At 69.2% G+C, this 57671-nt stretch carries 45 protein-coding genes, 7 tRNA genes and 1 pseudogene (2 of these 53 running past the window's edge); 28 read left to right on the top strand and 25 right to left on the bottom strand.

Annotated features, from left to right (window positions below):
* Together glpK (AB0J95_RS43440) and AB0J95_RS43435 are read right to left on the bottom strand one after the other, a co-directional pair.
* On the bottom strand, window positions 1–789 hold the 5' portion of the coding sequence (gene glpK / locus AB0J95_RS43440) for a glycerol kinase GlpK (protein WP_364771416.1). The gene continues 714 nt to the left of window position 1, outside the view; 789 of the gene's 1503 nt are visible here — the first part of the coding sequence; the start codon lies at window positions 787–789; its stop codon lies beyond the left edge, outside the window.
* 17 nt (window positions 790–806) lie between these two features.
* Complete coding sequence (locus AB0J95_RS43435; protein ID WP_364771414.1) at window positions 807–1631, bottom strand: MIP/aquaporin family protein; 825 nt, start codon at window positions 1629–1631, stop codon at window positions 807–809.
* Window positions 1632–1785: 154 nt separating this feature from the next.
* On the opposite strand from AB0J95_RS43435, the gene AB0J95_RS43430 reads away from it, so the two are divergent.
* The 4 genes from AB0J95_RS43430 (at window position 1786) to AB0J95_RS43415 (ending at window position 7888) form a co-directional block, all read left to right on the top strand.
* A complete protein-coding gene (locus tag AB0J95_RS43430) occupies window positions 1786–2553 on the top strand; it encodes an IclR family transcriptional regulator (RefSeq protein ID WP_364771412.1) in 768 nt (255 codons plus the stop codon).
* A gap of 2 nt (window positions 2554–2555) precedes the next feature.
* On the top strand, window positions 2556–4475 hold the full coding sequence (glpK, locus tag AB0J95_RS43425) for a glycerol kinase GlpK (RefSeq protein WP_364771411.1): 1920 nt from the start codon (window positions 2556–2558) through the stop codon (window positions 4473–4475).
* Window positions 4476–4679: 204 nt separating this feature from the next.
* Complete coding sequence (locus AB0J95_RS43420; protein WP_364771409.1) at window positions 4680–6317, top strand: GMC family oxidoreductase N-terminal domain-containing protein; 1638 nt, start codon at window positions 4680–4682, stop codon at window positions 6315–6317.
* Window positions 6314–7888: a succinic semialdehyde dehydrogenase gene (locus tag AB0J95_RS43415; protein WP_364771407.1), complete on the top strand. Its 1575-nt coding sequence runs from the start codon at window positions 6314–6316 to the stop codon at window positions 7886–7888. The genes AB0J95_RS43420 and AB0J95_RS43415 overlap by 4 nt, the downstream gene beginning before the upstream one ends.
* On the opposite strand, the gene AB0J95_RS43410 is transcribed toward AB0J95_RS43415, so the two are convergent.
* A complete protein-coding gene (locus tag AB0J95_RS43410) occupies window positions 7874–9439 on the bottom strand; it encodes a hypothetical protein (protein WP_364771405.1) in 1566 nt (521 codons plus the stop codon). The two genes, AB0J95_RS43415 and AB0J95_RS43410, sit on opposite strands and share 15 nt — an antisense overlap.
* 204 nt (window positions 9440–9643) lie before the next feature.
* Here AB0J95_RS43410 and AB0J95_RS43405 point away from each other — a divergent pair, with 204 nt between their 5' ends.
* From AB0J95_RS43405 to AB0J95_RS43395, 3 genes are read left to right on the top strand one after another with little or no spacing between them, the layout of a single operon-like run.
* Window positions 9644–10051 (top strand): hypothetical protein, encoded by a 408-nt coding sequence (locus AB0J95_RS43405; RefSeq protein ID WP_364771403.1) that lies wholly within the window; start codon window positions 9644–9646, stop codon window positions 10049–10051.
* Complete coding sequence (locus tag AB0J95_RS43400) at window positions 10051–10899, top strand: heavy metal-binding domain-containing protein (RefSeq protein ID WP_364771401.1); 849 nt, start codon at window positions 10051–10053, stop codon at window positions 10897–10899. The genes AB0J95_RS43405 and AB0J95_RS43400 overlap by 1 nt, the downstream gene beginning before the upstream one ends.
* A gap of 45 nt (window positions 10900–10944) precedes the next feature.
* Window positions 10945–11754 (top strand): heavy metal-binding domain-containing protein, encoded by an 810-nt coding sequence (locus tag AB0J95_RS43395; protein WP_364771399.1) that lies wholly within the window; start codon window positions 10945–10947, stop codon window positions 11752–11754.
* Window positions 11755–11762: 8 nt separating this feature from the next.
* On the opposite strand, the gene AB0J95_RS43390 is transcribed toward AB0J95_RS43395, so the two are convergent.
* The 4 genes from AB0J95_RS43390 to AB0J95_RS43375 form a co-directional block, all read right to left on the bottom strand.
* Window positions 11763–12197 (bottom strand): hypothetical protein, encoded by a 435-nt coding sequence (locus AB0J95_RS43390; RefSeq protein WP_364771397.1) that lies wholly within the window; start codon window positions 12195–12197, stop codon window positions 11763–11765.
* Window positions 12198–12403: 206 nt separating this feature from the next.
* Window positions 12404–12481: transfer RNA gene (locus AB0J95_RS43385), tRNA-His, on the bottom strand.
* A 2-nt stretch (window positions 12482–12483) separates the two neighbouring features.
* Window positions 12484–12552 (bottom strand) — tRNA-Val (locus AB0J95_RS43380).
* Between the two features lie 22 nt (window positions 12553–12574).
* A tRNA-Arg gene (locus AB0J95_RS43375) sits at window positions 12575–12646 on the bottom strand.
* Between the two features lie 47 nt (window positions 12647–12693).
* Here AB0J95_RS43375 and AB0J95_RS43370 point away from each other — a divergent pair.
* Both AB0J95_RS43370 and AB0J95_RS43365 read left to right on the top strand, forming a co-directional pair.
* A complete protein-coding gene (locus AB0J95_RS43370; RefSeq protein ID WP_364771395.1) occupies window positions 12694–13131 on the top strand; it encodes a hypothetical protein in 438 nt (145 codons plus the stop codon).
* Entirely contained in the window at window positions 13128–13454 is a 327-nt protein-coding gene (locus AB0J95_RS43365) for a transcriptional regulator (RefSeq protein WP_364771393.1), read from the top strand. Before AB0J95_RS43370 ends, AB0J95_RS43365 begins: the two co-directional genes overlap by 4 nt.
* A 25-nt stretch (window positions 13455–13479) precedes the next feature.
* Here AB0J95_RS43365 and AB0J95_RS43360 read toward each other — a convergent pair whose 3' ends face one another.
* The 6 genes from AB0J95_RS43360 to AB0J95_RS43335 all read right to left on the bottom strand — a co-directional run bounded on the left by AB0J95_RS43360 (window position 13480) and on the right by AB0J95_RS43335 (window position 15632).
* Window positions 13480–13815: a hypothetical protein gene (locus AB0J95_RS43360; protein ID WP_364771391.1), complete on the bottom strand. Its 336-nt coding sequence runs from the start codon at window positions 13813–13815 to the stop codon at window positions 13480–13482.
* Window positions 13816–13878: 63 nt separating this feature from the next.
* Window positions 13879–13952, bottom strand: a tRNA-Lys gene (locus AB0J95_RS43355).
* A gap of 12 nt (window positions 13953–13964) precedes the next feature.
* A tRNA-Lys gene (locus AB0J95_RS43350) sits at window positions 13965–14038 on the bottom strand.
* Window positions 14039–14148: 110 nt separating this feature from the next.
* A tRNA-Asp gene (locus AB0J95_RS43345) sits at window positions 14149–14221 on the bottom strand.
* A 3-nt stretch (window positions 14222–14224) separates the two neighbouring features.
* Window positions 14225–14298 (bottom strand) — tRNA-Arg (locus AB0J95_RS43340).
* Between the two features lie 767 nt (window positions 14299–15065).
* A complete protein-coding gene (locus AB0J95_RS43335; protein WP_364771389.1) occupies window positions 15066–15632 on the bottom strand; it encodes a dihydrofolate reductase family protein in 567 nt (188 codons plus the stop codon).
* A gap of 124 nt (window positions 15633–15756) precedes the next feature.
* Between AB0J95_RS43335 and AB0J95_RS43330 the strand changes: the two genes are divergently transcribed.
* Both AB0J95_RS43330 and AB0J95_RS43325 read left to right on the top strand, forming a co-directional pair.
* Complete coding sequence (locus tag AB0J95_RS43330; RefSeq protein WP_364771387.1) at window positions 15757–16728, top strand: sigma-70 family RNA polymerase sigma factor; 972 nt, start codon at window positions 15757–15759, stop codon at window positions 16726–16728.
* Window positions 16729–16782: 54 nt separating this feature from the next.
* Window positions 16783–17955 (top strand): helix-turn-helix domain-containing protein, encoded by a 1173-nt coding sequence (locus AB0J95_RS43325; RefSeq protein ID WP_364771385.1) that lies wholly within the window; start codon window positions 16783–16785, stop codon window positions 17953–17955.
* Here AB0J95_RS43325 and AB0J95_RS43320 read toward each other — a convergent pair.
* A complete protein-coding gene (locus AB0J95_RS43320; RefSeq protein ID WP_364771383.1) occupies window positions 17916–18287 on the bottom strand; it encodes a hypothetical protein in 372 nt (123 codons plus the stop codon). The two genes, AB0J95_RS43325 and AB0J95_RS43320, sit on opposite strands and share 40 nt — an antisense overlap.
* Window positions 18288–18498: 211 nt before the next feature.
* On the opposite strand from AB0J95_RS43320, the gene AB0J95_RS43315 reads away from it, so the two are divergent.
* A complete protein-coding gene (locus AB0J95_RS43315; RefSeq protein WP_364771381.1) occupies window positions 18499–19569 on the top strand; it encodes a DUF3068 domain-containing protein in 1071 nt (356 codons plus the stop codon).
* Here the strand turns inward: AB0J95_RS43315 and AB0J95_RS43310 are convergent, their stop codons facing one another.
* Window positions 19570–20316 (bottom strand): class I SAM-dependent methyltransferase, encoded by a 747-nt coding sequence (locus AB0J95_RS43310; protein WP_364771379.1) that lies wholly within the window; start codon window positions 20314–20316, stop codon window positions 19570–19572. It abuts the gene before it with no gap.
* An 85-nt stretch (window positions 20317–20401) separates the two neighbouring features.
* On the opposite strand from AB0J95_RS43310, the gene AB0J95_RS43305 reads away from it, so the two are divergent.
* Window positions 20402–21553: a glycosyltransferase family 4 protein gene (locus tag AB0J95_RS43305; RefSeq protein ID WP_364771377.1), complete on the top strand. Its 1152-nt coding sequence runs from the start codon at window positions 20402–20404 to the stop codon at window positions 21551–21553.
* Here AB0J95_RS43305 and AB0J95_RS43300 read toward each other — a convergent pair.
* From AB0J95_RS43300 to AB0J95_RS43290, 3 genes are read right to left on the bottom strand one after another with little or no spacing between them, the layout of a single operon-like run.
* Window positions 21494–22564, bottom strand: a complete 1071-nt coding sequence (locus tag AB0J95_RS43300) for a hypothetical protein (protein ID WP_364771375.1) — start codon at window positions 22562–22564, stop codon at window positions 21494–21496. The genes AB0J95_RS43305 and AB0J95_RS43300 overlap by 60 nt on opposite strands.
* 9 nt (window positions 22565–22573) lie before the next feature.
* Window positions 22574–22750 carry a hypothetical protein gene (locus tag AB0J95_RS43295; protein ID WP_364771373.1) on the bottom strand — a complete coding sequence of 59 codons (177 nt, stop codon included), beginning with the start codon at window positions 22748–22750 and terminating at the stop codon, window positions 22574–22576.
* A 5-nt stretch (window positions 22751–22755) separates the two neighbouring features.
* Entirely contained in the window at window positions 22756–24402 is a 1647-nt protein-coding gene (locus tag AB0J95_RS43290; RefSeq protein WP_364771371.1) for a hypothetical protein, read from the bottom strand.
* Between the two features lie 70 nt (window positions 24403–24472).
* On the opposite strand from AB0J95_RS43290, the gene AB0J95_RS43285 reads away from it, so the two are divergent.
* Window positions 24473–25651, top strand: coding sequence for a polysaccharide biosynthesis protein (locus tag AB0J95_RS43285; RefSeq protein WP_364771369.1), 1179 nt, complete (start codon window positions 24473–24475; stop codon window positions 25649–25651).
* A gap of 1683 nt (window positions 25652–27334) precedes the next feature.
* Here the strand turns inward: AB0J95_RS43285 and AB0J95_RS43280 are convergent.
* Window positions 27335–29620, bottom strand: a pseudogene (locus AB0J95_RS43280) (alpha-(1->3)-arabinofuranosyltransferase); the annotation flags it as partial.
* 138 nt (window positions 29621–29758) lie between these two features.
* Here AB0J95_RS43280 and AB0J95_RS43275 point away from each other — a divergent pair.
* A complete protein-coding gene (locus AB0J95_RS43275; RefSeq protein WP_364771367.1) occupies window positions 29759–30409 on the top strand; it encodes a class I SAM-dependent methyltransferase in 651 nt (216 codons plus the stop codon).
* On the opposite strand, the gene AB0J95_RS43270 is transcribed toward AB0J95_RS43275, so the two are convergent.
* A complete protein-coding gene (locus AB0J95_RS43270; protein WP_364771365.1) occupies window positions 30403–32127 on the bottom strand; it encodes a hypothetical protein in 1725 nt (574 codons plus the stop codon). The genes AB0J95_RS43275 and AB0J95_RS43270 overlap by 7 nt on opposite strands.
* A 10-nt stretch (window positions 32128–32137) precedes the next feature.
* Window positions 32138–33661 carry a substrate-binding domain-containing protein gene (locus tag AB0J95_RS43265; RefSeq protein WP_364771363.1) on the bottom strand — a complete coding sequence of 508 codons (1524 nt, stop codon included), beginning with the start codon at window positions 33659–33661 and terminating at the stop codon, window positions 32138–32140.
* Window positions 33662–33793: 132 nt separating this feature from the next.
* Between AB0J95_RS43265 and AB0J95_RS43260 the strand changes: the two genes are divergently transcribed.
* The gene (locus AB0J95_RS43260; protein WP_364771361.1) at window positions 33794–34312 is read left to right on the top strand and encodes a DUF6630 family protein; all 519 of its coding nucleotides are present in this window, start codon (window positions 33794–33796) and stop codon (window positions 34310–34312) included.
* Window positions 34254–35114 (top strand): DUF222 domain-containing protein, encoded by an 861-nt coding sequence (locus AB0J95_RS43255; RefSeq protein ID WP_364771359.1) that lies wholly within the window; start codon window positions 34254–34256, stop codon window positions 35112–35114. The genes AB0J95_RS43260 and AB0J95_RS43255 overlap by 59 nt, the downstream gene beginning before the upstream one ends.
* Here the strand turns inward: AB0J95_RS43255 and AB0J95_RS43250 are convergent.
* On the bottom strand, window positions 35044–37266 hold the full coding sequence (locus tag AB0J95_RS43250) for a DUF6351 family protein (RefSeq protein WP_364771357.1): 2223 nt from the start codon (window positions 37264–37266) through the stop codon (window positions 35044–35046). The two genes, AB0J95_RS43255 and AB0J95_RS43250, sit on opposite strands and share 71 nt — an antisense overlap.
* A gap of 202 nt (window positions 37267–37468) precedes the next feature.
* Between AB0J95_RS43250 and AB0J95_RS43245 the strand changes: the two genes are divergently transcribed.
* On the top strand, window positions 37469–38314 hold the full coding sequence (locus AB0J95_RS43245) for an alpha/beta hydrolase (protein ID WP_364771355.1): 846 nt from the start codon (window positions 37469–37471) through the stop codon (window positions 38312–38314).
* Window positions 38315–38366: 52 nt separating this feature from the next.
* On the opposite strand, the gene AB0J95_RS43240 is transcribed toward AB0J95_RS43245, so the two are convergent.
* Window positions 38367–40910, bottom strand: coding sequence for a LuxR C-terminal-related transcriptional regulator (locus tag AB0J95_RS43240; RefSeq protein ID WP_364771353.1), 2544 nt, complete (start codon window positions 40908–40910; stop codon window positions 38367–38369).
* Window positions 40911–41071: 161 nt separating this feature from the next.
* On the opposite strand from AB0J95_RS43240, the gene AB0J95_RS43235 reads away from it, so the two are divergent.
* From AB0J95_RS43235 to AB0J95_RS43195, 9 genes are read left to right on the top strand one after another with little or no spacing between them, the layout of a single operon-like run.
* Entirely contained in the window at window positions 41072–41257 is a 186-nt protein-coding gene (locus tag AB0J95_RS43235; protein WP_364771352.1) for a hypothetical protein, read from the top strand.
* Between the two features lie 2 nt (window positions 41258–41259).
* Complete coding sequence (locus AB0J95_RS43230; RefSeq protein WP_364771350.1) at window positions 41260–41754, top strand: hypothetical protein; 495 nt, start codon at window positions 41260–41262, stop codon at window positions 41752–41754.
* Window positions 41745–42404, top strand: coding sequence for a hypothetical protein (locus AB0J95_RS43225; RefSeq protein WP_364771348.1), 660 nt, complete (start codon window positions 41745–41747; stop codon window positions 42402–42404). The genes AB0J95_RS43230 and AB0J95_RS43225 overlap by 10 nt, the downstream gene beginning before the upstream one ends.
* A complete protein-coding gene (locus tag AB0J95_RS43220) occupies window positions 42404–42937 on the top strand; it encodes a hypothetical protein (protein WP_364771346.1) in 534 nt (177 codons plus the stop codon). The genes AB0J95_RS43225 and AB0J95_RS43220 overlap by 1 nt, the downstream gene beginning before the upstream one ends.
* A gap of 18 nt (window positions 42938–42955) precedes the next feature.
* Complete coding sequence (locus AB0J95_RS43215; protein WP_364771344.1) at window positions 42956–43810, top strand: hypothetical protein; 855 nt, start codon at window positions 42956–42958, stop codon at window positions 43808–43810.
* A complete protein-coding gene (locus AB0J95_RS43210; RefSeq protein ID WP_364771342.1) occupies window positions 43810–44574 on the top strand; it encodes a hypothetical protein in 765 nt (254 codons plus the stop codon). Before AB0J95_RS43215 ends, AB0J95_RS43210 begins: the two co-directional genes overlap by 1 nt.
* Complete coding sequence (locus AB0J95_RS43205) at window positions 44574–45794, top strand: hypothetical protein (RefSeq protein ID WP_364771340.1); 1221 nt, start codon at window positions 44574–44576, stop codon at window positions 45792–45794. Before AB0J95_RS43210 ends, AB0J95_RS43205 begins: the two co-directional genes overlap by 1 nt.
* Window positions 45791–49108, top strand: a complete 3318-nt coding sequence (locus AB0J95_RS43200; protein ID WP_364771338.1) for an ATP-binding cassette domain-containing protein — start codon at window positions 45791–45793, stop codon at window positions 49106–49108. Before AB0J95_RS43205 ends, AB0J95_RS43200 begins: the two co-directional genes overlap by 4 nt.
* Window positions 49109–49116: 8 nt before the next feature.
* The gene (locus AB0J95_RS43195; protein ID WP_364771336.1) at window positions 49117–52071 is read left to right on the top strand and encodes a hypothetical protein; all 2955 of its coding nucleotides are present in this window, start codon (window positions 49117–49119) and stop codon (window positions 52069–52071) included.
* A gap of 80 nt (window positions 52072–52151) precedes the next feature.
* Here the strand turns inward: AB0J95_RS43195 and AB0J95_RS43190 are convergent, their stop codons facing one another.
* Both AB0J95_RS43190 and AB0J95_RS43185 read right to left on the bottom strand, forming a co-directional pair.
* The gene (locus AB0J95_RS43190) at window positions 52152–52508 is read right to left on the bottom strand and encodes a hypothetical protein (protein WP_364771334.1); all 357 of its coding nucleotides are present in this window, start codon (window positions 52506–52508) and stop codon (window positions 52152–52154) included.
* A gap of 587 nt (window positions 52509–53095) precedes the next feature.
* Window positions 53096–55867, bottom strand: coding sequence for an AAA family ATPase (locus AB0J95_RS43185; RefSeq protein WP_364771332.1), 2772 nt, complete (start codon window positions 55865–55867; stop codon window positions 53096–53098).
* 118 nt (window positions 55868–55985) lie between these two features.
* Here AB0J95_RS43185 and fxsT point away from each other — a divergent pair, with 118 nt between their 5' ends.
* On the top strand, window positions 55986–57671 hold the 5' portion of the coding sequence (gene fxsT, locus AB0J95_RS43180) for an FxSxx-COOH system tetratricopeptide repeat protein (protein ID WP_364771330.1). 1260 nt of this gene lie beyond the right edge of the window; only the first 1686 of its 2946 coding nucleotides appear in the window; it begins with the start codon at window positions 55986–55988; its stop codon lies off the right edge, out of view.

Below are 57671 nucleotides of genomic sequence, written 5' to 3'. Positions count from 1 at the left end.
GGTGTTCTTGGCCTCGCCGGGCCGGAAGCAGACCTGGCCGACCGTGGCCGCCTGCTGGTCGCCGAGGTCACCGGTGACCGCGACCTCGCCACCGAGTTCCGTTGTGGTACCGAAGAACCCGGACGACGGCCTGATCCGCGGCAGCATGCTCACCGGAACGTCGAAGAAGGACAGCAGCTCCTCGTCCCACTTCAGCGTTTCCAGGTCCATCAGCATGGTCCGGCTGGCGTTGGTCGGGTCGGTGACGTGCAGGCCGCCGTCCACCCCGCCGGTCAGGTTCCACAGCAGCCAGGTGTCCGTGGTGCCGAACAGGGCGTCGCCCTTCTCGGCGTCCGCGCGCACACCCTCGACGTTCTCCAGGATCCACTGCAGCTTCCCGCCGGAGAAGTACGTCGCCGGGGGCAGGCCGGCCTTGCGGCGGATCACGTCGCCCTTGCCCTCGCGTTCCAGCGCGGCGGCGATCCGGTCGGTCCGCGTGTCCTGCCAGACGATCGCATTGCAGTACGGACGGCCGGTCTTTCGGTTCCACACGACCGTGGTCTCGCGCTGGTTGGTGATGCCCAGGGCGGCGATATCGCTCGCGGTCAGGCTGGTCTTGTCCAAAGTGGAGCCGATGACCGCGCGGGTGCGTTCCCAGATCTCGGTCGGGTTGTGCTCGACCCAGCCCGGCTTGGGCAGGATCTGCTCGTGCTCGAGCTGGTGGCGGGCGATCTCGTTGCCGCCATGGTCGAAGATCATGAAGCGGGTGCTGGTGGTGCCCTGGTCGACGGCTGCGACGAAGTCAGGCATGGATGGCTCCTTGGGGCTCAGGCGGCGGGCTGGAGGTCCTGCTGGGCGGCGGGCGCGGGCTCGGGGGCGTCCTCGGGCAGGAACCGCTCGATGAACACCTTGTAGATCCCGGCCCCGATCAGGCCGCCGACCACCGGAGCCACGATCGGGATCCACCAGTACGGGAAGCCGTACTGGTCGGTGAACGCCGTGTCGTACCCGGTCAGCCAGGACGCCAGCCGCGGGCCGAAGTCACGGGCCGGGTTGATCGCGTAGCCGGCGTCGGTACCCCAGGACATCCCGATCGCGACCACGGCGAGCCCGACCACGAGCGGGGCCATGTTGGCCAGCGGCGCGGTGTTGCGCAGGTCGGTGATGGCCAGCACGACCAGCACCAGGATCGCGGTGCCGATGATCTGGTCGCGGAAGGCGCCCCAGTCACTCACCGGAAGCGTTCCGTTACCCGGAAGGGTGGAGAACACCCCCTGGGTCTTGATCGTCAACCCCGGGTCCTTGGCGTTGAGGACCTCGGTGTAGTTCCACCGGACCAGCAGCGCGGCGAGGAACGCGCCGGCCGTCTGGGCCAGGGCGTACGGCGCCACCTTGCGCCACGAGAAGCCCTTGAACACCGCCAGCGCGATGGTCACCGCGGGGTTGAGGTGGGCGCCGCTGACCCGGGAGGCGACATAGATACCCAGCGTGACGCCGAGACCCCACGCCCAGGCGATGCTGTCGTGGTCACCGATCCCGGCGGCGACCACCTGCGCCACCACACCACAGCCGAACAAGATCAGGATCAGCGTCCCCACGAACTCGGCGGCCATCTCGCCGCCGAGCCCGTGGGCCTTGAGGTTTCGCACCATTGCATTCCTCCACAAAGGACACCCGGCTCCCCTGGCCCGCTGACGTTAAAATCGCCCTGGTGCTCGGTCAACGTGGTGCGGTCGGCATTGTCGAACGGTCCCGGAAGGGTGTTCGACATTGTCGAATCGGGGCCGGTCGGGTTACCGTCCGGCCGTGCCAGGTCCCATTCAGTCCATCGAGCGCGCGGCCGCGATCCTGCGTCTGCTGGCCCGCGGCTCCGGCCGCCTCGGGGTCGGCGAGATCGCCGACGCGCTGGAGCTCGCCAAGGGCACAGCGCACGGAATCCTGCGGACGCTGCAGGGCGTCGGGTTCGTCGAACAGGACCGCGACACCGGCAAGTACCAGCTCGGCGCCGCCCTGCTGCACCTGGGCACGAGCTACCTCGACGTGAACGAGCTGCGGTCGCGGGCGATCAACTGGGCGGACGCGCTGGCCGCGCGCAGCGGTGAGGCGGTGCGGATCGGCGCCCCGCTGGAGGGCCGGGTGCTGGTCGTGCACCACGTGTTCCGGCCCGACGACTCGCTGCAGACCCTCGACGTCGGCACGTTGCTGCCGTTGCACGCGACCGCGCTGGGAAAAGTCCTGCTGGCCTACGACACCGGACTCGTGGCATCGTTACGCGACGGTGAGCTGGAGGCCTACACCCGGCGGACCCTCGTCTCACCGACGGCCGTCAAACGCACCCTGGCGAAGGTGCGTGAAGCGGGCTTCGCGAGCGAACGCGGCGAGATGATCACCGGCGAGGCCGGGATCGCCGTGCCGATCCGGGGGCAGGGCGGCATCGTCGTGGGCGCGATGGGGATTTCCGGTGCGGTGGAACGCGTCTGCGACCCAGACGGCGCTCCCAGCGCGAAACTCGTCGGCTACGTGCGGGATGCCGCGCGGGCCGTGTCCCGTGACCTCGGCGCTTCCCGGTGGTGATGATGGTTCAGCGTTACGTCATGTCGATCGACCAGGGCACCACCTCCACCCGGTGCATCCTGTTCGACGCGCGCGGGCGGCTGGTGTCGGTGGTGCAGCGCGAACACCAGCAGCACTTCCCGCGGCCGGGCTGGGTCGAGCACGACGCGATGGAGATCTGGCGCAACCTGGCCAAGATCGTGCCGCAGGCGCTCGCACAGGCAGGTGCGACGCCAGACCAGATCGTGGGACTGGGCATCGCGAACCAGCGTGAGACGACTGTGGTGTGGGACAAACACACCGGCGTCCCGGTCGGCCGCGCGATCGTCTGGCAGGACACCAGGACCGACCGGATGGTGGAACAGCTCGAACGCGAACCCGGGGCCGCGCGCGTCCGGGAGCTGTGCGGGTTGCCGATGGCCACGTACTTCTCGGCGCCGCGGATCCGTTGGCTGTTCGACAACACTCCCGGCCTGCGGGAGCGCGCGGAGCGTGGTGATGTCCTTTTCGGAACGATCGAGAGCTGGCTGATCTGGAACCTCACCGGCGGCCTGCACGTGACGGACGTGACCAACGCCAGCCGGACCATGCTGATGAACCTGCGGACCCTGTCCTGGGATCCAGAGCTGCTCGAGTTCTTCGACGTGCCAAGGGCGATGCTGCCGGAGATCCGTTCGTCCACAGAGGTCTACGGCACGACAACCCAAGTGGTGCCGGGGATCCGGATCGCGGCCGCGCTCGGCGACCAGCAGGCGGCCTTGTTCGGGCAGACCTGTTTCGCGCCCGGTGAGGCCAAGTGCACTTACGGGACCGGCAGTTTCCTGTTGCTCAACACCGGGGATACGCCGGTTCTCTCCAAGCACGGGATGTTGACGACGGTCGGGTTCAAGATCGGCGACGAGCCCGCTGTGTACGCTTTGGAGGGTTCGATCGCCGTCACCGGGTCGCTGGTGCAGTGGTTCCGGGACGGCTTGGAGTTGATCAGCAGCGCGCCGGAGATCGAGACGCTGGCGCGAACCGTGTCGGACAACGGTGGTTGCTACATCGTGCCCGCGTTCTCCGGCCTTTTCGCGCCACACTGGCACAGTGAGGCCCGGGGCGTGATCGCCGGGCTCACTTCGTACATCACCAAAGGACATCTCGCCCGCGCTGTGCTGGAGGCGACCGGCTGGCAGACCCGGGAGGTGGTCGACGCGATGAACGCCGACTCCGGGCTGGCACTGTCCACTTTGAAGGTCGACGGCGGGATGACCGCGGACAACCTGCTGATGCAGTTCGTCGCGGACGTGCTGGACGTTCCCGTGGTGCGGCCGATGGTGGCCGAGACCGTGTCGTTGGGCGCTGCCTACGCGGCGGGCTTGTCGGTCGGCTACTGGCCCGACCTGGAAGGCCTGCGGCGCAACTGGCATCGCGCCGGGCAGTGGCTGCCCGCGATGTCCCCGACGCGGCGCGACACCGAGTATGCCCAGTGGCGGCAGGCGGTTCAGCTGACCTTCGGGTGGATGCGCCCCGCCGAGACACCGCGTCCACCTGGGACGGACATCGTGGACGTCATGCTCGATGACCACCGCCGGATCGAACAGTTGCTGCGCGACCTGCGGAACACCTCATCCGACCGCGAGTCCCTCATCGCCGAACTCTCCGCCGTGCTGACCTCGCACACCATCGCGACCTCCCGCATCGTCCGCCCCTCGGACAGCTTCGCCGACGCCCTGCTCCCCCTGTTCGACGCGGACACCGTCGACGAAGCCCTCATCCACGTCGAAACCCTTGTGGATACCCACATCCGCACCGAGGAACGAACCCTGCTCAACGACCTCCGCCATACCCTGTCCACTTCGGACCGCACCGCCCTCGGCCGCGCCTTCACCACCGAACAACACCGCCAGCTCACCCTCAACTGCGGCTCCCCCGCCCACCTCCGCGACCAAGCCCGCCAGTGAGGTGAACACGGTGTAGCTGCTGCCCACCTCGGCGCAGGCCCCCGGACCGCGGCTGGTCGGAGTGAGGCGGACCTGGGTGGGTCGAGTCAGGTGACCGGCGGGGAGCGCACCCCGCGATCTCATTGCGCAACCCGCCACGAACGCATACCGTTGACCGGAAGTAGAACAGGTTATAGTTTTGGGTGGGCCGGACGAGGAGCGGACATGGCGAAGCGGGCGCCGCGCGGTGACGAGGCCGACTATGTGGTGGTCGGGTCGGGGAGCTCGGGGGCCGCGATCGCGGGCCGGCTGGCGCAGTCCGGCGCGAGTGTGATCGTGCTGGAAGCGGGCAAGACGGACGAGAAACTGCTGGTCCGCAAGCCCGGGCTGGTCGGCCCGATGCACGCCGTGCCCGAGCTCAAGAAGCTGTTCGACTGGGGCTACTACTCGGTGCCGCAGAAGCACCTCCTGGACCGCCGGATGCCGGTTCCGCGCGGCAAGGTGGTAGGTGGATCGAGTTCTATCAACGGCATGGTCTACGTGCGCGGCAACCGCGCCAACTACGACTCGTGGGCCGCCGAGGGCAACGTGGGCTGGGACGCCGACAGCGTGAACGCCGCCTACAAGCGGATGGAGGACTTCGAGGACGGCGAGAACGCCTTCCGCGGCACGGGCGGCCCGATCCGGGTCACCCGCGGCACGAACCCGCAGGAGGGGGCGCTCCAGTTCGTCCAGGCCACCGCGGACACGATCGGCTGCAAGATCCTCGACGACTACAACGGCGAGTCGCAGGAGGGGGTCAGCCGGATGCAGCAGAACGCTGCCGGCGGCCTGCGCTACAGCGCCTCCCGCGGCTACATCCACGACCTGGCGCCCGCGACGCTGCAGCTGCAGTCCAGGGTGCTGGTCAAGAAGGTGCGAATCGAGAACGGCCGCGCGACCGGGGTCGAGGTCATCGACGCCGACGGCACCCAGCGCACGATCCGCGCCGGCAAGGAGGTCATCCTCTCCGCCGGGTTCATCGGATCCGCGCAGCTGCTCATGCTGTCCGGTGTCGGCCACGCCGAGCACCTCAAGGAACACGGCATCGACGTGCTCGCGGACCTGCCGGTCGGCGACAACCTGCACGACCACATGTTCCACGCGCTGACCTTCCACGTGACGTCCAGCCGGAACAAGGGAACCGCCCCGTACTACGCGCGCGGCCTGGCCAAGGAGCTGCTCCGGCCCGGCACGACCTTCCTGGCGAACTCGGTCTTCGAGGCGGTCGCGTTCCTCAGGACCTCCCAAGCCCGCGACATCCCCGACCTCCAGCTGCACCTGCTGCCCTGGGCGTACGTGTCGCCCAACCAGGACGCGCCGATCCGCCACGACGTCGACAAGCGCCCCGCGCTCACCGTGCTGGCCACGCTGATCTACCCGAAGAGCCGCGGCACGTTACGACTCGCCTCGGCCGACCCCACGACCGCCCCGCTGATCGACTTCCAGTACCTGGCCGACCCGGCCGACCTGGAGGTACTCGCCGAGGGCTCGGAGATGGTGCGCGAGATCTTCGCGGGGAAAGCGTTCAACGGCTCGGTCAAGGAGGAGATCCACCCCGGCACCGGGCTGAAGGGCCAGGAGCTGCGGGACGCGATCCTCAACCGCGCGACCTCGGTCTACCACGGCGTCGGCACCTGCCGGATGGGCGTCGACGAGCTCGCGGTCGTCAGCCCCGACCTCAAGGTCCGCGGCGTCGACCGGCTGCGGGTCTGCGACGCCTCGATCATGCCGTCGATCACCGGCGGCAACACCAACGCGCCCGCCATCATGATCGGCGAGATGGGCGCACAGCTCGTTCTCTCGGAGGCGGAAAACTCATGACCGTCACTCCGCTCGCGCTCACCCGTCCCCCGTCGGTGACCGACGCGTTCGTCCAGCGGCTGGTCGCCCGGGTGCCCGGCTCCACGGGCGCGACCTGGAAGCTCACCGAGGTCTACACCGGCGACACGGTCGTCGAGCTGCCGCAGTCGTCCCCGGACGACATCGAACAGGCGTTCGCCGTCGCCCGTGAGGCGCAGCGGAAGTGGGCCGCCACACCGTTGAAGCAGCGGCTGGCGGTGTTCAAGCGGGCGCACACGCTGTTCATCGACAACGCGCGGACCGTCGCCGACCTCATCCAGGTCGAGAGCGGCAAGAACCGGCGGATGGCGATCGAGGAGACCTGCGACCCGCCGATGGTGATGGGCTACTACCTCAAACGCGCCGCCAAGCTGCTCGCGCCCGCCACCCGCGGCGGGCCGGTGCCGTTGCTGACCACCTCGACCGAGATCCGGCAGCCCAAGGGTGTCGTCGGCATCATCGCGCCGTGGAACTTCCCGTTCGCCACCGGCATTTCCGACGCCGTACCGGCTCTGATCGCGGGCAACGCGGTCGTTCTCAAGCCGGACAACAAGACAGCGCTCTCCCCGTTGTACGGCGTGCGGTTGCTGGAGGAGGCGGGCCTGCCGAAGGGCCTGTTTCAGGTGGTCTGCGGTGAGGGCCCGGACGTCGGCCCGACGCTCATCGACCAGGCCGACTACGTGATGTTCACCGGCTCCACCGCGACCGGCAAGGTGATCGGCGAACGGGCCGGCCGCAACCTGATCGGCTGCTGCCTCGAGCTCGGCGGCAAGAACCCGATGATCGTGCTGGACGACGCCGACATGGCCGAGACGGTGTCCGGCGCGATCTTCGGCGCGTTCGGCAACACCGGTCAGATCTGCATGCACATCGAACGGATCTACCTGCCGGAGTCCCGGTACGACGAGTTCAGGAACGCGTTCGTGGCCAAGGCGGAGGCGCTCGATGTCCGCGCCGCCTACGATTTCGGCCCGGAGATGGGCTCGCTGGTGTCGGTGGACCACATGCGCCGCGTCAAGTCGCATGTGGACGATGCCGTCGACAAGGGCGCCACCGTGCTGACCGGCGGCAGGCCCCGGCCCGACCTCGGCCCGGCGTTCTTCGAGCCGACGATCCTCGAGAACGTCACCAAGGACATGGTCTGCGGCGTCACCGAAACGTTCGGACCCGTTGTGGCGCTGCACAAGTACAGCACCGTCGACGAGGCTGTCGCGCTGGCCAACGACACCGACTACGGCCTCAACGCCTCCGTGTGGGGCGGCAACGTCGACGCCGCCCGCGCTGTGGCCGCGCGGATCGAGTCCGGCAACGTCAACATCAACGACATCCTGGCAACCGCCTATGCCGCCAAGGCGACGCCGTCCGGCGGCCTGAAGAACTCGGGGGTCGGCGCCCGCCACGGCGACCAGGGTCTGCTCAAGTACACCGACGCCAAGAACATGGCCGTGCTCAAGAAGCAGGTCATGGGCCCGCGCCCCGGTCAGAAGTACGACAAGTACGTCGAGAGCATGCTGTCCGGGCTGAAACTCATGCGGCGACTACGCATCCGGTGACCTGCCTTGGGGGACAGGGAGTTCCAGGAGGCGAGCCGCCCATGACAGGGCGACCGTGAGGCGACGGCGGCGTTGCTCGAACAGGGCCGGGTCGGCGTCCCGTGCCGGCGTGATCAGGGGCTGCTGACCGGCGATCAGCGCTGCATGCGCGATGGCGTGCCGCCCCTGGCCCGCCTCGGGCGCAGGACCGCCTTCGGCGTGCAGGGCGACCAGCCAGAGATGGAGATCCAGCCAGGGATCGCCGATCGCGGCCGACGCCCAATCCGCCAGCACGAGCCGATCTCCTTGGCACCAAAGGTTTGCCGCGCGCACATCCCGGTGGATCAGACTGTCCCCCTCAGTGGGCGCTTGGGCCGCGGCCTCATGCAGGGTGTCGAGGTGGTCGCCCAGCCAACGGTCCGAACACACGCCCATCCGCAGCAGCCGGGCCCGGTCGGCGGCGATGACATCCCACGGGTTCGACACCGCACCCAGCCTCGGAATGCCTTGTGGCGCGGGCAATGCGTGGACCTCGTGCAGGAGCGCGCGGGTCGCCGCGACGAGCTGAGGGGTCCAGTCGCGGACCCATCCGTCCCGCGGCAAGGCCTCCAGCACCAGCACCGAGTCCTGAGTGGACGCCAACAACCGTGGCACGAAGGTCCTGCCGCGCAAGGCTTCGTACACCGCGAGCTCGACAGCCGCGGTGTGGCCGCCTGCCTTGATGAACACCGCGCCACCGTCGGCACGATCAGCCAGGCGGGTCAGCGATCTGCTGTGTCCGCCGGGAACCGGTCGCAGCCCGGTGATCTCGCAGCCGAGCAAGCGACCGGTCACCGCGGCGAGGTCGGGTCCGCGAGCCGGGGCTCGGCCGGACATCCGGGACAGCACCAGATCCACTACCGGCTCAGTGGCCCGGCGAACCTCAAGCAGACTGTCTGCATCGGACCGCCCGAGTGACTCCGTGACCAACCGCCATACCAACGCCCGCAACAACAACTGATCGATGTCATCCTCATCGGACAGTTCGTCCAGAATGTCAGGCGGAGCCGCGGACCAGGTCAGCAGGTCCACCGCGGCGACAGCGAGCGCGTACCCAGCCGGACGGCGGGTCGGCGAAAAGTCGATCACCGCAGGCGGTTTCCCCGGCGCGAACAGGACATTGCCCGCGATATCGCCGTGGACGAGCTGAGCGGGCAGGCGCACCGGACGGGCCGAGGCCCGCAGGGAGTCCACCAGATCAGCCAGTTCCGGGGCCACCTCCACGCGCTCGCCGTCCCAAGCGAACCGTTCGGCGACGGCCCATCGGTTGCGGCCACGCCCGATCCAGTCCGGCGCCGGGATGTCGGCGATCGCGGCATGGAACGCCCGGCTCGCCGCGACAAGCTCCGGCCATCGGTCGAGCGGCGCGGGTTCGCCCTCGACCGCGGTCCACGCCGTCCACCCATCGACGACCCACCCGCCGTCCGCGGCACGCACCGGCCGAGACGCCCGGAACCCCTCGCCTCCCAAGCCCGCGAACACCTCGGCCAGCCACGAGGCCACAGCAGGGCGCCGGCCGGGTTTGAGGACCACTCCGCCGGCCTGCCAACAGGTCCCGGCCCCACCGGGCAACCAGACCAAAGAACCGGCAGAAATCCCAAATGCCGCAAAAACCCGCTCGGGTGGCTCATCAGGCACCGCACCACACTGTCCGCCGACTCCTGGGCAGTCAAACGAGATTGCTTGATCCAGTGGTCCCCGGCAGGGCTATAGTTCGGCCAGGGGAGGGTGATGCTCGTGCCGGCCTGGGATCTCGAGGTGCTCGCGGCGAGCCTGCGCGCCGACACCAGCGACCTGTCGACGTACGCGGGCTTCCTGATCAACACCCTGTCGGCGAGCCTGCCGGGCGAGATGGTCCAGGTGGAACGGAAGTCCGGATTGTTCGGGCGGGTCAAGGCCGACGCACCCGTACTCGCGGTCACCGTGCGGCTCGGCGACCACCAGTTCACGCTGGAACGGGACGATGTGGGCAGACCGGTGACAGCGCGGATCCGGCACGAATCCGGCGGTGTCGTGCTGCGCACCGAGACCGTGGGCATGGACGTGTGGGCCGGCCGGATGGCCGCCGCGCTCGCCGAGTACGCGCGGTCCAACGCCGCTGCGGCACAACTGTTGCAGCGCCTCACCTCGCCGGAAATGCCGTAATGGCCGCCTTTACGTCGGCCGTTTCGGTCGACGAGTACCACGCCATCACGTCGGTCGGGTTCACGCCGGTCGGCCAGGTGATGGGCAGCTGCGTCTACCACACGGCGTACGCCAGGTCATGGGACTGCGGTTTTCGCGGCTGGTTCGTCAACATCGCTCACCTGGACGGGGTCGACGTGGGCGACGAGTCCGGCTACGGGCTTCCGACGCTGCACGGCGCGACCATCAACGAGGCCACGGTCAACGAGGTCCGGCTCCTGCGCGAAGCACTCGAGGAGTCACGGACGCTCGCGATCGACCGCATGCGTGAGGAATGTGTCGCTCTCGGCGGTGACGGAGTGGTCGCGGTGACGTTGACCGCCACGCCGTTTCCGGCCGGTGGCACGCAGTTGCGGGCGATCGGCACAGCCGTGCGCGCGGCCGGCCCGGTCCGCGCCGACCGGCCGTTCCTGTCCGACCTGACCGGACAGGACTTCGCGAAGCTGATGATCGCCGGCTGGGTCCCTTGTGGACTCGTGCTGGGCGTCGGAATGATGGTCCGGCACGACGATTATCGCACCGAGATGCAGCGACTGTCCTGGAGCAACACCGAGTTCAGCGGCCGGACCAAACTGGTCGCCACGGCCCGGATGGCCGCGCGCCGGACGCTGCGGGCCGACTGCGCCCGGTACGGGGCCGACGGTGTGGTGATCCGCGACTCCACGTTGCGCATGTGGGAGCAGCCCTGTAGCTCCGCCGGCGAGGGCAGAACCGACATGCTCGCCGAGGCGATCCTGACCGGCACCGCGATCAGCCGGTTCGCCACCGGCACGGCCCCGGCACCGCTGCGGATCATGCGGCTGCACTGAACCCACTTGCTTGTACCGGCTTGCTTGTACTGGGAGGAAACGCCGATGGACGAGACCGAGCTGGGCATCCCGGCCGACGCGATCAAACGGCTCAACGAGCTGAAGCCGGGCACCCCGGGGTCGATCTTCACCTCGGACCTGTCGGTGAACGAGTTCCTGCTGGTGCGCCAGGCCGGGTTCCGGCCGCTGGGCCTGGTGCTGGGCACGTCGATCTACCACGTGGGCGTCCAGTTCCGGCGGTGGAGCCGCAACCAGGAGCTGGACCGCTTGTCCCAGGCCATGTATCACGCCCGGGAGCTGGCGATGAACCGGATGGAGGCCGAGGCGGACGTGCTCGGCGCGGACGGCATCGTGGCGGTCCGGCTCAGTGTCGAGCTCAAGGAGTGGGGCTCGGACATCGCGGAGTTCATCGCCATCGGCACCGCGGTGAAGTCCGAGAACGGCGGGAATTGGCGCAACAACCGGGACAAGCCGTTCACCTCGGACCTGTCCGGCCAGGACTTCTGGACGTTGCTGCAGACCGGGTACATGCCGGTCGGGATGGTGATGGGCACCTGCGTCTACCACGTCGCGCACCGCACGCTGGGCAACGTCGTGTCCAATGTGGGCCGTAACACCGAGCTGCCCCAGTTCACCCAGGCCCTCTACGACGCAAGGGAACTGGCCATGGAGCGGATGCAGAAGGAGGCCGAGGCGCTGCACGCCGAGGGGATCGTCGGCGTGGACCTGTCCCAGCACAACCACACCTGGGGCGGCCACACCACCGAGTTCTTCGCCATCGGCACCGCCGTCCGCCCGATCCGCGACGACCACACCATCCCGCGGCCCCAGCTCGTGCTCGGCCTCGACACCTGATCGGGGGCTCAGCCCGCGTAGACCGTCGCGTTGGTGGTGATGAACTGGGCCGTTCCCGGTTTGACCGCGACCGGGTCGGGCACCGGGCCGCCAGGGGTGGGTTGCATGGCCGGGGACTGGACGGTGAAGGTGGCCGTGAACATCTGGCCCTTGATGATGATCTTCTTGCCGTTGGACGACTGCACCGTGAGGTTGGCGGGGCTGAGCGTCAGTTTCAGGGTGCCGGTGCCCGGGGTGACGAACGGGGGCGCGGTGTAGGGCAGCGGCCCGCGCAGCGAGGTCGGCAGCTCGTCGCCCTGCAGGCACACGAACTGGTTGTTGACCTGCACGTCGGTGCTCGTGCCGGTGAGCGGCACCGGCGCCTGGATGGCGGGCACGAGGACCGGCGGCGGGATCGTGATCTTGATCATGTCGCCGGTCTTGATGATGAAGTCACTCGGCACCCGCCGAGCGTCTCACACCGCCCGAGCTGCGCCAATGCGCCTTTGGGCAGCTCAAGGTGCTCCTGGGCCAGGACGATCGCGGCATCCGCCCGCCAACCGGCGCGACAGCTACCTCCATAGCGGAGCAGAGCTGGTCGCGCGCCGTGGTGCCGACCCACGTCGGCCAGGATCATGATTCCCGGCTGGCTGCCGAGCCGCGCGCGTTTTGGGGCGACCGACCAGACTTGCACTGGCTAATGCCCGGATTCACAGTCCGGGGCCTCGTTTCCTTCGGCTTCGGTCACCGTCGTCCCGGCGGAGTCGAACCGCTCCTCCCACACGTCACGTGGGTGCTCTGCCGTTGAGCTACAGGACGTTGCCGCTGGTCAGCGGCGGAGTGCCCCCGGCAGGAGTCGAACCTGCGTTCCCGGCTTCGGACGCCGGCGTCGTATCCGTTGGACCACAAGGGCGGGGTCACAGCTTGTGTTTCCACACCGGAAACTCTAGAGTTGCCGTCATGGAAACAGAGGGTTCGATCAGTGCGGCCGAGGCGTCAGCGGCGCTGGCGGCGACGAGAAGCAGCCGGGCACGCGTGGCGTGGGCCGGCTATCCGGCGTGGTACTGGCTCCTGACGGGAGCGGGGTTGGGGGTGTTGTCGGTCGCTTTGCTGTTGCCCAAAGGGTGGGCATTGGCGGCGGTGGCGGTGACCGCGGGGGTGTTGGTCGGGCTGGCGTGGGCGGCGAGCCGGGCGAGGGGTGTCTGCGAGTACTGGACGCGCAGCGCGATGCGGTGGCGGGAAGTGGTCGCGCTGTACGGGCCCGTCGCTGTCGTGTTGCTGGCGAACGCGTTCGTGGCGCGGTACGCCTCATGGTCGCCCTTCGCGGCCGCGGCGCTGGTGTTCCTGTTGTTCGCCGGGACCGGACTGCTGCTGAGCGCTCGGGCCGCGCGCCGATGAGTCCTGCCCACAGCGCCGAAGACACCACAGCGGCGGCCGAGGACGGGTTCGACCACCTGATCCACGCACCGGCCAGGTTGCGGATCTGCGCCGCCCTCGAACCCGTGCGCGAGATCGAGTTCGGCACACTGCTGTCCGTTCTCGGCCTCAGCAAGTCCGCTCTCAGCAAGCACATCTCGATGCTCGCCGATGCGGGCTACGTGGCGCAGCGTCGCGCCGTCCGGGACACCCGGCAGCGGACTTGGCTTCACCTCACCGAATCCGGGCGATCGGCCTACCAAGGCCACGTCGCCGCGCTACGCCGGATCGTCGGAGATGCCTGACCGCGTCACCTCAGTGGTCACCGCACTACCCGGAGAACCTCTTCGCCATGTCCCGGAGCCGTGCCACGGCCTCAGCGATCTGGCCACCGGTGATGCTCATGTCCGGCATCGGGCCCATCCGCTCGAACTGGTCGGCAAAGCGCACGTACTCGCGGTGAGCGTGTTCCCGGCAGGCGAGGCAGGTGACGCTTTCCGGGCGGGGAGAGGTCATCGCGTACGGCACCTGGAGCCCGCAACCGGTGGTGACAACACTCGGTGCGTCGATCGCGCGGCCCAGCATCGACGAGATCAGGTTGCGGGCGGTGGGACCGGCCTCCAGCACCTTCCGTTCGACGTGGATGTGCGGATCGGTCTCGCTCATCTGTGTCCGCGCCTCCGTCCCGAGTCGTTCCGGAACCACGCTACAGCCGGTCGCGAGCTGGTGTGGGCCGCCGGGGACTCGAACCCCGAACCCGTCGCTTAAAAGGCGACCGCTCTACGCAGTTGAGCTAGCGGCCCGCGCCGATGCAGTAGGTCGCCGGGGACTCGAACCCCGTACCTGCCGATTAAGAGTCGGCCGCTCTAGCCAGCTGAGCTAGCGACCTGCGGTTGCGGCAGGCCCGGAGGCCTGCCGTCGTCGGATGCCAGCGAGTCGAACGCTGTGCCTCCTGATCCCAGGTCAGGTGGGGTCACCATGCCCCTCGCATCCGGTGCGCGCTCACGACGGGACTCGAACCCGCGATAACCGCATCGACAATGCGGCGCCTTAGCCTCTTGGCCACGTGAGCAAGTACCCCCGCCAGGAGTCGAACCTGGGGCCTCCGCGTTCGTAGCGCGGCGCTCTGTCCTGCTGAGCTACAAGGGCAAAACTGTGGTGCGCAGCCGATCCGGGTATCGATCCCGGTCCTCCGCGGTGAAAGCGCGGTGACCTAGCCAGCAGTCGCATCGGCCTGGACGGCACCTCGCGGGTGCCGGGGTGGTGGAGGTGGGGCTCCAACAGCCCCTTCTCCACCAGAGGAGGTGCGGCCGCGTGCATCAGCGCGGCCGCACCCCTGGAAACGCTCGCCCCCCGGGCGAGCGGTGGAATGTCTGCTCCGCTATGGAGATGTCAATGAACCGCGCCAGCCCATCCGGAAATGGGCGGCGTTCACTACACAAACAATTGTTTTCAGGCACGGTGAACAGAGATGGTGAATAGAGAAAGCCGCCCGGCTCGGTTTCCCGATGGGCGGCTCCCGTGACATGACGACGGCTACGTCATGGCGGAGAGCCAGGCACCGCTTCTTCCTGCCGGTGCAACGGCATCCGGTGATCGTCGGACGGACACACGACGACGGGCGCGACGGCGGGACAGCGCCGCTGCGCGTCTCGCTTTCGCATGTTCGTCATGATGTCCCCTTCGATCGGTGCCCATTCATAGTGTCCCATTGCCGGACGGGCGTCAATGGTATTTCGAGAAATCCGCACAGCGCCGTGAAACGTCGGGCGAGGGGTGCGACAACGAGCCGTCGCAGCCGACCGCCAAGCCGCTCAACGTCCGAACCGGACAGTCCACTGTGGAGCATGCGCGGCCGGTCACCGGCGGGACGAAACGGGAACGAGCCGGAAGGCAACCGCCTTCCGGCTCAGAGGTCACCGCTCGCCGATCCGCCGGACCTCGTGCCCGGCCGGCCGGTAGGTGAGCAGGATGACCCCGGGCGTGATCTCGCTCGTGCCAGCCAGGTCCAGGTTCACCCGGTCACTGTCGCCGAACAGGTTCCCGCCCTTGCCCAGCAGGATCGGGTGCAGCAGGAACCGGTACTCGTCGACCAGGTCGTGCTCGTGCAACGTCCGGATCAGCGTCGTGCCACCGTAGACAACGAGGTCCTGGCCCGGTTCCTGCTTGAGCTTGGCCACCCCTTCCGCGACATCACCGCCGCCGACCAGCTGGGAGTTCTCCCAGCTCAGCTCGGTGACCGTGGCCGAGGCGACATGCTTGGCCATGCTGTTGATCTTGCTGGCGTAGCCGAGCGTCCGCGCGGGCCAGATCGCGGCGAACAGTTCGTATGTCCGGCGGCCCAGGAGCAGGCCGTCGCTGCCGGCCAGCAGGTCCGAGTGGTACTGGGCCAGTGGCCCGCTGTCGTACGGGGCGGCCCACTCCTGAAGGTGGTCCACCTTTCCGTCCAGTGTCATATACGTCGAGACGATCACCTTGCGCATGCTGTGTCTCCCTTGCTGCGGACTTCGCCGGTACCTACCCGGCGGCCGCGGCGACTCATCGCTCACGCGGCGATGAGTTCGGGGACACTCGCCGGTATGTATCCACATGCGTGATGGAGGACAAGTGACCAGCGACGACTTCGCGGTGCGGGCGGACCCGTTCCGGCGGGAGCTGCTGGCGCACTGCTACCGGCTGCTCGGCTCGGTGCACGACGCCGAGGACCTGCTGCAGGAGACCATGCTGCGCGCGTGGAAGGCCTACGAGCGGTACGACCCGAGCCGGGCGGGGCTGCGCACCTGGCTCTACCGGATCGCCACCAACGCCTGTCTGACCGCGTTGGAGCAGCGCAGCCGCCGCCCGCTGCCGACCGGGCTGGGCGGGCCGTCGAGCGACGACCCCGACCAGCCGTTGGTGCGCGGTGAGGAAGTGCCATGGCTGCAGCCGATCCCGGACGCGATGGTCGGTGACCCGGCGGACGTGCTGTGCGCGCGGGGCTCGTTGCGGCTGGCCTTCGTTGCCGCGCTGCAGTTCCTGCCCGCCCGGCAGCGGGCCGTGCTGATCCTGCGCGAAGTCCTGGACTGGCCGGCCGCGGACGTGGCCTCAGCGTTGGACATGACGACCGCGGCGGTGAACAGCGCCCTGCAACGAGCCAGGGCCCGGCTCACCGCAGCGGGACTGAGCGAGGACCTCATCGGCGAACCCACCGACCCCGGCGACCGCGCGGTGGTCGAACGGTACGCGGTCGCGTTCCAGAACGCCGACCTGGCCGCGCTGGCGAAGCTGCTGACCGACGAAGTCGTGCTGGAGATGCCGCCGTTCACCACCTGGTACTCCGGCCGCGAGCTGTACATCCGGTTCATGGCAAGGGTTTTCACCCTGCGCGGGGCGGACTGGCGGATGGTGCCCGTGCACGCCAACGGGCAACCGGCGATGGCCGCGTACGTCCACGGCCCGGATGGCGCCTACCTCCTGCACACCCTCCAGGTCTTCACCGTGACCGGCGCGGGGATCAGCCGGATGACCGCCTTCCAGGACCAGGACCTGTTCGACACGTTCAGCCTGCCCGCCCGGCTCGACATCGCCAACCGTGTATGACTCGGCCGCATCGCTGAACTGTGACCGGTGACACCGCCGGGTTAGAGTCAGCGAATGGGCACTGAGGCTCTCGTCACCCCGGTTCCGCCGGACCAGCGTGAGCTTTTGGAGAAGATGCTGTCCCGGCTGCCGGAGTTCGCCGACCAGCTGGCCAGGCTGCTCAGCGAGCAGGACGAGTTCTACCAGCAGGTGGAGCAGGTCGCGCCGGACGAGCTGCGGCAGGTCTGCCGGGCCAACCTCAAGCGCGCGCTGACGGCGTTCGCCGACGGCCGGGAGCTGCCGCTGGACGCCGCCCGCAAGACCGGGCAGGCGCAGGCGCGGCAGGGCATTCCGCTGACCGCGGTGCTCAGAGCGTTCCGGATTGGCGGGATGTTCGTCTACGAGGCGCTGCTCGGCTTGGCAGGCCCCGGATACATCAGCCCGACGCAAACGGCGGCAATGAGTTCCACCGTCTGGCGCACCATCGACCTCTACTCGGACGCACTGACCACCGCGTACGACGAAGTCGCCGCCGAACCACCACCGCGGCGGCGGGAGCTGCTGGAGAACCTGTTGCACGGGCGGCTGTCCGACCCGGCCGAGCTCGAACAGGCCGCCACCGAACTGGGTCTGCCGGTGACCGGGATGTTCATCGCCGTGGTGACCGAGGCGGTGGAACCCGACTGGCACAACACCGTTGAGCTGGCACTGCGGGCGCGGCGGTGGAACTCGTTGTGGCGGCACACCGGCGACGCGGGCCTGGTCGTGATCGACCGCGTCGAGGACGTCCGGCGGGTACGGGACGTGCTGGCGTCGTTGCCGATCGCTGTTGGCATGAGCCGGCCCTTCAGCGGCACCCTCGAGATCCCGGACGCCCTGCATCGCGCGCGGGTGGCCCGATTGTCCTTGCCGGCCGGGAAAGCCGGGGTGAGCGTGTTCGGCGACTCGCCGGTGACCACGCTGGTCGCGGGCGCGGCGGCGATGACCCGCGAGATGGTGCGGGCGACCTTGGCGGGTGTGCTCGCCTTGGCGCCCGCGGAACGCAAGGTCCTGCTGGACACACTCGGCGCGTGGTTCGCCGGGCACGGCTCGGCACGCGAGGCCGCGGACCAGTTGTTCGTGCACCCCAACACGGTTCGCTACCGGCTGCGGCGCCTGCAGGAACTGACCAAGCGCGACCTCACCGATCCCATCGACGTCGGCGAGCTCTACGTGGCGCTGGAGTCGGTGCGCCTGGACGCCGGTTGAGCCGCCTGGTCGGCGTCGATGATCCCGGCCAGGTCGAGCAGCTCCCGGCCGAGGCCCGGGCGCGCGGTCAGCCGGACGGCCAGTTCCCGCCCGTCGCCCGCGATGCCGACCGTCAGGACGACCTCCGGCCCATGCGTCCTCTGTGGACCATGGCCGGGCACGGACACGACGACGTCCGGCCGGTGCGCGCGCCGGTCCCGGCGCCACCGTGATCTTCCCGCGTCAAGGTCGCGAATGATGTTGCCGTGCAACGAAAGCAGGGAGGCAACGGCCGCGACGGCGTCCCGGAGCTCGGGGTCGGCGATCGAGTCCGAATAGGCGCCGATTTCCATGGCACAGAAGGGTCCACCCACACCCCTTGTCCCCGGGAACAAACATTTTTGGCCGATTGGCCCGAATGGCGGCCGGAGTACCACCTTCCGGCGGCATCGCGACAGTGTCGCCACTGGTCACGATTTGACCCTGCCGGACAAGAGGTTCACTATCTGCGCACCGGTTACCGGAGGGTAATCACGGGTTCGCCGCCGCACCCAGGAGGATTCGTTGCGACGAGTTTTCGGCTTGATTTTGCTGGGGCTGGGCGTTTTCGCCGCGGCCGTCGCGATCTTGTTGCCGAACTATGTGTACCCGAAGGTCGCCAAGGTCCCCCTGGACCAGAACTCCACCTCGGTCCTGGAAGGCCCGGCCGGCACGGTGCTGGCGGTGACCAAGAAGGACGGCGTGCCGACCCCGGAGATCCGCAAGGACACCCAGCTGACCGCCGTTGCCAAGGTGCAGGCGAACTTCAGCGTTCCCGAGATGCGGCCGGACACCGACGTCGCCGTCTGGCTGCTCGCCGTCAAGGTCACCGACGACAAGGACAACACCGTCGTCAACGCCTCCAAGCGGCAGGTCTGCTTCGACCGCCGCACCGCCGAGGGCTACCGGGGACAACAGGACGCCGGCCGGTGCTCGCCGAGCTCCACCTTCACCGCCGAGGTCGACACGACCAAGGAGATCAAGGAGGGCAAGGACCCGGAGGAGAAGATCGACGAGGGGCCGCAGCCCGGCCTGCAGTTCAAGTTCCCCTTCGGCACCGAGAAGAAGGACTACTCGGTCTACCAGGACACGGTGAACAAGGCCATGACCGCCAAGTTCATCAGCACCGACGAGGTCAACGGCGTCGACGTCTACAAGTTCGAGCAGGACGTGCCCGACACCCAGATCGCCGAGCAGGACGTGCCCGGCTCGCTGATCAACGAGCCGGCCAACACGGTCCACGTGCAGCAGTACTTCAAGGGCACCTCGACGATGTGGGTCGAGCCGGTCACCGGTGTGATCGTCAAACAGCAGCAGTACCAGCACCAGGAACTGCGCAAGCCGGGCGAGCTCGTCGGCACGACGGTGTTCGACGGGACGCTGACCTTCAACAACGCCACCATCGAGAGCCTGGTCAAGCAGGCAGGCGAGAACAAGGGCAAGCTGGAGCTGCTCACCAGCACCGGGCCGATCTCGCTCGGCGTCGGCGGCGGGCTGATGATCCTGATCGGCGCGCTGCTGGTGCTGCGCGGCCGGCGGGCCAAGCAGTCACCGCCGGACGACCAGACCGCGCCGCAGCACGCACTGGCGCGATAGTCAGCGCCTGCGCAGGACCATCACGAGATTCCAGGAAGCGATTTCCCGCAGGCCAGGAACCCGCGCTATCCACATCGCCCAGCTGGGGTGGTAGCGCGGGTATGCGGCACACAATTGCGCGTCGGGTGTTGTTTTCGCCCAGCGCAGTGCGGCACCCACCGTCAACGGGAAGAGCGACTCGCCGAACTTGTTCTTCGGTTCCTTTCCCATGACCCGGCGATATCTCCGGCGTGCATAATCGCCGCCGAGGTAATGCCATGGCGCGGTCTCGTGTCCGCCCCAGGGTGAATACCAGGGCGTGAACGATGCGAAAACGGTGCCGCCGGGCCTGGTCACGCGGCACATCTCGGCCAGCATCAGCCACGGCTCGCTGACGTGCTCCAGCACGTTCGACGAGTAGCAGATGTCCACGGATCCGCTGCGTACGGGCAGTTTCGTGCCGCTGGCGCGGACCATGTTCTCGCCCGGCGTGCCGCGCGCGGACAGCTCCCCCACGTCCGGGTCGACGCCGAGGTAGTAGGCTCCGGCCGCGCGGAACGCGTCCGAGAAATAGCCGGGGCCGCCGCCGACATCGACCATCGTCCGGCCATTCAGCGAGGTGTGCGTGGCGAGCTGGCGGACGGAGTCACCGGCGAGCGTCTGGTAAAAACCGTCGGGGTCGGTCTGCTCGGTGAGAAACGAGCGGAACAAGGCGACGGATCTGCTCAGTGTGGCCCGATGAGTGGGGACCGAAAGGATTCCTACCATCGAACCATCGCTTTCCGAGAATGTTTCGCCTATTGTGTACGCACCGGTAACCTAGCACCTGCCGCCAGAGGTTTGGAGAAACTCGATGCGCCGACCATGTGTTCTGCTGGTCAACTGGCGCGACACCGGACATCCCGAGGGCGGCGGCTCCGAACGCTACGTCGAGCGGATGGCGGAGTCGCTGGCCCGGTCCGGCTACCGGGTGGAGATCCAGTGCGCGGCCTATCCCGGTGCCACCCATGGCGAATGGCGCGACGGCGTGCGGTACCGCAGGCGCGGCAACAAGTTCGGCGTGTACCCGCACGCGCTGCGCGCGATCCGCAAGTCCGACGCGGATCTGGTGGTCGACGTGCAGAACGGGATGCCGTTCTTCGCCCGGCTCGTCGCGGGTTGCCCGGTGCTCGTGCTGGTCCACCACGTCCACCGCGAGCAGTGGATCAGCGCGCTGGGCGAGACGCTGGGCCGGATCGGCTGGGGCATCGAGTCCAAGATCGCCCCGCGGCTGTTCCGCAAGTGCCGCTATGTCACCGTTTCCGAGGTGACCAAGGACGAGCTGGTCACGCTGGGCGTCGACCGGTCCCGGATCGCCGTGGTGCCCAACGGTCTGGACACCCCGGCACCCCGCGAATCGGCCCGCAGCACCGATCCCACGCTGGTCGTGGTGAGCAGGCTGGTGCCGCACAAGCGGATCGAGCACGCCATCGACGTGGTCGCCGAACTCGCCCCGCGCTGGCCCGCGCTGCGGCTGGAGGTGGTCGGCCAGGGGCCGTGGTACGAGGTGCTGCGCGACCACGCGGCCAAACGCGGTGTGGCCGACCGGGTCCGGCTGCACGGCTGGCTCGGCGAGGACGAGAAGCACGACGTGCTGGCCCGCTCGTGGGTGCACCTGTGCCCTTCGGTCAAGGAAGGCTGGGGCATCGTGAACATGGAGGCCGCCGCGCACGGCGTGCCCTCGGTGGCCTACCGGTCCGCCGGCGGGGTGGCCGAGTCCATTGTGGAGGGCGAGACCGGGCTGCTGGCCGACGACTTCGCCGACTTCACCGCCCAGGTCGAGAAGGTGCTGGCCGACCGGAGGCTGCGCACCGCGATGGGCGAGGCCGGTGTGGAGTGGGCAAAACGGTTCAGCTGGCAGGACAGCGCCGAGCAGTTCGAGTCGCTGGTGCGCGATGTGGCCTCGTTATCCGCTCCGCGACCGCGAACCCTGACGCCGCAACGCCTCGACCAGCCCGTCGGCTAGCCTTCCGGCCGCTCGTTCGTCGAAGTCCTTGCGGCGCGCGCGAACCGTGACAGTGCTGGTGCCGCCCACGGTCGCGGCCCCGAACGCCACGCCGGAACGCCCGCTGGCCGCCGGATAGAACGCGATCGACCGCACCTCATCGGGGGCCGTCACCGCGCCGAGGTTGGACACCAGGAACGTCGAGCCCAGCCGGCCGACCAGCAACCGGGTGCCCAGCCGCGCGATTCTGCTGCTGCGGGCCGGGAAATCGGGCTCCGGCGGGTGCGCGGCCAGTGCCTCGCCGACCTGTCCGGGTTCCGGGCGGGGCTTGAGCCGCAACCGGAAGAACGCGCTGTCCCGCACGGGTTCCGGTGCGGCGCCGCCGCCATAGGACGCACCGATCGCGGCGACCACCCGGGGCGCACCGCGCCCGCCGTTCCACTGCTCGGTCGCGTGCGCGGCGGCCGTGACCAGTTCCGCCGCGTTGAACCGCATCCGGGGCTCGTGCCGGGCCGTGAAGACGTCACCGGGCGCCGATCCCGTGCTGTCCGGCCGGATCCGCGTGGGCGGCGTGAACACCGCCTCGGCGACCCGTTGCAGCGCCGAGACGAGGAACGAGCGGTCGGCCGAGCGGGTGCCGATTCCCCTGGCACCCGAGGAGATCCGCGCATCCAGCGCCAGCCCGAGCATCGCCAGCAGGCCGATGCCGTCGATGGCGCCGTGATGGGCGGCGATGAGCAGCGCGGGTTCGTCCTCGCAGACCGCGGCCCTGATCAGGGGCTCGCCGCGATCGTATGGTGCTTCGGCGAAACGAGCGCGCACCGCGGGAATGTCCGCGGCCCGCATGGTCTCGACCGCGGGAGCCGCGCCGAGGTGCGGATACCGTTTCGCCGCTGCGGACAGCCGGTCACTGACATCCCGTGCGGACGGCGCCACGGCCAGCCGGGCCTCCAGCAGGATGCTCCAGGACACCGTGGGATCGCCGTACAGCCCGACAACGCTGTGCGCCTGATCGGACGCCGACTGGGACATCAGGGACGGTCAGCGGCTGCCGTAGATCGTGTCCGCGTTCTTCAGCGGGTTGTACTGATCCTTGAACTTCACCTGCACCTGCTGGGTGGTGTCCGGGTCGGAGGTGTTGATCAGGATCAGGCTGCCACCGGCGGCGGCGCCGAGCCCTACGGCGACGGAGGCGACGATGCCTATCAAGGTGACCAAGGGGGTTACTCCTTCTGCGGCAGGGAAGTCCGGCCCGGGATCAATCTACGCATGGGTAACATGCAGCACAACAGCGCGGTCAGGATCGATATAACCGCTACTCCATTTGCCGCCATCACCGGGATCCATGACACCGTGACCGGCTTCAGGTCGCCCGGCGCGCGGTAGAGCGTGAGCCATTGCCCGGACCATACCTCGGTGGCGCCCTGCAGGAACCGCGGGTCGACGGTCCCTGGGGTCCCGTGTTCGACCAGCACCCAGCCGATGCCCTCACCAGCGAGATCCCCTGACACGCGAACACGTTGCAGCCGCTGGTCCTCCCCCGCGATCGCCTGGGTTCCCACGCGCAGGGTGTCGTCGATGAGCACGGTGTCCGGCAGGAACCGGGGCGCCGGATCGAGCTGCGTGCGGTAGTCGTTCCACGCGAACTTCCGGAAGGCTGACAACGGAAGCGCCAGCACGTCACCGGGCCGGCCACTGAGCACTGTGGATACCTGTGCCCAGTCGTCCGGGTACCGCACCGGTTCCAGCCGGCCCCACCCGCCCCACGCCAGGTCCGGCATCAGGACCAGCGGCAACAAGGCGGCCGGGACCACGATCGCGCGCCACCGGACGGCCACCGCCTCGATCGCCAGCGCGAACCCCAGCGCGACCGGCAAAGCCCACCAGGCCACCCATTTCTGCGCGTCACGCAGCAGCCCGGCGCCGGGAATGTGGTTCATCGCCCAGGACAGCAGCGGCTCGCCGAGCGGCAGGGTTGCCAGCGAGGCAAGCAGCACCCCGAGAAGCCCCAGCGCCACCAGCGATCGCGTTCGCGGGGCGCCCCATCTGGCCGCCAGCGGCCGGAATCCGGCGATCGCGACCGCGAGCACCAGCAGCGTCACGATCGGCGTCAGCGGGACGCTGCGGCTTTCCGGCACGACATCGCCGTTCCAGATCCCGCCCAGGCCCAGCACGCTCAGAATCGCCGGGCCCCAGCTCTCCGTACGAGCGCTGAACGCCTGGACACCGGCCGGATCGGACAGTGAGCCGCCGGGGTGCAGCAATGTCGGTACCAGCCACGGCAGGTTCAGCACCACGGAGACGCCGATCGTCTGCACCAGACGCCGACGCCCACCAGCGACGATCGCGGTGAGCGCGGCCAGGATCCCGCCCGGCGGCGTGAGCACAGCGGGAGCACACGCGAGAACCAGGCGCGCCAAGGCTTTCGGCTCGCGATCCCGCAGCCGGTGTCCAGCCAGGACGATCCACGGCAGACACGCGTAGGTCAGCAGCAGCGGCCAGTGCCCGATGAACAACCGCTCCGCGAAGTATGCCGTCCACGCATATCCGGTCGCCGCCACGATCCGCGTGCCCAAGCGCTCGGTTGGTACCAGCCTGCCGGCCCCGTAGGCGGCGAAGAAGATCGCGAGCGCCAGCACGAACTTCTGCACGATGTCGCCGGGCAGGACCGTCGTGACGAGCGCGACGGCAGCGTCAGCAGGCACGGAACGGGCCAGCGACGAGCCCGCGCCGAACGCGTCCGGCCCGAACCACAGCCGGGGCGCGAACACCATGTCGTAGCTCAGCACGAAACCGCGGCCCAGCAAGGGCGTGACGACCAGGAGGGTGAGCGCGCCGCTGACCGCGGCCAGCGTTGCCTTTACGCCCAACGGCCCTCCCTTTCCGCGTCCATCTTGGCTATGGTCGCATCCCTACTGGCCGGTAACGAGGAGTACTCCGTTGTCATTGACCGAGGTGAGGGCCGACGAGCGGGTCTCGGCGATCCTTGTCTCGCTCGCGCTCGCCGTCAACAACGCCGGCAGCTACGTGCTGAGCCTGGTCGCCGCCCGGATCCTGGCGCCCAGTGCGTTCGGTGAGCTCAGTTCGCTGCTCGCGGTGCTGGTCATCGGCGTGGTGCCGGCGATGGGCCTGCAGACGATCGTGGCGCTGCGGGTGGCCCGCAAGGCCGAGTCCACCGGAACCCTGATGGCGCTGGGCCTGACCACGAGCGCGGTCGTCGGCGGCCTGGGACTGGCGCTGACGCCGGTGCTCGTTCCGGTGCTGCACCTCGGTTCGCTCGCGCCCGCGCTGCTGCTCGCGGCCGCACTCGGCCCGCTGACGCTGCTCGGCCTGTTCCACGGGCTGTTGCAGGGCGGCAAGCGGTTCGCCACGCTGGCCGGGCTGATCTCGCTGGAAGGCGCCGGAAAGGTCGGCGGCACGCTCGCCGGTCTGCTGGTGACCGGCAGTGCGACGGGTGCGCTCGCGGGTACGGCGATCGGTTCGTTCCTGGTCGTGGTGACCAGCTGGGTGATCTGCGGCAGGCCGCGCCCGGCCCGCGGGGCTCGCGCTGGTGAGGTGCTGCACGCGGCACAGGCGATGCTCGCGCTGGTGCTGCTGGTGAACCTCGACCTCGTGCTGGCCCGGCACACGCTTCCCGCCGCGGTGGCGGGCGAGTACGCCCTCGGCGCGATCGTCACGAAGATCGCCTACTGGCTGCCGCAGGCCGTCGGCGTCCTGGTCCTCCCCCGGCTCGCGCACGGCTCGCGGCGCGTCCTGCCGATCGCGCTCGCCGTGTGCGCCGGGCTCGACGCGTTGGTGCTGCTGGTGTGTGTCGTGCTCGGGCCGCGGCTGCTAGCGATCATCGGTGGGGCGGGGTACGCGGGGAGCACCATGGCGGTATGGCCGTTCGCGCTCACCGGATCGATGCTGGCGCTCGTGCAGATCCTCCTGTTCTCGCGTCTGGCGGATGGGGATCGTCGGGTAACCGTCCTCATGTGGACTGCCGTTGTGGCCGAGACCGTACTGGTCACGACGTGGCTGCACGCCTCCGCCGCTCAGGTGGTCACCGTCTCGGCCTGTTGTGTCGGCGGGCTCGCTCTCGCCGGTGCGATCGTCGAGATCCGGACCCGCCGCGACTGACTCCTTGCGCGCCGGGAACCAGTCCACCGACGACGCCACGACCGCGGCGGCGGCCAGCAGCAACGCGGTCTGCGTCGCCAGGATGTACGCCCATTCCTGACCGTGGCCGAGCAGCCGTCCGGTCACTGCGATCCCCGTCGCGACCACCATCCCGGTGAGCGCGAGCAGCCGGGGCGCCCGTTCGCTGAACTGGCGGACCAGCAGGCAGGCGATCAACAGAACGATCGGCAGCATTCCGCCCAGCACAGCCAGAACCGCGATCAACGCGACCGTCGCCACCGTCGCACCGCCCGAAGCGACCGAGATCGGCCGTCGCCGCACCGGCAACGCCACGAGCACCAGCAGCAGGAAGATCGCCACCGCGCCGATCAGCAGACCGGTCCGGTAGCGCGTATCCGGGGTGAAGGCCAGCGAAACGACCCCGCCCGAGCCCGCGGGCACGATCCACGCCTGCTGCCAGCCATCCACCCGGGTCTTGGCCAGCGGCTTACCGTCCACTGTGGCCACCCAGCCCGCGTTCGCGTTCTCCGGTACGGCAAGCACCGCGTCGTCACCGGGACCGACCCGGACCTCACGCGAGGTGGACTCCCAGCTGAGCACGTCCACCGGCCGATGCGCGGCCGGAGCCGGCGGCGCAGTGCCCGGCTTGAGCCAGAGGTCTTGCACGACAAAGGAGTCCGACCGGTCGGCGCGGATCTCGTGGCTGCCGGGGTCGAGCTCGACCCCGCCCTGCGAGTCCGGGCAGGCACGCAGTTCCACCGGCCGGTGGGCGTTCCAGTCGGCGAGCGTGCCGCGCACCGAGGTCTTGTAGTCGAACCCGTCCAGGTGCACGTTCGGCCCGGCCCCGCAGGGCAGCTCGAACGTGGTCTGCGGCGCGGGCATGGCATCGCCGGTGAACGTGAGCGACCCGATGCCCAGCTGGATGCGCCGGTCATCGTCGGACGCGATCAGCCGGACGAACAGCTGAGTCGTCTCGATGGGCGGGAACGTGGCCGACCCGTTGGGCAGCTCGACGATCTGGTTCGCCGTGGGCGTCGCGAGTTCCAGCCGGACCGGCGTTTTCGCGGTGCCACCGGCGTCGGTCGCGATGGAGATGCCGGTGATCTTGTGCGGTTTGGGCCATTCGAACGTCAGCGTCGGGCGGATGTCGGTCAGGTCCGGGATCCACGCGCTCGTCGGATCGCCGTCTACCGCTGCGAACCCACCTGTGGCCGGGTCGCCGCCGAGCTGCGAGCTGGCCGTGACCTTGACGCCGGGCAACGACATCGGCGGCAGACCGGCGGTCGCGGGCACAACGGTGCCGCCGAACGAGTACGCGGCCTTGGCTTGCGTGGCAAAGAGACGGTGGACGCCGTCGGGCTCCTCCCCTTGTTTGGCAAGGTTCGCGTCGCACCGGAGGTGTCCTTCGTCGTTCACGCAGGCGTAGCGCGGCTGGGCACCGCGCGTGAACGCGAACCCGGGCGCCGCTCCCGGCGGCAGGTCGGCGGGCACCTCCAGGGCGCGCTGCGGGTCGGTGCCGGGGATCTTCAGCTCGGCGATGCCCACGTTGCCGTCCGTGCGGCCGACGACCAGCGACAGCAACGTGATCCGCACCTTGCGGGTCAGGCCGGGGACGGTCGTGTAGCTGTGCGGGCCGTCGCCGCGGGCCACCTGTTGCTCGATCGACCCGCTGTCGGTGGTGATGCGGATGCGGGTGGGCGGCCAGCCGACCCGGATGTCGTCGACGAAGGTCAGGTCGACCGAGTCGACGAGCCGCGGCGTGTCGAGCTCGACCTCCAGCCACTGGCCGATCGGCCCGGTGAACGACGACGAGTGCCAGGCCGTGCGCGGATCGCCGTCGATCGCCGAGAACGGCTGGTAGCTCGGGTCCACGCCGCCGAACGAGTCGGCGAACGAGGCCGCCGTGGACGCGGTGACCGACCGGATCCCCCGGTATGCGGCCACAGTCTGGTGCTGCTGACCAGGGAAGGGCAGCAGATCGCTTGCGGCGCGTGGCAACCGGGTCGGTTCGGTGGCGGTGAGCGTCTGGCTGAGGTTGTCCCGCACACCGGCGACGTTGCGTTCGGCCCGGCGCAGACCGTCGGTGACCAGACGCGGACCGGTCGGCGAGCCGCCGTCGCCAGTGAGCACGGCCGGTGTGGCGGGGTCGAGCTGACCGGAGTTGAGCAACGGCAGCAACGACTCCGGGCCGCCGCTGACGGTCGGGATGTCCTTTGAGGACGTCACGCTGACCAGCGGCACCTCCCGTTGCACCTGGTAGATCTCCAGCGGCCCGAACTCCATCGCCTTGCTGATCCCCGGCGACCCGGCCAGACCGGACCGCAACGTCGACACCGCCGGAGCGTCGAGCCGGTCCCGGTCGATGTCGTTGCGCAGCATCAGGAACCGGTAGCCCGAGCGGGAAAGCAGCCCGGCGAGGCCGGGATCACCGCGGCCGTCGGCCAGCGCGGCGTCGACCGTGTCCATCAGCCGGGTGTTGCCCTCGGAACCCAACGGCACCTGGTTGCGGATCGCCCAAGGGCTTGTCGCGAGCGCCTGGGCGGGTTCGTCGACCGTGCGGCCCCATTGGTACTCGCCGAACCCGGTCGCGGGCAGCAGCAACGTCCGCGCCCTCGCGTCCGTCTTCGAGACCCAGGCGAGCGCGTCCCGCCAGTACCCGGGAACCTCATCCCAGCCCGGCCCGGGTCGCAGCAGCAACAGCCACGCGGGCGCGGCCAGCACCACCACGAGCACCATCCCGAGCGCGGGCCGCATCCATCGGCGCGAGGCCTTCGCGGTGCTGGCGATGCCGTGCATGAACGCCAGCGTCAGCGGAAGTCTCAGCACCGGTTCGAACTTGTGCACGTTGCGCAGCGCGGCCAGCGGCCCGTCCAGCAGGTGCCGCACCGGCGCGGCCAGCGGGCTGTCCAGCGTGCCCACGTAACCGATGGTCAACAGCGTCAGACCGAACAGGACGCTCAACCCGAGAAAACGGCGTTCCGGCAGGCCGCCGCGGGCGAGCCCATACAGGCCGACGGCCGCGACCAGGCCGGTTCCCGCCATCAGCACGGGGTTGTCGACCAGCACCCAGCCCGAGGGCCACCACGGCGTGCCCTGGACAACGTAGGCGACCCACTGGTTCGTCCCTCGCAAGGCCTGGAACAACGACATCGGCGCGGTGGTGTTGGCCGCGGACTCGATGTAGTCCAGGAACGGCAGGCTGTACTCGCTGAGCAGCAACAGCGGCAGAATCCACCACAATGTCGCGCCGATGACGAAACCCACCCACCAGAGCACGAGTTTGACGTGCTCACGGGTCCAAGTCCGGGTCAACAGCCACAATCCGGGCAGAACGAGCGCCATCACCACCATGGCGGCGTTGATGCCGCCCATGCACAGCACGGCGAGCGCGGACAGCCCGGCCGCGCGGCGCGGCGAGCGGATCCGGTCCGCGCGGACCAACGGCAGCAGCACCCACGGAAGCAACACCGCGGGCAGCATTTCCGCTGACAGCGGGCCGATCTCGGTCATGATCCGGGGCGCCAGCGCATAGGCCGTCGCGCCGACCAGACGCGCCGGTTCGGTGCCGATCGCCAGCGCCCTGGCCACCAGCAACGCGCCGAAGTACGCGAGACCCAGCAGCAGGGCGCACCACAGCCGTTGCGCGATCCACTCCGGGATCCCGGCCAGGTGGGTCAGCGCGAAGTACGGGCCCATCGGGAACAGGTAGCCGTACGCCTGGTTCTGCAGCTCGCCGCTGGTCGCCTCGGGATTCCACAGATGCATAGCGCGGGCGAGGAACGCGACCGGGTCGACCGACAGGTCCAGCTTGGTGTCGAACGTCGTCTTGCCCGGCCGCTGCACGAACGACAGCACGGCCAGGCCCAGCACGATCCAGGTACTGGGCCTGCGAACGACCCTGAGCGGCGAGAACCGCCGGGCAGCGGGCGGTGCCGGCCTGTCCCGGGTCCGTTCGCGGGTGGTTACCATCGAGTAGATCCTAAGCCTCCGGGTGGCTAGGATAGACCGACGATCTTCCCCGGCGGCCCAGGCAGGTGCGCTATCAGCGAGAAACTCCATGACGGGTTCGCCGACGCATGGGCACTGGCCGAACCGGTCAAGGGCTGGATGACCGAGGCACAGGGCCGGGCGCTGTGGGATGCCGCGCGCCGGCTGGAAAAGGGCGACGTCATCCTCGAGATCGGCAGCCACCAGGGCAGATCCACGGTCGTCCTGGGCACGGCCGCTCGCACGGTCGGGGCCACGGTCATCGCGGTGGACCCGTTCGTCGACGGCAAGCTGTTCGGCGGATCGCCCACCCGGCAACGGTTCGAGGAGAACATCGCCGCCGCCGGGCTCAACGACGTGGTCGAACTGGTCTGCGGGTACAGCACCAAGCTGCGCCCGCACTGGGATCGCCCGTTCCACCTGCTGTACGTCGACGGCAAGCACGACTACTGGACCTACACCGACGATCTGCGCTGGTCGGCACACCTGCCGCCGGGCGCGGAAGTCCTGGTGCACGACTGTTTCTCGTCGATCGGCGTCACGCTGGGCACGATCGCGAAGGTGCTGTTCGGCAACCGGTACACCTATGTGGACAGAGCCACGTCACTGGCCCGGTTCCGGGTGACGCCACCGTCCATGAAGGACCGGCTGCGCGTTGTGGCGCAACTGCCCTGGTTCGTCCGGAACGTCGGCATCAAAGTGCTGCTGCGGCTGCGGCTTCGCCCGGTCGCCCGGCTGTTCGGCCACGACAGCCCGTACGACCCCTACTGAGTCACCGGTTTGCCGATGTCCAGGGTCGCCGCGCAGATCGGCGCGCCCTTGCCGACGAGCTGCACGGTGACGCTGTCGAACAGCCCGTCCAGCGGCACGAAGACCGAGTGCAGGCCGCCGGGGAACCAGACCTTCTGCGATTTCCCGCCTGCCTCAACGGTTCCCTCGCCGCCGTCGGAGGTGAAGTAGTCGAGCTTCATCAGGAACCGGCCCATCAGCGGCTTGTCCAGCGGGATGCGGACCGGGTCCTCGTTGACCAGGTAGCCGCAGTCCTTCACGGGACCGGGCCGGCTTCGGGCATCAGGCTCAACGCCAGTGATCCGTCTGGGCGTACCGGTGTCGTCGAGTTGGTGGATCCGCAGCGCGGCCTGGTCGAATTTGATGCCCGGCACGAGACCGACCACATGAGACGCCCGCGAGTTGTCCGCGAACCACTCGTGCATGACATCGCGGGGCACGAAGGTGTCGTACAGCACCAGTTCCGGATCGGCCGCCACGGCCGCGCGGACGTTGCCCAGGTACTGGCTGGACTGCGAGAACCTCAATGCGGGAGCCAGGTTCTGGAACGCGACGACCGAGCTCAGCACGAGCAGCCCGGTGATGCCCAGGGCCAGCGGGCGTTCCCGCGCGCTGCCGCCATCCGGTCCCAGGAACGCGAACGCCCCGCACAACGCGGCGATCATGGCGAGCTCGGCGACATACCGGGGATCGTTGCCCAGGGCCGGACCGACGTCGGTGAACCGGGTCGCGGTCACCAGACCGATGTCCGCCGCGGTCACGCCGCCCAGCAACGCCCACGCCCGCCACGACTTCCGGCTGATCACCACCACGACCACGGCCAGGACCAGCAGCCCGGCGCTCACGAAGATCGGCGATGGGTTCCACGTCGCCCCGGGTCCCGGTCCGGACCACGGCCCGCCAAGCAGTCCCGGCAGGAGGGTGTCACCGAGCATCCGGCCGATCAGGTCCGCCACCGTGCCCGCCGAGACGTCACCCTCGCCGTGCGCCACCTGGCTCGTCGTCACCGAAAGCAGCAGAACCACATACCCCACAAGCACTGCGCCCAGCGCCGCCCACAGCTTGAGGTGCTTGCGCAGCGGTTCCCGCAGCAGCACGGTGATCCCGGCGACCATGATCGGGATGAAGACGGCCTTCTCGTAGAAGGAAAGCCCGAACACGGTCCAGGCGACCGTCCCACCCCACCAGCGGCCGCCGTCCTGCAGATACCGCACATGCGAGTACAGCGCGGCGGCCATGCCCAGCAGCACCGGCAGGATCTGGATCCCGTATGCCCACCACAACGTCGGCACCAGTACCAGGTTCGACGCGGCGAACACGGTGAACGGCACCAGAAGCGCCCACCGCCGCCCGAAACACCGCACCAGCAGCATCCAGAAGAACACGAGCGTGGCCGCCTGCATGAGAAGCAGCGGGATGGTCAGCACCGCGAAGTTCAGCGGCGCCCACGCGGTCAGCAACCAGGTCAGCAGGAAGCAGCCGGGCGCGAGATGTCCTTGGTAGTCCTGGAAAAGGTAGCCGGGGTCGAACAGGCCCGAGGTGCCGGCCCGGTAGGTGATCAGGAAGTCGTCCTGGGCCAGGCTGCCGTGCAGCGCGGCCCAGGTGTGCAGTGCGAACGGCACCAGCCCCGCGAAGAAGGCCGCCAGCACGATCGGCGGCACCTTCGCCCTGGTCACCTGTCTATCGGCCTCGACCAGCACGAACTCCCCCTTATTTCTTGCAGGTCGGCGGCTGGCACATGATCTTGCTCAGCGCCTGGTAGAAGACATCGGAGATCTTACGGGGATCGGCCGTGGCGAACGACTGCCCGCCGGTCGCGTTCGACACCGCCTGCAGCTCGGTCGCGTCGATGTCCGGGCCGACGCCGATGCCGATCACCGGCAGGGGTTTGCGCGGGTCCTGCAGCTTGGCCAGCTCCGCCTTCAGCTTGTCCAGGCTGATCCCGTCCTTGTCCTCGTTGCGGCCGTCGGTGAGCACGACGACGAGGTTGATCCGGCCGGACTTCCAGTTCTGCCGGGCACTCTGGTACGCGGCGAGGATCGAGTCGTACAGCCCGGTGGCGCCGCCGGGCTTCGGCTTCACCGCCTTGAGCTTCTCGACCCCGCCGGCGGCGATCTGGTCGGACAGCGCGCGTACCGGCAGCAGCTCCTGGTAGTCCTTGTCGCCGTCGAGTTTCGTTGAGAACAGCCACAACCCCAGTTCGGTGGTCGGTTTGAGCAGCCCGAGACCCTGGATCGCGGCCTGGATGGTCAGCTCCATCCGGCTCTTGCCGGTGCCGGGCACGGTCGCGGCCATCGAACCGGAAACGTCCAGCAGGACCTGGATCCGCGCGCTCAGGTTCGCGCCCGCCCAGGCCTGCAGCACGCCGTACATGGCGTCGGGCGCCGGTTCGGCCACTGGTCGCGTCGCCGGGTTGACGCCCTGCTTCGGCGAGCGCACCTGCCCGTCGGGGGTGCGGAAACCCGCGCTGGCGAACGACTGCGTCGACCCCTGGTCCAGCAACACCTTGAGGAACCGTTCGGCCGCTTGCCGGGCGGCCTCGGAAGCCTTGGGCAGCAGGACATACGGGTAGTCGAACCCCGGAACGTCGGCGTAGGCGGGGACGAGGTCGTGGGTCACCGCATGTTGCTCGGACATGGGCTCGACGGCCGGCTGCGGCGGGGAGAGCTTGCGCATCGCGGCGGTGAACGCGGCGTCGTCCTTGCTCAGCTTCCGGACCCCGATCAGGGCGGCGATCCCGGCCGCGTCGTGGGCCGGGTCCGGCAGCCCGACCGCCTCGTGGTCGAGGATCGGTTGCCAGGCCGGGAACTGACCGTACTTCTCGGCTGTCTTGCCGGTGAGCCCCAGCACCACCGGTGAACTGGCTATCGACTGCCCGGACTCGGGCAGGTTCCAGGCACCGGCGTCGCGCGCCTGGAGTAACCAAGTGCTTGCTTCGGGTACCCACACATCCGCGCCGCCCGCGCCACTCGCGAGCGCCTCCACCGTCGTCGGAGACGGGCTGGCGGACACACTCACGGCATAACAGTCCTGTTCAGGGACCGAACGGGCCAGCTCGGTGAGCACCGGCGCGATATCCGGAGCGGCCGACACCGCCAGCTGCGTGGTGTTGTCACACCCATCGCCGCCCAGCCTGGTGCGCAGGTACTGGATCCCCGCCCAGCCGCCCACCGCGATCACCAGCAGCGCGCTCAGGATCACCACCGACGAGCGGCGCCGTGAGCGTGTCTCCATGAACGAGCCTCCGTGTGACCGAAGGCGACATTACTTCATACTCGCCCCACGTTTGGCAACGACAGCGAATCCCCAGCCCAGGGCCATGCAGCTATCGTTTGCCGCCTGTTACTCCACATCGAGGAGCCCCGCGTGCCACTGCCCGCCCGAGACGCGCTGAACGCCATCGCCACCCTCCTGGCACCGGATGCCCCGGAGGTCGCCGCGCTGGTGGACCACGCGCACACCGACCCCTCGGGGTATCTGCAGGCCCACGCCGACCGCCTCGATGAGCGAGGCATCGATGAGGCGGAGCCGGAGCTGGCCTGGATCGCCCTGGTGAACGCCCTCACCGACCATGGTCTGCTGGCGGAGGTCGACTGGAAGGAGGATCCCGGGGACATCGTTGGTCAGCTCCGCGAACTTCGCTCCAGTCCTGGGCCGTCTGCCTGGGTGTGGTTCGACGACACCGATCTGCCGACCTACGACTTTCTCGAATTCGCGGGGGCCAGGCTGCGGGAGGCGGGCACTGCGCTCGCCGTGCTTGACATTGAGTCTGACTGTTACCCGCTCGTGCTGTTGGCCGCTTCGCGTGCCGATGAGCTTGTCTCGCTTGCGGCTGACGCTGGGTTCACTGCCGCTGTTCTGGGCGGGCATCCTTCGGCTGGGTGAAAAGAGAGCGCTCGCCGCGCGGCAGCGCCACCCAGAGGGACAGGGCACGAAGGCGGGGTCTGGTGCGCTTCCGCGCTTTGCCCGTGGGACAAGGGGGTCACCAATCCCGGGAGAAGAGACAGTCGCTGCCCTGCAGGACGTTGAGGCGCAGGGTCGGCGGATCGAGTACACCGGGCTGGAGTTGGTGGCCTACCTGAACAATCAAGGCCTCGCCAATGACCTCGGCTACTCCAACCCCGCCGCGCTGCTCGTGCACGCGTTGCGGATCTCGCCCAAGGAAGCCAAACGCCGCCTGGCGCAAGCCGAAGCGCTGTTCGCCAGCATCACACCCACCGGGTCGGTGATCGAGCCCGCCCTGCCCGCCACCTCCGCCGCGCTGGCTGCTGGCGACCTCGGGTCCGAGGCAGTGGATGTCATCCGCAAAACCCTCAAGGACTTGCCCGATCTGGAGCCCAAGCAGCCCGACCGGATGCTGCACATCCGCGCCCGCCGGGATCGCGGCCTCGACTTCCGTGGCCATCTGCCCGCCGAAGACGCCCATCTGCTCCACCCGGTGATCAAGAAGGGCGAGCAGCGGCCCACCGACCGTGCCGATGACCGGTCCCAAGCCGAACGCATCGCCGACGCCTTCGTGGAAACCCTGCGCATGGCCGCCCGGTGCCCCGCCAAGCCCACGAAGAACGGCCTACGGACTCAGGGAACCGCAGCAGCTCCTAGCGGTGAAGCACGCGCTAGAAACCGCGGGGGCGGCCGATGTCTGGGCGGGTGTAGTCGCACACGCCGGTGGGGAAGATCTGCCTGAGGCGGTCGAACTCCGTTCGGGTGGGGTGCCAGGAGCCATAGAGGCCGCGGATGAAGGCGAGTTCGATGGGTTGGAGGGCGCACTTGTAGTGCTGTTCGTCGAAGGGGGCGCCGGCGACGGTCCGGGAGGTGCCGTGGATTTGGAACCGCTGGGTGCAAGGGCCTGCCGGGGCGGAGTCGAGGATGCCGCGCCAGGCGTCGGCGCCGCGGTAGAGGAGGGAACCGTCGGTGGCGAAACAGCTGTCGACGGCGTCAGCGGGTTTGTTGCCCGCCACGCCTCGCCAGGGGTGGGCGCGGAGGTTCTCCAGCCACTGGTCCATCACGGCCAGGGCCATCGGGGTCTGGTCGAACGCGCGCGCCGGGCGGGCATCGGTGAACCAGATGACCTGGTTGGCGGCGTTGTTGCCGTGGCGGTCAAGGATGCGTTGCCGGGACGCGAACGACTGGCGGGCGTTGTGCATGTCCAGCTCGCCGTCCAGGTAGTGGCGCCAGTCGAGAATCGGGATATCGATCCTGCCGTCGAACACCATGCCGGACCGGTAGGCCGCGCGCATCGCGTCGACGCTTCCCGCAGTTCTTGGCGCCACGCCGGAAGGCCCTGGAACCGTGGCGTTGCGCGCACTCCAGACATCCACATCGGACGGACATGAGGTGGGGATGTACGGGCAGCCCTCCTGGACCGCCTGCTCCGGCCCCTTCCAGCCGCCGACGGTGGCGTTCAGGTCGAGGAACTCCGCCGGGGTGATCTGCTTGTCCACCAGCGCCTCGAGTCCATACTGGACACCGACGTTGTCCCAAGTGGACCGCGCGAAGCCGGTCACCGGGTCGCGGCCGTAGACGTTCACGGCGTCGTTCCAGTGTGTCCACTCGACCTTGGCCTGCTGCTCCGGGGTGATTCCCGGGGCAGTGCCGAACTTCGGGTTGAACACCAACGGCGACAACCCGCGCCAGCCCTTGATGCACTCGGTCGAACCCGGGGTGGCCAGCCAAGGTGTCAACGGCTGGTACGGGTTGGCCACGGTGTCCGAGGACGCCAGGCCTTCCAGCAGGGTGCGGTTGGTCCACGTCCGCCACTTCGAAGTGGGGTCCGCCAGCACCTTCTGGTCCATCCACCGCTCAAGCAGCTCACAGTCACCGACGTGGATCGTCTGCGTGACCATGTCCGGGTACGAGTACTGCGGCACCGCGCCGTCGAGCAGACCGGCGTGGTTCTGGCCGTAGAGGTACTGCTGGATGCCGCCGCCCGAACCGCCCAGGCCGATGGTGAACCTGGGAGTGCCGTACTCGGTGACGAACCGCGACTTGACCATCAGCGCGGTCTCGCCGCCTAGCACCATGTTGTAGTGCGTGTTGGTCTTCGTGCCGGTCGACCACGCGATCGCGTACCCCTGGCCGAGGCCGTAGGTGTACCGGGACTCGCTGGCGTTGTTGGAACCCTGGTAGTGGCCGATGGCGACACCGCCGCCGAAGTAGTAGATCAGCTTTCGGTTCCAGCGCGGCAGCGCCGCCGGGCCGCTGCCGTCCGGGTCGAGCACGGCGATCGTGTAGATGAACCGGTTGATCGTGCCGCGTTCCCAGCGGATCACGAAATCGGCGCCGGACGGCGTCCGGGTCAGGTCGGCCGGTCGCGGGGCGGAGCGGTCGAACGGCTTCCAGCTTCCGTTGGTGGCCATGTAGTAGTAGCCGACCTGCGTGGTCAGCGAGCAGTTGCCATCCAGGAACGGGCCGGTGAGGTCGAATCCGGCCAGGTGGGCGGGCGTGGAACAGAAGAAGTCGGGCTGCTGCGGGCCGGAGAACATCGGGCCGGTGATCGGATAGTTGACCAGCTTCAGCGAGGCACGGTCCCACCGCTGTGTTCGCGCCTCGACTTTGCTGGCGCCCAACGGAAGATCACGGACGACGCCCTCAAGAGCGTGCGGCACCTGGGAGTCCGGCTTGAACGCCGAGCTGACGTCCTTTCCGTTCACTGTTACGGAAGCGGCGAGTGGCGCCCACGGCGGCAGCGTCACCCGAATGCGCGCCACCCCACCGCTGACGTACTGCGCTGGTCCGGACACCACCTCGACCCGGAGCCCGCCGCCGAACGGATCGGCCGACGCGGAGAACGTGCCGCACAACAGAAAGGCGACCACCAGCAAGGCGATTCGGCGCATCATCGCGTCCTCCCAGAGCCCGGGTTCCGCAAGGACAGTAACCCCTTCCCGCCGCGCGCCCAACGACGCACCCGACGACTTCTTTGTCAAGGCCGGTGGTTTCGCCGATGCACGAACGGCGGGTCCGCGCTCACGATGGCGGTCCACGGGAACCCGGGCGGTTCCCTCCCCTGCGTGGAATGGAGCCCGAGTGCAGTCACCGATGTCCAGACGGCACCTGTTCAGGAGAGCGGCGACCACGGTCACCGCAGCGTTGGCGCTGTTCGCGGGCGGTCTCACCGCGCCCGTGTACGCGGACGAGATCGGCCAGGCGCCGACCGCGGCGAACATCACCGGCAACGGCAGCTTCGCCACCACCTCAAGCCCGATCACCGGCCAGTCCGGGTTCGGCGGCGGGACGGTGTACTACCCGACCACCGCGGGCAAGTATCCCGTGGTGGCCGTGGTTCCCGGATTCCTGTCCGACTGGAACAGCATCAGCTGGATCGGTCCACGGGTGGCGTCCTGGGGTTTCGTGGTCGTGGGCGCGAACACCAACAGCGGCTTCGACTTCCCGCCCTCGCGCGGTGACCAGCTGTTGGCGGCGTTGAACTGGGCGGTGAACGTCTCCCCGGCAGCGGTGCGGGACAAGGTCGACGGGACCAGGCGGGGCGTGGCCGGCTGGTCCATGGGCGGCGGTGGCACGCTCGAGGCGCTCGCCAAGGACACCACCGGCACCGTGAAGGCGGGTGTCCCGCTGGCGCCGTGGCACACCACCAAGAACTGGAGCCAGGTCACCGAGCCGGTGGCGATCATCGGCGGCCAGAACGACACCATCGCGGCCCCCAGCGGGCACGCGATCCCCTTCTACACCTCGTTGAGCGGTCCGAAGTCCTATGTGGAGCTCGCGGGCGCGGACCACTTCTTCCCCACTACAGCCAATCCCACGGTGTCCCGGGCGCTTGTGTCCTGGTTCAAGCGTTTCGTCAGCGCCGATACCCGGTTCGCGCCGTTCACCTGCGGGTTCGCCGGTACCGCGGTGTCCGACTTCCGAACCAACGCCTGCTGACGTCTGGGGGCACCAAGGCGGGCCGGGATGCCCTCTCTGATCCCGGCCCGCTTCAGCGCATCAGCTTGGTCAGCTCGACGCGGGAGCGGATACCGAGTTTCGCGAAGATGTTGCGCAGGTGGTGGTCGACCGTCCTGGGGCTGATCATCATCCGCGCCGCCACTTCCCGGTTCGTCGCGCCTTCGGCCACCAGCAAAGCGATCTGCTCCTGGTGCGGCGTCAGTTCGCCTGTCGTGGCCCGTGTCTCGACCGGATGTCCAGCCGCGCGGAGCTCCGCAGTGGCCCGCTCGGCCCAGGGTCGCGCGTCGAAACGGTTGAAAGTGGACAGTGCCGAGTGCAGGATCTCGCGGGCCGCCTTGGGTTTCCGCTTCCGGCGCAGGTACTGGCCGTACAGCAGGCCGGTGCGGGCGGTGTCGAACTCGTTCGGGCTCAGCCGATGGCGTTCCAGCGCCTCGCCGAAGCGGGCCTCGGCCTCGGCTGCGCTCCCGGCCAGCAGGGCGTGGCATCGGGACGACAAGGCGAGCCAGTGCGGGTTCCGGGTGCTTTCCGCCCAGGAGTCGTACATCCGCAGCGCGTCCTGCGCGAGCGGGTGGCGTCCGCAGCGCACGGCCGCCTCGACGAGGTGGGGCGTGGCGGCGACGTGCACGATGAGGTGCCCGCCTTCGCCGCGGTCGGTGATGATCCCCCGCAGGTGCCGCACCACGTCCTCGTAGCGGCCCTCGGCCAGGTCCAGGACCGCCAAAGCCCAGCCGGCGAAGGCTTTGGCGCGGCCGGTCGTCAGATCCGCGGCCTCGCGCAGCCTGCTCCGGCAGGTCTCGCGATCACCGGTCATCGCCGCGGTGGCCGCGAGCAGGGCCAGGTAGTTGCTCGCCAGCGTGCCTTGGCCGCTGTTTCTGGCCAGCCGCAGCCCATCGAGGGCGGTCGCGAGGTTGTCGAACCGCCCCAGCGCGAACTCCGCCAGCGAGACGACCTCCATGGCTTGGGGCAGACCCGGAACGTCATTGGTGGTCCGAGCGATCCGCGCGGCGCGGGTGGCGAGGCGGTGCGCCTCGGCCTCGTCACCGCGGAAGATCGCCGCCATGCTGGTGCGGGTCAACGTATCGGCGTCAGCCATCGTGGGCGCGACGGCGAGCAGCCGCTTCGACGGGCCGAGCGCACGGCGGTGATCACCTTGGAAGGTCGCGGACAACGCGTCGAAGTAGTCGAACATCGCCGCCACCGCGGGTGTTTCCGCTGGTTGACGCAGGGCTCGGGCGCGCCGGGCGATGTCCGGGTACCGGGAGTAGCCACCGGCCAGGCACAACGCCTCACCGGCCCGCATGAGCGCGCCGAGCGCGAGCTGCCGGTCGCGGCTCACCAGCTCACCAGCCGCGGCGAGGAACGTACGGCGCGCGGTGCCCGCGATCCCGGCTCGCAGCTCGATCTCACCGGCCAGCACGCGAGATTCCGCCTGCACATCAACAGCTTCCGTGTCCACCCGGCGCAGCAGGATCCTGGCCCGGGCCGGTTCGCCCGCGCGCCAGGCAAGCCTGGCCGCGGCGACCATCCGGCCCGCGGCGAGAGCCGGGTCGGTCGTCAGCTGCGCGGCCCGTTCCAGCGCGGACGCGGAATTGCCCGCCGCACGTTCCAGTTGTGCGGCAAGCCGATCGTCGCGGCCGGTCACGGTGGCGGCCACGTGGAGAAAGTGCTGAAGCGGGTGCGTCGCCGGATCCAACGCCTCGGCGAGACGTCGGTGCGCCGCCCGGCGTTGCGCGAGCGGCGCCGATTCGTACGCGACAGACCGCATCAAGGGCTGCGGGAACACCACTGTGCCGCCCACGATCCGGACGATCCCGGCTCGTTCCGCGGGCTCCAGCGCGTCCAGGTCATCCGCCCGCCCGAGTATGTCCACATCGGACTCCGTTGCGGCCAGCAGGACGAGCCATCGCGTGCCCATCGGCAGCCGGTCCAGACGTGCTTGGTAGGCCTGGAAAAGACGGCCCTCCGGCGGTAGCACCGGCGTCGGCGCGGCCGCGAGATCCATCAGCGCACGTGGGTTGCCGTGCGCGGCCTCGGCGAGAATCGCCCGCACGTCCGGCGAGGAAACACTGGCCCGCAGGATCTCCTCGCTGGCAGAGCGGTCGAGTGGCGGCAGCCGGAGCGCGGGGATGCCTGACACCGGCGGGCTCTCGTCGTCGCACCAGCCGAAAAGCAGACAAACACGCTCATTGCGCACCCGGCGGGCGACGAAGGTGAGCACGTCCAACGACTGCCTGTCGAGCAGGTGAGCATCGTCCACAATGCACAACACCGGCCGGTCACAAGCCACGAAGAGGCGGAGCACCTGGGCGGGCACAGCCAGACCAGCCTCCAGCGGCCCCAGCAGCCGCGACGCGCCCGGCGCGAGCCGGCGCACCACGTCGTGCAGCGCGGCGAACGGGATGGCCGACTCGTTCTCGTACCCCGCGGTCTCGACGACGAGCCCCTCGGCCTGCCCGGCCGCGTACCGCAGCAGCGCCGTCTTCCCGATGCCCAGCGGGCCGTGAACAAGCAGCGCGCCGCCCGTGCGCACCAGGGCGCTGAGCGTCGCCATCTGCTGATCACGGCCGGGCAACACGACGATTGACCATACCTACGGCAGCCGGAAACAGCTTGTCAGCGGCGGACGGACTTTTCGGCGCCGACCTGCGCGAACCTGACAATGCTGTGGTCGGCCGGCCAAACATTGCGGTACCTACCACGATGCCCAGCGCGCCGCTGACCTGCACGGTTGCCGGCATGACCGCCGCGCAGGGACGCCAACCGATCCGGGTCGGCCTCGATCTCGTACCGGATGCCGAGCCGATCCGCGGGCAGGTGTGCGGCGCGGACGGTCAGGCCCGGCCGTTCAGCGGCTGGCTGGAGCTGATCCAGCTGCTGGACAAGGCGCGGACGAGCCCACTTGGCAGTCAAGGGGAGAACTGACCATGAGAAAGTTCCTGCTCACCACCGCCCTCGCGGTCGCCGTCAGCACGGCCGCGAGCGGCTGTTCGCTGTTCGACCGCGCGGACCCGCCCAGCACCCCGCGGGGGAACAACAACAACGTGCCGCAGCCGACGACCGGCGGAGGCGGGACCCCGAAACCGGCGACCACCAGCCAGCGCCCGGACGGCAGCGTGACCGCCAGGATCAAGGGCAGCGACCGGATCTCGTGCGGCTCGATCAACTCCGAGATCACCGTGACCGCGCAGGGCCGGTCGCAGTGGACCGCCGAGGCCAAGCGCACCCACGTCCAGGCCGACCGGGGCATCGCCAACGGCGTCACCCTGTCGCCGTCGTCCGGCGAGCTGGACTCGGGCGAGAGCGCGACCATCCGGGTGCAGGGCTCCTACGACGGGGTTTCCAAGGTCTTCTACGTCTTCGTCATGACCCCCAACCGCAGCGGCAGCGGGGGCAGCGTGCTGGAGTTCACGTGCCGGTGACGACCTGGCGCCGGCCAGTGCTTGCCCCGGTCTACGCCCTGGTCACGGCCTTCGTGGTGGCCGTCGGCCTGGGTCTGGCGACCGGGGCGCCGTCGAGCGCCGCGACGCTGCGGATCGAGCAGACCGACCCCGAGCTGACCGGCTCGCTGATCGAGATCCGGGACCAGGCAGGCGCGGTGGCGGTCGGTGAACTATCGGCTCAGGGTACGTATGAGCTGCCGGACAAGGCCCGCGGCCGGACGGTCTGCCTGCGGCTGCCCGCGCGCTGGCACGTGACCGCGCCGCCGATGACCGGTGAGTGCACCGCGGCCCCGCTCCCCGACCGCCCGAACGCCGATTTCCCTGTCACGGTCTCGAAAGACGGCCGGGTGCGGGTCGAGTTCACCGGGTCGCAAGGTGATCAGGTCGCGGCTCTGCTCGCCCAGACCACGGTGAGCGTGACCCCGGTGGAGAGTGGGCCGCCGGACGCGTCCGGCGTGTACCAGCCTCGGACGGACCTGACCGGCAAGACGGTCTGCGTGACGCCGCCCCTGGGCTGGACCGTGCGCACCCCGCGAACCGAGCGGCGGGACACCGAACGGTGCCTGACCAGCGCGGTCACCAACCCCCACGACGACATCACGTTCACCCTCGACCAAGGCGGCCGGTGATGATCACGCGCACGGTGCTGACCGCCCTGCTGGCCTGCGTCGGCGCGGCGCTTGCCTGGCAACTGGGTGTGCTCGACGAGTCCTGGCAGGTGGCCGGGACGCTGATCGCCGTCGTCGCCGGGGTGCTGGTCGCGATGCTGCTGACCCGTGAGGACGAGCCCGAACCGGTTCCCGAACCGCCCCGGCCCGCTTTCCAGCCTCCGCCCGCCGACGAGCCCCAGCCGACCACGCGGATGGTGCTGGACGTGGACACCCCGGCCGGCGGCGGCCAGTGGTGGACCCAGACCAAGTCCGCGCCCCAGCCGAGCGTCAACGGTGACGCGCGCCCGGCCCCGAAGCCGCGCGACCTCGCCGGATACGTCGACACCGCCCGGGTCGTGCAGTGCCCGCGCTGCGGGTCGTTCCAGATCGACGTGACCCGCCTGGCCGGCGGTTTCTCCTTCCGGTGCCGCACCGACGACCACGCCTGGCAGTGGCAGCCCGGCCGGGCGTGGCCCGCCACCGTCGTCGTCAGCCGTCGCCGGAACCCTTGAGCCGAACGGAACCCCGAGATGTACGAACAGACTTTCTCCCGCACCAACCCCGGCCTGATCGTGTTCCTGCTGGACCGGTCCGACTCGATGAAACGCGACTGGGGCAACAGTCGCGGCACGCTGGCCCAGGGCGCGGCCCGTGCGCTCAACAAGATCCTGCTGGACCTATGCATCAAGTCGACCAAGGAGGTCGGCGGGTCGGCCCGGCACTACTTCGACGTCGGCGTGTTCGGCTACGGCGCCTGCCCGGTCGCGGGCGGTGAGGGCGTCGAGTCCGCGCTCGGCGGAGCCCTTGCCGGGCAACCGATCGTGCCCATCCCGCAGCTGTTCACCAGTCCGCTCAAGGTGGCCGAGGAGGAGTCGATCGACGCGATGCCCGGCGCGCGGATCCCGGTCTGGGTCGAGCCGGTCTTCGGCTACCGGACCCCGATGTGCCAGGCGATCGCGGTCGCGGGCGGGCACGTGTACGACTGGGCCGCCGCGCACCCGCACTCGTTCCCGCCGATCGTCATCAACATCACCGACGGGCTGGTCACCGACGACCCCTTCGACGGCGCCGGGCTGGCCGAATGGGCGAGCCGGCTCACCTCGATCGCGACCTCGGACGGCAATGCCCTGCTGCTCAACATCTTCCTCGCCGCCGACGGGTCGCCGGAGGTGTTGTTCCCGGTGACGCCGAACGGCCTGCCACAGCCGGGTCCGCAGCTGTTCGACATCTCCAGCCCGTTGCCCAAGACCATGGTGGCCAACGCGCGGGCGAGCCTGGTGAACGTCCCGGACGGCGCGCGGGGCTTCGTGTTCAACGCCGGACTGGCGACCTTGGTGAAGTTCCTGGAGATCGGCACCAGGGTCGGGGAGATCAGGGACCGGTGATGTACGCGCACTCCGTGTCCTTCCAGCGGCAGAAAAAGGGCAACTCGGCGCGGGAGTGGGAGGACGGCGCCGGGCACAGCGAGACCCGGTTCGTGGTCGTGGACGGCGCCACCGAGGCGTACGACTCCTTGCGCTGGGTGGAGCAGCTGGTCAGCTCGTTCGTCCACGGTGGACCTTCGATCACACCGGAGGCTTTCACCGGCTGGTTCGAGGCGATGCAGCGGCAGTGGGTCGCTGAAGCGCCGACCCGGTTCGCCAGCGTGATCGAGGAGTACAAGTTCCGTACCGACGGGTCCTTCGCGACCTTCGTCGGCGGTTTGTTGTCCGGTTTGGACGGTCCAGCGCCGCGATGGGAGGCGGCCGCGCTCGGCGACACCGTGTTGTTCCATGTCCGCGCGGGCCGGTTGCTGAGCCACTTTCCGGCGTTGTCCGTGGACGATTTCGGTCTGGTTCCGGACGGGGTGGACACCCGGCCGGGTGCGTTGCGGCAGATGCTGGCCCGGCTTGCTTTCGGCAGTGGGCAGTTACTCGCCGGGGACCTGCTCTTCGTTGCCACGGATGCGTTTGCGCACTGGATGCTGCAGCAGGTGGCCACCGATCAGGACGCTCTGTGGCAGACGCTCGCATCGCTGGACCACGATGTGACGTTCAGCGATCTGGTGGCGGATCAGCGTTCGGGTGGGCTGCTGCGCAACGACGACGTGACTTTGTTGCGGGTGCGGCTTTCCGACACCCCGCCGAGCCGGTTGGTGGTGTGTCTCTGATGGACATGCCCACAGCCGAGGACTACATCCGCGCGGTGCAGAACCCGGCCGCCGCGTTCCAGCATCCCAGTTTGCGGCAGGCCACGTTCGAGGTGCACCCGTTGCTGGGTATCCCGATGCCCGCGTCGGGCACCTCGGCGATCGTGTTCAAGGCGACCGTCGACGGGCAGAGCCAGGCGCTGCGGTTCCTCACCCGGCCCGACGCCGCCACCCGGCAGCGTTACACCGCGCTCAACCGGTACTTCGTCGAACGCGATCTCACCAAGGATGTCGCCACCAGCCAATGGGTCGACAACGCGATCACGGTGAACGGCCGGACCTGGCCGATGGTGCGGATGCAGTGGGTCGACGGCCACACCCTCAACAACCACGTCGAGGACCTGGTCGAGGCCGGGGACACCGCGGCGATCTCGGCTCTGGCCGTGTCCTGGCGCAACCTGGTGCGCCGCATGCAGTCCGCCCGGTTCGCGCACGGCGATCTGCAGCACGGCAACGTGATGGTCGAGGCTGATGGCACGTTGCGGCTGGTCGACTTCGACAGCGCGTGGATCGAGCCGTTCGCCGGGTCGGCCCCGCCGCCCGAGACCGGCCACCGCAACTACCAGCGGCCGGACCGTCCGTGGGGACCGTGGATGGACACGTTCCCGGGGCTGGTGATCTACCTGTCGCTGCTCGCGTTGTCGCGCAGCACGAAGACGTGGGAGCACCTGCACAACGGCGAGAACCTGTTGTTCGGCAGCCAGGATTTCGCGCCACCGCACCAGACTCAGGCGTGGTGGGAGATCTCGCAGCTGAGCGACCCCGATGTGGCTTCGATGTCCGGGCGGCTCAAGGCGTGCTGCGCGCCATCGTGGACCGCGGACACCAGTCTCGAAGGTCTGCTGTCCGCCCCGATTCCTTGGTGGGCGCGGACTTCTACCGTCGCGCTGCCCAAGGTCGCCCCCGTCGCGCCGCCCCCGGTACCTCAGCCGGTCACGCCTGCTTCCTGGTGGACGCCACCTCCGCCGGTCGCACCGCCACGGGTCCGGAAGTGGCGGTGGATCGTGGTGATCAGCTTGCTGGTCTGGGTGGTGGCGTTCGGCATCATCGCCGGTGCGGTCGGGAGCGAGCCCGGCGGGGCCGCCGGGGCGGTCACCGGTCTGGTCCTGGCCACCGCCACGTTCACCGTCCTGGCCGCCACCCGCAAGCGACCCGCCAAACCGGTTGGGAGACCACGATGAACCCCGCGATGTTCGGCCCGTACCGGATCGAGGGCCTGATCAGCCGGGGCGGGATGGGCGAGGTGTACCGGGCGTTCGACACCGGGCAGAACCGGGTCGTGGCGCTGAAGTGCCTGCTGCCTCACCTCGCCGCGGACCGGGAGTACGCGGCCCGGTTCCGCCGGGAGTCCGAGCTGGCCGCCCGGTTGCGGGAGCCGCACGTGATCCCGATCCACCGGTACGGCGAGATCGACGGGCGCCTGTTCATCGACATGCGGCTGGTCGAGGGCGATGACCTCGCGGCGGTGCTGACCCGGCGGGGCCCCCTCGACCCCCGGCAGGCGGTGAACGTGATCGGCCAGATCGCCGCCGCCCTCGAGGCGGCGCACGACGACGGCCTGGTACACCGCGACGTCAAACCGTCCAACGTGCTCGTCGCCACCAGCCAGAGCCTCGGCGACACCGACTTCGTGTACCTCGCCGACTTCGGCATCGCGCGGCCCATCGGCATCGCCGGCGGCATCACCGTCGCGGGTGCTGCCATCGGCTCGGTCGACTACATGGCCCCCGAACGCTTCGAAACCAGCACAGTCGACCCCCGCGCGGACATCTACTCGTTGGGCTGCCTCCTGTTCGAGTGCCTCACCGGCCAAAAACCCTTCACCGCCACGGAAACCTACGCAATCCTGGCGAAACACCTCAACGAACCCCCACCCAAACCATCGGTGGTCAAGCCGGGGGTCCCAGCGACCTTCGACACCGTAGTGGCCAAGGCAATGGCCAAGAAACCCGCAGACCGATATGAGTCCGTCGCCGACCTCGCCCACGCCGCCCGCACCGCCCTGACCCCAGCCCCCGCCGCGGGAGCGTGGTGGACCCGCGTGAACCCCACCAACGGCGCACCCCACCCACAACCCCAACAGGCCCAACCCCAGCCGCAACTCGCCGCCCACCCCGCCGCGCGACCCCAAGGCCAACGCGCCGAACAACCATCGGCACAAGCCGCCCAAAACTCCGCCGAGGTGCCCGCGGGGAAGCCAGCCGCCGGCTCCGCCGCGAAGCCCGCCTTCGACTGGCACAGCGCCCGCGCCGCCGCCACCCCGGCACCTCCCCAACCCTCTTCCCCGGCTCCCTCTCTCTGGCCTGCGACAACTCCTTCCCAGCCCGCAGCAACTCCCCACGCATCCGCTCCCCCGCCCGCGCCTTCGGCGCGGCCCTGGCCCGCAATATCTCCCTCCCAGCCTTCGGCAACTCCCCAACCATCCGCCCAGCCATCGCTTCCCACCCCACCATCCGCCCAACCGGCGCAGCCTTCGCCGCCGGCGACTCCCCCACCATGGCCTGCTCAGCAGCCGTCCGGTCAGCCCTCCCCGGGCTGGTGGAACCGCAAGCCCACGGCGATGCACCAGGTCGCGGCCGCGGTCAGAATCACCATCGGCCGCGCACCGGACTGCGATGTGGTGCTCGCTGATGAGTTGGTTTCGCCGCGGCATGCGGAGTTGCGGCAGGGTGGGGGTGGGTGGGAGATCGTTGATCTGGGGAGTTGGACGGGGACGCATGTCAATGGGCGTCGGGTCACGCGGGAGCCGATCACGGCCGAGGATGTGGTTGGGATCGGGCATGCGTTGCTGCGCCTGCAGAACGGCACGTTGGTCGAGTACACCGACGACGGGGACATCAGCTTCGCGGCCAGCGATCTGGTGGTCACGAGATCGGGCAAGCGCTTGCTCGATGGCGTCAGTTTCGCGTTGCCGCAACGGTGTGTACTCGCGGTGGTGGGGCCGAGCGGGGCTGGGAAGTCCACTTTGCTCGGTGCGCTCACCGGCCAGCGACCGGCGGACAGCGGTCAAGTGACTTATGAGGGCCGCGACCTGTACGACGCCATGGACGAGTTGCGGCAGCGCATCGGGTTGGTGCCGCAGGACGACATCCTCCACCCACAGCTGACCGTCCGCCGGGCCTTGCGATACGCGGCCGAACTGCGTTTCCCCGCCGACACTCCCGCGGCCGACCGCAACCGGCGCGTTGAAGAGGTCATCGCCGAACTGGGCCTGACCGGGCACGAAGACCAGCGGATCAGCACGTTGTCCGGCGGGCAACGCAAGCGCACGAGTGTCGCCCTCGAGCTGCTCACCCGCCCCTCCCTGCTGTTCCTCGACGAACCGACCTCGGGCCTGGACCCGGGGATGGACAAGTCGGTCATGCAGACCCTCAGGGGCCTCGCGGATGGCGGCCGCACGGTGGTCGTGGTCACCCACTCCCCCGCGCAACTGGATCTCTGCGACCGCGTGCTCGTGCTCGCCTCCGGTGGCCGCCTGGCCTACTTCGGCCCGCCCGGCGAAGCGTTGCAGTACTTCGGGCAGGCCGACTTCGCGGACATGTTCCTGTTGCTGGACCGGTCCCGCGACGTGGACTGGACCAAGAAGTTCCGCGAGTCCCCCGAATACGCCCGCTACGTCACGCCGACCCAAGCACCGAAACGCCCACGACCCACCCGGCTGTACAAACCGCCCCGCCGCCAGTCGGCGTTGCGGCAGTTCAGCGTGTTGTCCCGGCGCTACCTCTCGGTGATCGCCGCCGACCGCGCCTACGCACTGTTCCTGTTGGCGCTTCCCTTGGTGCTCAGCGTGTTCGCGCACGTCTTCCCCGGCAGCTCCGGACTGTCCTTGCCCGCCGCGAGATCCAGCCCGGAACGGGACGACCCGCACCAGGTCCTGCTGCTGCTCGTGCTGGGCTGCGCGTTCATGGGATACGCCACATCGTTCCGCGAACTGGTCAAGGAACGCGCGATCTTCCACCGCGAGAAGTCGATCGGCCTGTCCCCCGGCGCCTACCTCGGCTCGAAACTGGCCGTACTGGGCCTGATCGGCACGGTCCAAGCGATCCTGGTCGGCATCCTCGGCACGTTGAACACCCCAGCGCCGCCCCGTCCCACGACATTCGGCGACGGCAAGGCGGAGATCGTCGTCGCCCTGGTGACCGTGACCATCGCGATCATGGCCCTCGGCCTGCTGATCTCCGCGTTGATCGCCAACCCGGACCGCGGCATGCCGATCCTCGTCGTGGTGCTGATCCTGCAACTGTTGTTGTGCGGCATGCTCTTCCCCGTCTACGACACCCCCGGTATCGCCCAGCTGTCCTGGCTGCTGCCTGCCCGCTGGGGTTTCGCGATGGGCGCGAGCACCGCGGGCCTGCCCGGCCTGTCGCCCGAGCTCGATCCACTGTGGACACCCGACTCCGCCACGTGGCTGCTCGACCTCACCGTCCAGCTGGTCCTGACCGTCGCCCTGACCGTGTGCGCGCTCTCGGTGCTGCGACGCCAACGCCACCGCTAAGGAACACCATGCGACCACGACTCCTCGCCGCCGCGCTGGCGTTGACCCTGACCACCGGCCTCACCACCGCCTGCGACACCATCGACCAGGGCCAGGCATCGACCGGCATGACCATGTCGGAGGTGATCCAGCGGTCGGTCAACCCCGACGGAACCGTCAGCCTGCAAACGGCCTTGTGGCAGTTCTCGGCGCTGTTCGGCACGCTTCCCGGCGTCACGATGCCACCGGCGAAGCCGGATCCGCCCGGCTACAAGGTCTCCGGGACGGGTGCGCTCAACTCGGTGCTCAGCCACTGGAAGGAGCTGACCGAGGAGCAGCGGCAGGCCGTGGCCAAGGTGATCACGGTGCCGGACCGGCCGGCGCGGTTGCGGGCGGCCGAGCAGTCCGAAATGGACGCGGCCCAGCCGGTCATCCGCAAGACGGTGAACGACTTCGTCTCGCAGTTCACCGGCCTGCTCCGGCTCAAGTTCCGGATCCCCACCCCCGAGTTCGAGCTGCTGCACGTCCCCGATCCGGACAAGGAACCGCGCGCCTGGACCAATCCGCTGGCAGACGGCGAAGTGGAGAAAACAGAGGACAACGACCGGGCCCATCACGTCTACCCGAAGGGCGGGCCGGCGAGCAGGTGCGTGATGCACTTCCCGGATCCGGTGTGGGCCGGCGCGAAGGGCGGACTGTCCCCGGCGAACCGGGTCACCATCGCCCACGAGGTCATGCACTGCATCCAGGGGTTCACCTTCCCCGACACCGAGGTGTACCGCAAGGCCCCCAACTGGGAACAGGACGGCTTCGCCGAGTTCGCCGCGACCCTGGTCGTCGGCTCGGCGTTCCCGACGACCTGGCCGAACTACCTGACCAAGGACATGTCCCTGTTCCAACGGTTCGACGCGGGAATGGGCTGGTGGTTCCACCTCTACAACCTGCGGCATCCCGTGTTCAGCGCGGTGCCGGAGCTGTGGGCGCGCGGCGAGCTCGACAGCCACGCCTACTACCTGGCGGTCGGTGGCGCCGATGACGACGTGTACGACACCTTGACCTCCGCCCGCTTGCGCGAGCCCAGTTTCGGTGACGCGTGGGAGATCCGTGGCACCGACGTGTCGCCGGACAAGCCGTGGCGGTTCGAAACCTTCGCCAGGGAGGGAAAGGTCACGGTCGGCGAGCTGGACGGGAAGGTCGGCCAGGTGTCCGTTTTCGACGGTCTGGAGGGGATCCTGCGGGTCACCGCAGCGAACCCGATCCACGTCCATGACAGCGCCGGCCTCGAACGGATGCACATCACCGAAGGCGACTACTGCCTCGGCGAGGAGTGCACCTGCCCGCCGGACACCGAACGCGCGGGCGAGCACATCGACCCGATCCAGCCGCCGTTCTGGCTCGCCGTTCCCGGTGGCGAGGCGGGCAACGAGGTCCTCACCGACGTCAACTCCCTCGATGAGTTCTGCAAGAAGAAGCGGGAACGCCGCAAGCCGGCACCCCATCCGCAGCCGGGCTGGGCGCCGAAGCACGCGGGCGGCGGTGGCGGCGGGTCCGGGTCGTCCGGCACCAAGCCGAAACCGGCCAGCACCGCCGATCCGCACCTGACCAGCCTGGACGGCCACAACTTCGACTTCCAGGCCTCGGGCGAGTTCACCCTGATCCGTTCGGACAGCGGGGATCTGGAGATCCAGACCCGGCAGCAGCCGCGGATCAAGTTCGACGGCAAGGAAAGCGACGCGGCGTCGATGAACACCGCGGTGGCGGCGAACGTCATGGGTGACCGGATCTCCTTCTACGCCGACACGGACCGGCCGCGGGTGCACATCAACGGCAAGCCGATGCTCGCCGACACTTTGCCCAAGGGCGGCAAGCTGTCCCCGATCGACGCCGGTTACTCGGTGCGGTGGCCGGACGGCAGCGAGATGTGGGTGATCAACGCGGGCGCGCCGGACAGCCTGAGCGTGTTGTTCGGCCCGGCTGCGGCCAGGACCGGCAAGCTGCATGGGTTGATCGGGCCGTTCGACGGGACCGCGATGTTCGACCGTGGCGGACATCGTTATGACAAACCGGACTTCGACACGTTGTACAAGAAGATCGGTGACAGCTGGCGGGTCAGGGACTCGCTGTTCGACTACGAACCCGGTCAGTCCACCGAGACGTTCACCCGCTGGGATCTGCCGAGGAAACCGCTCACGCTGGCCGATCTGTCCACCTCGGAGCGTGCGCTCGGCGAGAAGGCCTGTGCCGGAGTGCCTCGGGAGCTGTACGACCAGTGCGTGTTCGACGTCGCGGTGTCCGGCAACGAGAAGTTCGCCATCGGGTACCGGACCATGGACAAGCTGCGGAACGTCGGCGGCGGCTCCGCGTCGGTCGGCAAGAAGTTCGGCCCGCAACGCCTGGAACCCGGTCAGCAGCAGACATTCACCGTGGACTCGGACCAGGACACGCTGTACTTCGCCAGCGACGCCGACTGCACGAAACCGACCTCCGCCACGGTGTACTGGCGGATCACCATGCCCGACGGGCACGACACCCTCCAGGTCCCGATGTGCGCCGACCCCGGGCGGCAGACCACCACGAAACACGGCACCTGGAAGATCGACGTCTGGGTGGCACCGGGCGCCGAGCAGGGCGGTATCTTCGCGTTCCACGTCGCCAACGCCGGCCGGCAAAGGAAGTTCGACATCACCCTGCCGAAGACCGCACAGGACACCATGAGCGGCGCCGGAGCCGAGGACCGTTACCGCTTCACCGCATCCGCGGGCGACAAGGTGACCCTCACCGCGAAGTCCACATGCGACAGTGACCGCCCGCTCTACTGGGGTCTGGAGAGTCCCGATGGCAACCGAGTCACCTTGCGCACCAAGGCATGCGACTCCATCGGCCAGCAGACCATCACCGTCCCTGGCACCTGGTCCGTCGCCTTCTACAACTCCACGTCGGACGAAACCCCGAAGCACTACGCCTTCACGGTCACCCGGCCGTGAACCAGTAGGCTCGAACGGCCGTATCTAGCGGTGTGGGGCGCACGCCACGTCGACTGGCGTGCGCCCCAACCTTGTCACCGTCAAGCGAGACGGCGACGGGTGACCCGCTGAGCGATCATTCGCGTGGCCAGGCCGGCCGTGGCGACGCACGCCGCCGGGACGGCCCCGAGCACCGCGATCAGCACGACCGCCAGCCCACCGAGCAGGATGATCAGCAGCAACGCCGCCCGCAGAGTGCTCGGCCAGCAGGCGAGCACGCGCTCGACGATGCAGGTCCAGCTCACACTGCGGTGGTTGCGGCGGTGCCTTCCGCGCTGGGACTTCAGTTCAGCGCCCTGCGCCTGGCTGTCGGGGGTGCAGACCAGGTCGCGCGGGGTGTTGTGGCCGGACACGAGGTCCGGCCGGATGGCCGGGCCCTCCCCGGAGGAAGGCGTCACACATCCGGGTGACGGAGGCTCTTCCTCTGGAGCGGGCCCGGTTGACGCGTCTACCATCTTCTCGTTGTCGCCTATCTCTCTTTGCATGCGGGGGGTTGGCAATGACGCACACGCGGCCCCATGTTCCAGCACGGGGCCGCGTCTGATGTGCGACAGGGGCGAGAAGTGAGGACCTCGCCCGTGCAGAGGTCATCCTGCCAATCCGCCGGACGGGTTGTCGTTGCCTGAAGGGCACGTGCGGTGAACGGTTCGCGAATATCGGCGAACGGCGACTGACAATTCCCTCGCGGTGAAGTCTGCCATAGTTCGCCTTATCACGATCCGATGACAGCAAGCGAAATCGCGGTCACCATCGTTGGCCAGAAAGTGGCCAAAGAACGGCCTCTCCCTGGCCAAACCGTTTCCTGCCTGAAGTCATTGACAAATCACGAACTAGTCACAAGCAAGACATACAACTGCATGATAAACAACCTCACGCCGTTAGTTTGGCCGTGATTGGTTCAAACCTCTCACGACTCCGACAACTGTCACCGTTGTCACCCTTGAGAGAGCGATTCCACAGCCGTAAAGCTCCGATGAAAACCGTTTCAGCTGTCCGCGATGGCTTGCTTGAGTTTCTGGCGGGTGTCGATGCCGAGCTTGCGGTAGGTGTTGGTGAGGTGAACCTCGACGGTTCTCGTGCTGAGGAACAGGGTCTGCGCGATCTCGCGGTTGGTGAGGCCGTCGGCGGCGTGGTGGGCGACGCGCAGTTCGCTGGCGGTCAACGCGTCGCGGCCGGTGACAGCGGCGCGGCGAGGACGGGCACCGGCGGCGTGCAGTTCCTGGATCGCCGTGGTGGCAAGGGGTTCGGCGCCGCAGCGGGTGGCGAGGTCGAGGCCGCGGCGCAGCGGGTCGAGGGACCGGGTCCGGTGGCCGGCGCGGCGGAGAGCCGAGCCGTAGGCGATGAGGCAGTAGGCGTGTTCCAGTTCGGCGGGCGACCCGTCGAGCAGGGAAACGGCCTCCGCCAACAGCTCCAGCTCGCACTCACGTTGCACCAACGCCATCATCCGCAATGCCAAAGCGATCGAGCGGGGCGCGCCGAACGACCGCGCCAGCCTGAGGTTCTCGGCGGCCATGTCCGCCGCCGCACCACGTTGAGACAGGCCGAGGTACGCCTGCACGGCGCCCGCCCGCCACTCGGCGAACCCGGGGTTGGCGAACCCGGCGGTCAGCACGATCTTGCCCGCGGTCAGGAAGTCCGCCAGTGCCCCGGCGAACTCGTTGCGCCGCAGGCGAAGCCGCCCCCGCGCCACCGGGACGAAGTGCATGATCAGCATCCCGCCGTGCACGTCCCCGCCGAGGTCGTAGTCCGCGATCACCCGCTCGGCCTCCTCGTACCGCCCCCGCTCGACCAGGATGTCGATCAGGGTCGCGGCGGCCAGCGGGGCGTCCTGGTTGCGCGGGTCCTCCAGTGCGGTCCGCGAGTCGCCCTCGGCCTCGGCCAACCGGCCCGCGTACCAGGCGGTGTGCGACCGAAGCATCGCCAGGTAACGGAACTCCCACTCGTGGCCGAGCGCCCGCGCCCCGGCGAGCCCGCGGTCGAGCAGGTCGAGCGCCTCGGGCAGCCGGTCGGTGACCGCCAGCGCGGCGCTGGCCATGTTCAGCAGGATCCACGAGTCCCGGGACGGCAGCGGCCCCGCGGCGGCGCGCTCGGCCAGCTCCGCCGCCTCCGCCGCGGGCCGGTCGCCGAGCCCCGCGGCGCCGAACGACAGCAGGGACAGGATCACGCGATCGGCCTCGTCGGTCCCGGTCAGCTGGGCCGCGACCTTCTCGACCCGCGACATCCACACCTCGGGCGGCTGGAAGCTGACGATGTCGGTCAACGCGAGGGCGGCGTGCATGGGCAACGGCAGGTCGGTGTCCAGCTCGGCGATCATGGCGCGGGTCAGTGCGGCGGTCTCGGCCGCCTCCGCCGCCCACCCCGCCTGCGTCGCGATGAACCCGAGTTCGAAGCTCAGCTGCAGCCGGTCGAGCAGCGGCCCGGTCAGGCCGATGGCCTCACGCAACGCCACCGCGGCTTCACTCAACCGGTTGGACATGGTCAACGCCCGGCCCAGCTCGGCGGTCACCGCGCCCCGCAACAGGTGCAGCGGCGGTTCGGCGGTGGCCCTGGTCAGGTAGCTGACCGCGGATTCCGGAGCGCCACGGCCCACGGCGTTGGCCGCGGCGGTGCGCAGCGAGTCGACGACCCACGGGTCGGCCGCCGGTTCGCAGGCCAGCAGGTGCTGGGCGTATTCCTCGGCCGCGACGCCGTCGGCCGCCAGGATCCGCGCCGCCTGCTTGTGCTGCTCGGCCCGCAGCAACCCGGTCGAGTCCGCGTAAACCACTGTCCGGACAAGGGGATGGACGAACCCGATGGGCCGGTCCGCGGTGACGATGGCCTCGCGGGCCAGTCCGTCCGCCAGCGCGATGGTGTCCCCGATGGACAGTCCGGACAGCGCCGCCAGGTGCCGAGGCTGGGCGCCGGGTCCGAGGATCGCCAGGCTGCGGGCGAACCGGACCGCGTCCGGACCGAGCCGCGCGATCCGGGCGAGCACCGCCCGGGTGATCGTGTCCGGGCGAAGCTGCTCGACCCGGTGCGCCTCGGCCGCGACCGGGCGCGTCCCGTCGGCCCGCAGCCGGGTGAGCGCCTCGGCGAGCAGGAACGGGTTGCCGCCGGTCGCGATGGTGCAGGCCCGGCAGAACTCGGCGTCCGCGTCGGCCGACAACTCCGCGCGCACCAGCACGCCCACGCCCTGTTCACTGAGCGGGCCGAGCCGGATGGCCTGCGGCCGCACCAGAACGCCGTCCACCAGCCGGTCGAGCATCGCGCCCGGACGGCCCGCGAGCAGCAGCACCGCGGGCAGGTCGGCGATCCGCCTGGACAGGTGCGACAGGAAGCGCAGCGAGGACTCGTCCGCCCAGTGCACGTCGTCGACGATGACCAACAGCGGCCCGTCCTCGGCGAGACCGGCGCACAACCAGTAGAGCCCGTGCACGACGTCGCCGAGCGCCGTGGTGCCGTCCTGCTGCCCGAACACCGGCGCCGCGATCCCGGCCGCGCCGGTGAGCAGCCCGGGCCGGGCGCGCAGCGGCCGCTCGAACAGCTGCCGGACGATCGCGAACGGCATGTCCTGCTCGAGCTCGCCGCCGATCGCCGTGACGACCTGCATGCCCAGCTCGGCCGCGTGCTCGGCGGTCGCGGCCAGCAGCGCGGTCTTGCCGATCCCCGGCGGGCCCTCCACGAGCGCGGTCAGCCCTTGCCCGCCCACCGCCCTGACGAGCAGGTCCCGCACGGCGGCCAGGTCGGCGTCGCGCTCGATCAGCAGCCGGCTGGCCATCGGTAATTCGGGCCGCAGAACATTGTCACTCCCACCCGGGTAAGCAGAGGCCGAAAGTCCCCACCGGAAGTGTAGGTTACGATGTTGTCGGAATGTTGTCGCCGGATTCGGAGCCACGGTGGCGGAGATCTGGTTGCTGGGGCCCGTCCAGATAGTCGCCGATCGGCGAACCGTCGAAGTGGGCCCGCCGCAGCGGCGCGCCGTTCTGGCGGCATTGGCCGTCGATGCCGGCCGGGTGGTCACCCCGGAAACGGTCATCGACCGGGTGTGGGGTGAAAACGCGCCCGATCTGGCCCGCCGCAGCCTGCACGCGCATATCGCGCGCATCCGCCGCCTGCTGGAGGATTCCGGCGATTCGCCCGGCGTGACCCGGCGGTCCGGCGGTTACCTGCTCGAGGTCCCGCCCGAGCGGGTTGACCTGCACCGATTCCGCGGGCTGATCGACCGGGCGGTCGCCGCGCAGGACGATCAGGCGCCGCTGCTGAGGGAAGCGCTCTCATTATGGCGCGGCGAGCCGTTGGCGGGGTTGACCGGGGAATGGGCCGACCGGGTACGGCAAAGCCTGCACCAGCACCATCTGGACACAGTTGTCGCCTGGGCGCGGGCCGAATTGCGGCGGCGGAACACCAATGGACTAATCCAATCGCTGGTCGAGCCGGCTCGTGAGCACCCATTTCACGAACCGTTGATCGCCGTTCTGATGCGCGCCATGGACGCCGCCGGAAATCGGACCGAGGCGCTGGATCTTTACACCCGGACGCGTGCCCGGCTGGTCGCCGAACTCGGTGTCGAGCCGGGCACCGAACTGCGCGAGACACATCAGGAGATTCTGCGCGGAACGAACCGGTCCCCCGCCCGCCACGAGGTGACCTGGCCGCACCGGATCGGCATCGTGCCGCCGCCCGCGGACGGCTTCCAGGACCGCGCGATCGAGCTGGGCACCGGGCCGGCGCAGGTGATCTCCGGGCTGGGCGGGGTCGGCAAGACCCAGCTCGCGGCGCACACCGCCCGGCAGGCGTGGCCGGACCTGGACCTGCTCATCTGGATCACCGCGGCCAGCCGGGACGCGCTGATCTCCGCGTACGCCCAGGCCGGCGCGGAGCTGGGGCTCGGTCCCGGTGATCCGGCGCCCGAGGCCGCCGCGACCCGGTTGCTGGCGTGGCTGGCGAGCACGGACCGGCGTTGGCTCGTCGTCCTGGACGATGTCGCCCAGCCTGGTGACGTTCGGGGGTTGTGGCCACCGGATCACCCGACCGGGCGAACGATCGTCACGACCAGGCGCCGGGACGCGACGCTGCTGCGCGGGCGGGATCTGGTCGAGGTCGGGGTGTTCAGCACCGCCGAGGCGATCGACTTCCTCACCCGGACGCTGCCGCCGCACCTGGCCGACGACGTTCCCGGGGTCGCGGCCGACCTCGGCTCGTTGCCGCTGGCGTTGGGTCATGCCGTGGCGTACATGGTCGACCAGGACCTGACGTGCGGGGAGTACCGCAGCCGGTTCGCCAACCGCAACCGGCGGCTCGCGGGCCTGTTCCCGGACCCGGACACGTTGTTCGACACCAACGCGGGCACGGTGGCCACGACGTGGCTGCTGTCGATCGAGGCGGCGGACAAGCTGCCACCCGCCGGGGTCGCGCGGCCGTTGCTGGAGATCGCCAGCCTGCTCGACGCGAACGGCATCCCGGAGACGGTGTTCTCGACCGAGGCCGCCCTGCGTTATGTGGGTGCCGACTCCAGCGATGTTCGCGACGGGCTGCGCGGTCTGTACCGGTTCCATTTGATCACGCACGAGGACGGGCTGGTT

This window comes from Actinocrispum sp. NPDC049592, from assembly GCF_040675465.1.
Classification (GTDB): domain Bacteria; phylum Actinomycetota; class Actinomycetes; order Mycobacteriales; family Pseudonocardiaceae; genus Kibdelosporangium.
Note: the sequence above shows the minus strand (reverse complement) of the source record. Positions and strands in the feature narration are given on the sequence as shown.

Bases quoted from the DNA above. Each gene is read 5' to 3' on its own strand.
- AB0J95_RS43435 (WP_364771414.1), bottom strand. From the start codon at position 1,631: ATGGTGCGAAACCTCAAGGCCCACGGGCTCGGCGGCGAGATGGCCGCC.
- glpK (WP_364771411.1), top strand. From the start codon at position 2,556: ATGGTTCAGCGTTACGTCATGTCGATCGACCAGGGCACCACCTCCACC.
- AB0J95_RS43420 (WP_364771409.1), top strand. From the start codon at position 4,680: ATGGCGAAGCGGGCGCCGCGCGGTGACGAGGCCGACTATGTGGTGGTC.
- AB0J95_RS43415 (WP_364771407.1), top strand. From the start codon at position 6,314: ATGACCGTCACTCCGCTCGCGCTCACCCGTCCCCCGTCGGTGACCGAC.
- AB0J95_RS43400 (WP_364771401.1), top strand. From the start codon at position 10,051: ATGGCCGCCTTTACGTCGGCCGTTTCGGTCGACGAGTACCACGCCATC.
- AB0J95_RS43395 (WP_364771399.1), top strand. From the start codon at position 10,945: ATGGACGAGACCGAGCTGGGCATCCCGGCCGACGCGATCAAACGGCTC.
- AB0J95_RS43370 (WP_364771395.1), top strand. From the start codon at position 12,694: ATGGAAACAGAGGGTTCGATCAGTGCGGCCGAGGCGTCAGCGGCGCTG.
- AB0J95_RS43365 (WP_364771393.1), top strand. From the start codon at position 13,128: ATGAGTCCTGCCCACAGCGCCGAAGACACCACAGCGGCGGCCGAGGAC.
- AB0J95_RS43360 (WP_364771391.1), bottom strand. From the start codon at position 13,815: ATGAGCGAGACCGATCCGCACATCCACGTCGAACGGAAGGTGCTGGAG.
- AB0J95_RS43335 (WP_364771389.1), bottom strand. From the start codon at position 15,632: ATGCGCAAGGTGATCGTCTCGACGTATATGACACTGGACGGAAAGGTG.
- AB0J95_RS43325 (WP_364771385.1), top strand. From the start codon at position 16,783: ATGGGCACTGAGGCTCTCGTCACCCCGGTTCCGCCGGACCAGCGTGAG.
- AB0J95_RS43320 (WP_364771383.1), bottom strand. From the start codon at position 18,287: ATGGAAATCGGCGCCTATTCGGACTCGATCGCCGACCCCGAGCTCCGG.
- AB0J95_RS43310 (WP_364771379.1), bottom strand. From the start codon at position 20,316: ATGGTAGGAATCCTTTCGGTCCCCACTCATCGGGCCACACTGAGCAGA.
- AB0J95_RS43305 (WP_364771377.1), top strand. From the start codon at position 20,402: ATGCGCCGACCATGTGTTCTGCTGGTCAACTGGCGCGACACCGGACAT.
- AB0J95_RS43300 (WP_364771375.1), bottom strand. From the start codon at position 22,564: ATGTCCCAGTCGGCGTCCGATCAGGCGCACAGCGTTGTCGGGCTGTAC.
- AB0J95_RS43275 (WP_364771367.1), top strand. From the start codon at position 29,759: ATGACCGAGGCACAGGGCCGGGCGCTGTGGGATGCCGCGCGCCGGCTG.
- AB0J95_RS43265 (WP_364771363.1), bottom strand. From the start codon at position 33,661: ATGGAGACACGCTCACGGCGCCGCTCGTCGGTGGTGATCCTGAGCGCG.
- AB0J95_RS43250 (WP_364771357.1), bottom strand. From the start codon at position 37,266: ATGCGCCGAATCGCCTTGCTGGTGGTCGCCTTTCTGTTGTGCGGCACG.
- AB0J95_RS43245 (WP_364771355.1), top strand. From the start codon at position 37,469: ATGTCCAGACGGCACCTGTTCAGGAGAGCGGCGACCACGGTCACCGCA.
- AB0J95_RS43235 (WP_364771352.1), top strand. From the start codon at position 41,072: ATGACCGCCGCGCAGGGACGCCAACCGATCCGGGTCGGCCTCGATCTC.
- AB0J95_RS43230 (WP_364771350.1), top strand. From the start codon at position 41,260: ATGAGAAAGTTCCTGCTCACCACCGCCCTCGCGGTCGCCGTCAGCACG.
- AB0J95_RS43220 (WP_364771346.1), top strand. From the start codon at position 42,404: ATGATCACGCGCACGGTGCTGACCGCCCTGCTGGCCTGCGTCGGCGCG.
- AB0J95_RS43215 (WP_364771344.1), top strand. From the start codon at position 42,956: ATGTACGAACAGACTTTCTCCCGCACCAACCCCGGCCTGATCGTGTTC.
- AB0J95_RS43210 (WP_364771342.1), top strand. From the start codon at position 43,810: ATGTACGCGCACTCCGTGTCCTTCCAGCGGCAGAAAAAGGGCAACTCG.
- AB0J95_RS43205 (WP_364771340.1), top strand. From the start codon at position 44,574: ATGGACATGCCCACAGCCGAGGACTACATCCGCGCGGTGCAGAACCCG.
- AB0J95_RS43200 (WP_364771338.1), top strand. From the start codon at position 45,791: ATGAACCCCGCGATGTTCGGCCCGTACCGGATCGAGGGCCTGATCAGC.
- AB0J95_RS43195 (WP_364771336.1), top strand. From the start codon at position 49,117: ATGCGACCACGACTCCTCGCCGCCGCGCTGGCGTTGACCCTGACCACC.
- AB0J95_RS43185 (WP_364771332.1), bottom strand. From the start codon at position 55,867: ATGGCCAGCCGGCTGCTGATCGAGCGCGACGCCGACCTGGCCGCCGTG.